General features: G+C 45.4%; 39 protein-coding genes, 6 tRNA genes and 1 riboswitch (1 of these 46 only partly in view). Of the genes, 39 read left to right on the forward strand and 6 right to left on the reverse strand.

Going from position 1 to position 49,333, the window contains the following annotated elements:
- The 3 genes from QOS07_RS01255 to QOS07_RS01265 form a co-directional block, all read left to right on the forward strand.
- Positions 1 to 553: the 3' end of a threonine/serine exporter family protein gene (locus QOS07_RS01255; RefSeq protein ID WP_283587201.1), read on the forward strand. It extends 815 nt beyond the left edge of the window; 553 of the gene's 1,368 nt are visible here — the last part of the coding sequence; its start codon lies beyond the left edge, outside the window; the stop codon is at positions 551 to 553.
- 16 nt (positions 554 to 569) lie between these two features.
- A complete protein-coding gene (locus tag QOS07_RS01260) occupies positions 570 to 1,220 on the forward strand; it encodes a uracil-DNA glycosylase (RefSeq protein WP_283587202.1) in 651 nt (216 codons plus the stop codon).
- A gap of 241 nt (positions 1,221 to 1,461) precedes the next feature.
- Positions 1,462 to 2,958 carry an MFS transporter gene (locus tag QOS07_RS01265; RefSeq protein ID WP_283587203.1) on the forward strand — a complete coding sequence of 499 codons (1,497 nt, stop codon included), beginning with the start codon at positions 1,462 to 1,464 and terminating at the stop codon, positions 2,956 to 2,958.
- 31 nt (positions 2,959 to 2,989) lie between these two features.
- On the opposite strand, the gene QOS07_RS01270 is transcribed toward QOS07_RS01265, so the two are convergent.
- A complete protein-coding gene (locus QOS07_RS01270; protein ID WP_283587204.1) occupies positions 2,990 to 4,318 on the reverse strand; it encodes a replication-associated recombination protein A in 1,329 nt (442 codons plus the stop codon).
- A 102-nt stretch (positions 4,319 to 4,420) separates the two neighbouring features.
- Here QOS07_RS01270 and QOS07_RS01275 point away from each other — a divergent pair, with 102 nt between their 5' ends.
- Together QOS07_RS01275 and QOS07_RS01280 are read left to right on the forward strand one after the other, a co-directional pair.
- Positions 4,421 to 5,413 carry an alpha/beta hydrolase gene (locus QOS07_RS01275; protein ID WP_283587205.1) on the forward strand — a complete coding sequence of 331 codons (993 nt, stop codon included), beginning with the start codon at positions 4,421 to 4,423 and terminating at the stop codon, positions 5,411 to 5,413.
- A 15-nt stretch (positions 5,414 to 5,428) separates the two neighbouring features.
- Complete coding sequence (locus QOS07_RS01280; protein ID WP_283587206.1) at positions 5,429 to 6,001, forward strand: DJ-1 family glyoxalase III; 573 nt, start codon at positions 5,429 to 5,431, stop codon at positions 5,999 to 6,001.
- Positions 6,002 to 6,156: 155 nt separating this feature from the next.
- On the opposite strand, the gene mprF is transcribed toward QOS07_RS01280, so the two are convergent.
- Complete coding sequence (gene mprF, locus QOS07_RS01285) at positions 6,157 to 8,739, reverse strand: bifunctional lysylphosphatidylglycerol flippase/synthetase MprF (RefSeq protein ID WP_283587207.1); 2,583 nt, start codon at positions 8,737 to 8,739, stop codon at positions 6,157 to 6,159.
- 140 nt (positions 8,740 to 8,879) lie between these two features.
- On the opposite strand from mprF, the gene QOS07_RS01290 reads away from it, so the two are divergent.
- A tRNA-Asp gene (locus tag QOS07_RS01290) sits at positions 8,880 to 8,954 on the forward strand.
- Positions 8,955 to 9,018: 64 nt separating this feature from the next.
- The gene (locus tag QOS07_RS01295) at positions 9,019 to 9,885 is read left to right on the forward strand and encodes an RluA family pseudouridine synthase (protein WP_283587208.1); all 867 of its coding nucleotides are present in this window, start codon (positions 9,019 to 9,021) and stop codon (positions 9,883 to 9,885) included.
- A 65-nt stretch (positions 9,886 to 9,950) separates the two neighbouring features.
- On the opposite strand, the gene QOS07_RS01300 is transcribed toward QOS07_RS01295, so the two are convergent.
- Together QOS07_RS01300 and QOS07_RS01305 are read right to left on the reverse strand one after the other, a co-directional pair.
- Positions 9,951 to 10,679 (reverse strand): DUF4811 domain-containing protein, encoded by a 729-nt coding sequence (locus QOS07_RS01300; RefSeq protein WP_283587209.1) that lies wholly within the window; start codon positions 10,677 to 10,679, stop codon positions 9,951 to 9,953.
- A complete protein-coding gene (locus tag QOS07_RS01305) occupies positions 10,679 to 12,121 on the reverse strand; it encodes an MDR family MFS transporter (protein WP_283587239.1) in 1,443 nt (480 codons plus the stop codon). The genes QOS07_RS01300 and QOS07_RS01305 overlap by 1 nt, the downstream gene beginning before the upstream one ends.
- 221 nt (positions 12,122 to 12,342) lie before the next feature.
- On the opposite strand from QOS07_RS01305, the gene QOS07_RS01310 reads away from it, so the two are divergent.
- The 7 genes from QOS07_RS01310 to QOS07_RS01340 all read left to right on the forward strand — a co-directional run bounded on the left by QOS07_RS01310 (position 12,343) and on the right by QOS07_RS01340 (position 21,559).
- Positions 12,343 to 12,765, forward strand: coding sequence for a MerR family transcriptional regulator (locus tag QOS07_RS01310; protein WP_283587240.1), 423 nt, complete (start codon positions 12,343 to 12,345; stop codon positions 12,763 to 12,765).
- 63 nt (positions 12,766 to 12,828) lie between these two features.
- Positions 12,829 to 13,173 (forward strand): DUF3368 domain-containing protein, encoded by a 345-nt coding sequence (locus QOS07_RS01315; protein WP_283587210.1) that lies wholly within the window; start codon positions 12,829 to 12,831, stop codon positions 13,171 to 13,173.
- Between the two features lie 283 nt (positions 13,174 to 13,456).
- Positions 13,457 to 16,219 carry an NlpC/P60 family protein gene (locus tag QOS07_RS01320; RefSeq protein WP_283587211.1) on the forward strand — a complete coding sequence of 921 codons (2,763 nt, stop codon included), beginning with the start codon at positions 13,457 to 13,459 and terminating at the stop codon, positions 16,217 to 16,219.
- Between the two features lie 259 nt (positions 16,220 to 16,478).
- A complete protein-coding gene (rnjA, locus tag QOS07_RS01325) occupies positions 16,479 to 18,332 on the forward strand; it encodes a ribonuclease J1 (protein ID WP_283587212.1) in 1,854 nt (617 codons plus the stop codon).
- Between the two features lie 198 nt (positions 18,333 to 18,530).
- Entirely contained in the window at positions 18,531 to 19,721 is a 1,191-nt protein-coding gene (locus QOS07_RS01330; RefSeq protein WP_283587213.1) for a CPBP family intramembrane glutamic endopeptidase, read from the forward strand.
- 12 nt (positions 19,722 to 19,733) lie between these two features.
- Entirely contained in the window at positions 19,734 to 20,624 is an 891-nt protein-coding gene (gene pepI / locus QOS07_RS01335) for a proline iminopeptidase (protein WP_283587214.1), read from the forward strand.
- 50 nt (positions 20,625 to 20,674) lie between these two features.
- Positions 20,675 to 21,559: a sulfite exporter TauE/SafE family protein gene (locus QOS07_RS01340; protein ID WP_283587215.1), complete on the forward strand. Its 885-nt coding sequence runs from the start codon at positions 20,675 to 20,677 to the stop codon at positions 21,557 to 21,559.
- Between the two features lie 268 nt (positions 21,560 to 21,827).
- On the opposite strand, the gene QOS07_RS01345 is transcribed toward QOS07_RS01340, so the two are convergent.
- Positions 21,828 to 23,279: a C69 family dipeptidase gene (locus QOS07_RS01345; RefSeq protein WP_283587216.1), complete on the reverse strand. Its 1,452-nt coding sequence runs from the start codon at positions 23,277 to 23,279 to the stop codon at positions 21,828 to 21,830.
- Between the two features lie 254 nt (positions 23,280 to 23,533).
- Between QOS07_RS01345 and QOS07_RS01350 the strand changes: the two genes are divergently transcribed.
- The 3 genes from QOS07_RS01350 (at position 23,534) to QOS07_RS01360 (ending at position 25,579) form a co-directional block, all read left to right on the forward strand.
- Entirely contained in the window at positions 23,534 to 24,010 is a 477-nt protein-coding gene (locus tag QOS07_RS01350) for a universal stress protein (RefSeq protein ID WP_283587217.1), read from the forward strand.
- A 181-nt stretch (positions 24,011 to 24,191) separates the two neighbouring features.
- A complete protein-coding gene (locus QOS07_RS01355; RefSeq protein ID WP_283587218.1) occupies positions 24,192 to 24,875 on the forward strand; it encodes a VIT1/CCC1 transporter family protein in 684 nt (227 codons plus the stop codon).
- Positions 24,876 to 24,886: 11 nt separating this feature from the next.
- Positions 24,887 to 25,579, forward strand: coding sequence for a VIT1/CCC1 transporter family protein (locus tag QOS07_RS01360; RefSeq protein WP_283587219.1), 693 nt, complete (start codon positions 24,887 to 24,889; stop codon positions 25,577 to 25,579).
- Between the two features lie 116 nt (positions 25,580 to 25,695).
- Here QOS07_RS01360 and QOS07_RS01365 read toward each other — a convergent pair whose 3' ends face one another.
- Positions 25,696 to 26,616 (reverse strand): cation diffusion facilitator family transporter, encoded by a 921-nt coding sequence (locus tag QOS07_RS01365; RefSeq protein ID WP_283587220.1) that lies wholly within the window; start codon positions 26,614 to 26,616, stop codon positions 25,696 to 25,698.
- A 194-nt stretch (positions 26,617 to 26,810) separates the two neighbouring features.
- On the opposite strand from QOS07_RS01365, the gene QOS07_RS01370 reads away from it, so the two are divergent.
- The 22 genes from QOS07_RS01370 to QOS07_RS01475 all read left to right on the forward strand — a co-directional run bounded on the left by QOS07_RS01370 (position 26,811) and on the right by QOS07_RS01475 (position 49,268).
- Positions 26,811 to 27,458 (forward strand): metal-dependent transcriptional regulator, encoded by a 648-nt coding sequence (locus tag QOS07_RS01370; RefSeq protein WP_283587221.1) that lies wholly within the window; start codon positions 26,811 to 26,813, stop codon positions 27,456 to 27,458.
- Positions 27,459 to 27,612: 154 nt separating this feature from the next.
- On the forward strand, positions 27,613 to 27,813 hold the full coding sequence (locus QOS07_RS01375; protein WP_283587222.1) for a cold-shock protein: 201 nt from the start codon (positions 27,613 to 27,615) through the stop codon (positions 27,811 to 27,813).
- A 136-nt stretch (positions 27,814 to 27,949) separates the two neighbouring features.
- Positions 27,950 to 28,624, forward strand: a complete 675-nt coding sequence (locus tag QOS07_RS01380; protein WP_283587223.1) for a phosphatase PAP2 family protein — start codon at positions 27,950 to 27,952, stop codon at positions 28,622 to 28,624.
- A gap of 57 nt (positions 28,625 to 28,681) precedes the next feature.
- A complete protein-coding gene (locus QOS07_RS01385) occupies positions 28,682 to 29,161 on the forward strand; it encodes a GNAT family N-acetyltransferase (RefSeq protein ID WP_283587224.1) in 480 nt (159 codons plus the stop codon).
- A 5-nt stretch (positions 29,162 to 29,166) separates the two neighbouring features.
- Positions 29,167 to 29,337: riboswitch (Lysine riboswitch) on the forward strand.
- A 105-nt stretch (positions 29,338 to 29,442) separates the two neighbouring features.
- Positions 29,443 to 30,918: an amino acid permease gene (locus QOS07_RS01390; RefSeq protein WP_283587225.1), complete on the forward strand. Its 1,476-nt coding sequence runs from the start codon at positions 29,443 to 29,445 to the stop codon at positions 30,916 to 30,918.
- 103 nt (positions 30,919 to 31,021) lie between these two features.
- On the forward strand, positions 31,022 to 31,663 hold the full coding sequence (locus QOS07_RS01395) for a deoxynucleoside kinase (protein WP_283587226.1): 642 nt from the start codon (positions 31,022 to 31,024) through the stop codon (positions 31,661 to 31,663).
- A 66-nt stretch (positions 31,664 to 31,729) separates the two neighbouring features.
- Positions 31,730 to 31,802, forward strand: a tRNA-Val gene (locus QOS07_RS01400).
- Between the two features lie 3 nt (positions 31,803 to 31,805).
- Positions 31,806 to 31,887: transfer RNA gene (locus QOS07_RS01405), tRNA-Leu, on the forward strand.
- A gap of 90 nt (positions 31,888 to 31,977) precedes the next feature.
- A tRNA-Gly gene (locus QOS07_RS01410) sits at positions 31,978 to 32,049 on the forward strand.
- A gap of 6 nt (positions 32,050 to 32,055) precedes the next feature.
- A tRNA-Arg gene (locus QOS07_RS01415) sits at positions 32,056 to 32,129 on the forward strand.
- 54 nt (positions 32,130 to 32,183) lie between these two features.
- Positions 32,184 to 32,257: transfer RNA gene (locus QOS07_RS01420), tRNA-Pro, on the forward strand.
- A 299-nt stretch (positions 32,258 to 32,556) separates the two neighbouring features.
- A complete protein-coding gene (locus QOS07_RS01425) occupies positions 32,557 to 33,246 on the forward strand; it encodes a matrixin family metalloprotease (RefSeq protein WP_283587227.1) in 690 nt (229 codons plus the stop codon).
- Positions 33,247 to 33,254: 8 nt separating this feature from the next.
- On the forward strand, positions 33,255 to 33,521 hold the full coding sequence (locus QOS07_RS01430; protein WP_283587228.1) for a LysR family transcriptional regulator: 267 nt from the start codon (positions 33,255 to 33,257) through the stop codon (positions 33,519 to 33,521).
- Positions 33,522 to 33,533: 12 nt separating this feature from the next.
- On the forward strand, positions 33,534 to 34,100 hold the full coding sequence (locus QOS07_RS01435) for a LysR family transcriptional regulator substrate-binding protein (protein ID WP_283587241.1): 567 nt from the start codon (positions 33,534 to 33,536) through the stop codon (positions 34,098 to 34,100).
- Between the two features lie 168 nt (positions 34,101 to 34,268).
- Positions 34,269 to 35,387: an MFS transporter gene (locus QOS07_RS01440; RefSeq protein WP_283587229.1), complete on the forward strand. Its 1,119-nt coding sequence runs from the start codon at positions 34,269 to 34,271 to the stop codon at positions 35,385 to 35,387.
- A 247-nt stretch (positions 35,388 to 35,634) separates the two neighbouring features.
- Positions 35,635 to 36,657, forward strand: coding sequence for an alcohol dehydrogenase AdhP (gene adhP, locus QOS07_RS01445; RefSeq protein WP_283587230.1), 1,023 nt, complete (start codon positions 35,635 to 35,637; stop codon positions 36,655 to 36,657).
- A 202-nt stretch (positions 36,658 to 36,859) separates the two neighbouring features.
- Positions 36,860 to 37,327 carry a CtsR family transcriptional regulator gene (locus QOS07_RS01450; RefSeq protein WP_283587231.1) on the forward strand — a complete coding sequence of 156 codons (468 nt, stop codon included), beginning with the start codon at positions 36,860 to 36,862 and terminating at the stop codon, positions 37,325 to 37,327.
- Positions 37,328 to 37,342: 15 nt separating this feature from the next.
- Complete coding sequence (locus QOS07_RS01455) at positions 37,343 to 39,835, forward strand: ATP-dependent Clp protease ATP-binding subunit (RefSeq protein ID WP_283587232.1); 2,493 nt, start codon at positions 37,343 to 37,345, stop codon at positions 39,833 to 39,835.
- Positions 39,836 to 39,964: 129 nt separating this feature from the next.
- Positions 39,965 to 40,558, forward strand: a complete 594-nt coding sequence (locus tag QOS07_RS01460; RefSeq protein ID WP_283587233.1) for a TetR/AcrR family transcriptional regulator — start codon at positions 39,965 to 39,967, stop codon at positions 40,556 to 40,558.
- A gap of 226 nt (positions 40,559 to 40,784) precedes the next feature.
- The gene (rpoB, locus tag QOS07_RS01465) at positions 40,785 to 44,393 is read left to right on the forward strand and encodes a DNA-directed RNA polymerase subunit beta (RefSeq protein WP_283587234.1); all 3,609 of its coding nucleotides are present in this window, start codon (positions 40,785 to 40,787) and stop codon (positions 44,391 to 44,393) included.
- Between the two features lie 51 nt (positions 44,394 to 44,444).
- Positions 44,445 to 48,080: a DNA-directed RNA polymerase subunit beta' gene (gene rpoC / locus QOS07_RS01470; RefSeq protein WP_283587235.1), complete on the forward strand. Its 3,636-nt coding sequence runs from the start codon at positions 44,445 to 44,447 to the stop codon at positions 48,078 to 48,080.
- A gap of 72 nt (positions 48,081 to 48,152) precedes the next feature.
- Positions 48,153 to 49,268 (forward strand): DUF998 domain-containing protein, encoded by a 1,116-nt coding sequence (locus tag QOS07_RS01475; protein ID WP_283587236.1) that lies wholly within the window; start codon positions 48,153 to 48,155, stop codon positions 49,266 to 49,268.
- The last annotated feature ends 65 nt before the right edge of the window (positions 49,269 to 49,333 follow it).

Below are 49,333 nucleotides of genomic sequence, written 5' to 3' on the forward strand. Positions count from 1 at the left end.
CGAACGGTTAGCCTATGCGGCCATTATTGTGGTGGTTGCCACTGTTGTTGGCTGGGTGGTGGCAATGGCAGTTAACCTGCGGCCAGAAAACTTCCCGCACTTAGCCTTGACGCCGCTGGTCTATATGCTATTGCGTTTACCGGCAAGTTTTTGTGGGGTCTTTGGCTTCTCAATTATGTTTAACAGTACGCCCAAGATGGCGGCACTGGCCGGCTTAATTGGGGCGGTAGCTAACACCACCCGCCTAGAGCTGGTTGATCTGACTAATATGCCAGCGAGTGCGGCCGCCTTTGTTGGCGCAATGATTGCCGGTCTACTAGCCTGGGTAGCGAAAAAGAACGTCCGGTATCCACAGATTTCAATTACGGTCCCATCAATCGTGATTATGGTTCCTGGATTGTATATGTACCGGGCAATGTACAATATTGGTTTGACCTCTATTAGTGTCGGTGCCCTCTGGTTGACAAAGGCACTGATGATCGTTATTTTCCTGCCATTAGGGTTAATTACCGCGCGGATTCTTACCGATCCAAAGTGGCGGCATAATGGATGATAGTAGGTGGTAGTTTTTGATTATTGAATATCCACCGGCATTGTTGGATGAAGTCCGCACCCGGACTGCTGGCCGGCAGTTAGCTGGCTTTACTCCGGGCCAAGGACCGTTGAACCCAGACCTGATGCTGGTTGGCGAAGCGCCGGGGCGTCATGAAGAAAAGGTCAATATCCCTTTTTCTGGCGCGTCAGGGCAGGAGCTAATCAAGTTTTTAAATTCAATTGGGTATTCCCGGGAAAATACTTACATTACAAGTGTGGTTCGGCAGCGACCGTATTCGGTTAAACGGGTCCGGGACAAGAAAACGGGAAAGCTGGTTGAAAAAACACCTAACCGGACACCAACCAAAAAGGAAGTTTTGGCTTTTGCGCCGTTATTTGACTGGGAGCTAGCGACTATTAGGCCGAAGATAATCGTGCCACTGGGAAATACGGCCCTGCAACGGTTACTGGGCCCGCACGCAAATATTGGTAAACTTCATGGACAAAGGTTAGAACAACCGATTCAACAGGTAACACCTGACCACCAGGGTTACCAGTGGAGTAGTAAAAAGTACATTCTTGTTCCAATGTATCATCCAGCCGCTGTCCTGTATGCGCGGCGGTTAATGCCGGTTGTTCAGGACGACTGGAAAAAGCTGGGACAAGTTATTAAGAAAATTAGGTAGGGAGTGGCGAAAGGAGCTGTGACACAACCCCGGTTAGGGCCTGTATGGCTAGCATAGGACGATCGTTAGCACGGAACGGGCTAGCGATTGTCCGTAGCTAGACATTAAGGTCCTGGGTTGTGGCACGCGATATCTCTATAATATTCGGAGCTAAAAAACAGGGGACTGTGGCAAAATTTAGTTTTGTCACAGTCTCTTCTATCCCGCTCCTTTTTAGTATTCAGAAAAGGGAGGTAAAAAATTGGAAGTTAATCAGCGTAAAACATTAGTGACGGGGGCACTGCTCCTCTCTAATATTATGGCGGGGATGGATGCAACAATTGTCAACACTGCCTTGCCAGCAATTACAAGTGACTTGCACGGACTGCAATACATGGGTTGGATTGTTGCGACCTTCCTGTTGGGGATGGCTGTTGCTACGCCGCTTTGGAGTAAGATGGGTGAGCATAAGGGAAATAAGCGAGCCTATATTACGGCCACGACGCTTTTCCTGATAGGAGCGATTTTTCAAGGACTAGCCCCGAATATTATTTGGTTTATCGTAGCACGAACCGTGATGGGGATTGGTGCCGGTGGGATGAACACCATTCCATTCATTGTTTATGCTGAACTGTACCAGAATCTTCGGAAGCGTGCTGAAGTATTGGGAATTTCAAGTGCGTGCTTCGGTACCGCATCCATTATCGGACCATTGCTCGGTGGGTGGATTGTTGATGCTTTAAGCTGGCACTGGGTATTTTACGTAAACGTGCCGATCGCACTGATTGCAATTGTACTCGTGGCAATCTTTTACCAGAGCCCCAAGAAGCAGGCGGCTGGGAAACCAGTTGATTACCTGGGAGCAACCCTTTTGGTAGCTAGTCTGGTAATTATCCTGGTAGCGGTCCAGATGATCGGCAGTGCTGCTGGTTGGTTAGTCGCTTTGTTAGCAGTCGTTGGTTTCGCACTTCTTGCATGGATGGTTAAGGTTGACAGCAACGCCGCCGACCCAATCATTCCGAGTCGTTTGTTTAAAAATCGTGAATTAGTAATTGATTTCTTACTCTTTGTGATTATCTGGGGATCATTCATTGCCTTTGTCACCTATATCCCAATGTGGGCACAGGGGCTGCTTGGTCTCAGTGCCCTTCTCGGGGGGATGACCCAGATCCCTGGAGCCGTGACTAACTTTATTGGTTCGGAACTGGTGCCATTCCTTCAAGACCGGTGGGGCAAGTACTGGATAGTTACCACCGGTGCGGCAGCAATCTTTATTGCCTTTATCGGTATCCTGGTTTGTGGCCAGGGTGCACCGTTCTGGGTTCTTCTGTTAATGGGGGCCTTTGAAGGATTCGGCGTGGGTCTTGTCTTTAACATCTTACAGATTAGTGTACAAACTGATGCTGAACTTCGTGATGTGCCGATTGCAACCTCACTAGGCTACCTGTTGCGGATCCTTAGCCAGACGATCATGGCAGCCGTATACGGGGTGATCCTCAACCAGGAACTGTTCAAGGGAGTTAAGTTGTCACATGGCGACATTACCATGCGGATGCTTAACAAATTATCTAATGCCGAAACTGCCAACCAGTTGCCGGCACGGTTAATTCCTGAAATGCGCCGGATCTTGTATACCGGTTATCGTGACATCGTAATCGCTGCTATAATCTTGATTGTAATTTCGTTAATTATTGTGGTGCCGCTATCATTTCGGCATCGACCCCAAGTAAAACAAAAGGGATATGACTCTGACCGCTAGCTTTGAAGCGGGAGAGGGATATCCCTTTTTATTATTCACTTGGGTGTTCTTCGTGCCACCGTTTAATTTGCTCAATCCGGGCCTTGAACCGCGATTCACGCCCCTGATCAGTTGGCTGGTAGAATTTTTCACCAGCGATTTCGGGTGGGATAGTGGTCATGTTTGTTAGCTTATCCTTTTGGTCGTGAGCGTACTGGTAGCCTTTCCCATAACCGAGGTCAGCCATCAGCTTGGTTGGGGCGTTGCGGATTTGAAGTGGGACTGGCAGGTTCCCGGTCTTTTTAATTACCTTCTTGGCACGCTGGCGAGCGGTGTAGACTGCGTTTGACTTCGGCGCACAAGCAAGGTAAATCACACATTCTGTTAGGTGGACGTCGCATTCGGGCATCCCCAGAAACTGACAGGCTTGAAAAGTGTTGATTGCCACATTCAGTGCGTTGGTATCTGCTAATCCAATGTCTTCGCTAGCAAAGCGGACAAGGCGACGGGCAATGTAGAGCGGATCTTCGCCACCATCCAGCATCCGCGAACACCAATAAATCGCGGCATCGACATCACTATTACGCATTGATTTGTGGAGTGCCGAAATAATATTGTAGTGTTCCTCGTCGTGCTTGTCGTAACGGAGGGACTTGGTATTGATCAACTGGTTAAGGTTACTCTCAGTGATGGCAACTTTCTTTCCTGCCCGTTCACCATTAAGAACGGCCATCTCCAAAGTGTTTAGAGCCACCCGCGCGTCACCGTTAGCAGACTGAGCAATTAGGTGAATTGCGGCCGGCTGGCACTGAACATCCAGGTTAGGAAAACCATTCGGGTGGTGCAGTGCCCGCGTAATGACTTCCTCCAGGTTAGCGGTGGTTAAGGACTTCAAGACGAAGACCTTACACCGGCTGAGGAGGGCGGAATTGATTTCAAAGGACGGGTTCTCGGTAGTGGCGCCAATCAGGATGATACTTCCCCGTTCGACAAAGGGGAGGAAGGCATCTTGCTGGGCCTTGTTAAAACGGTGAATTTCGTCGATAAAGCAGATAGTCCGTTCGCCATATTCCCGGTTTTGTTCCGCTTCCTGCATAATTTTACGGATATCCTTGATACTAGCGGTAACGGCAGAAAAGGTAACGAAGTGGGCCTTGGTTTGCCGGGCAATGATCTCCGCTAACGTTGTCTTTCCGACACCGGGTGGCCCCCAAAAGATTAGCGATGAGAGCTGGTCATTTTCGATTAACTCACGGAGTACCCGGTGGGACCCAATCAAGTGCTGCTGACCAACGAATTCGTCCAGGGTCGTTGGCCGAACCCGGTTAGCGAGCGGTGTTGCCTGGGGGTTGCCCTGGGCAAATAGTGATTCTTGATGCATTGTACGCACTTCCTTTACCCCATTCTAAATTAAATCTTAATAAAATTGAACAGGTAAGCGTGTTAGGATAATAGTGAAACAACCGGAAGGAGGCAACTGGGGATGGACCGGTTAAAAATATTCCGAACGGGACTTGCCGCACGCGTTGCGGGTAATTTTGAGTCCAGCATGAAAGAGCTCCACCGTTGTGGCCACAGTCGTTCAAACAAGTCGACCTTTGTGGAAATGGGGATCCAACTCAGTGGCTTTAAACGTTCACTCTCTAACCAGCAAGCGTTTGATAAAATGCTCGCAACGGCTAAGGAGGTAAATAAGCGCCCATACGTAATGCCAGAAGTACAATTTGACGTTCGCTTACACCAGGATTTACAGGATGGGATGACAATCTACACCCTTAACGACCAGGGGCAGGAAATCAACCAACGGATCATTGTTTACTTGGCTGGGGGTGCTTACCTGCAGCAGCCAGATAAAACACACTGGGAGTACCTAAACCGGCTAGCCCAATGCGCCAATGCCAAGGTAGTGGTACCGCTCTATCCCTTGGCGCCTAATAATACATTTCGGGCCGCTTACCAACAGTTAGCACAGTTGTACGTTAATTTATATTCCATTGCTCCTGCCAGTGATATTACCTTGATGGGTGATTCGGCTGGGGCTGGTTTGGCCTTAGGTTTTAGTGAGTACCTTGGTCAGCGGGGGTTACCGCAGCCAGGCCACCTAATTTTGTTTTCACCATGGCTAGACCTTGATTTAAGGAACCCACTAATTGATAAGTATGCTGATTCTGATGTTACGTTGGCACCGTGGGGCTTGCGCAAGATTGGCGAAATGTGGGCTGGCAATGTTGAACATGACGATTACCGGTTAAGTCCGCTTTATGGTAACTTGGACCAGATCCGTGATATACATATTTATGTCGGTACGCGTGAGATTATGTACCCAGACACTAACACACTAGTTCAGAACCTCCGTGAAGCGCGGATACCGGTTGACTACCATGTTGGCCGGCGTCTGTTCCATATTTACCCCTTATACCAAATTCCGGAAGCAGACGAGGTAATGGACCAGGTTGTAAAAGTTATTAATGAATAATATGAGGTGAGAATTGTGAAGAAAGTTGCAGTTGTATTTGCACCAGGTTGTGAAGAAGTTGAAGGCTTGAGTGTAGTTGATGTTTTACGCCGGATGGGCGTGCAAGTAACGATGGTTGGCTTGGAAGGGCAATTGGTTCCCGGTGCACATGGCATCGAACTTACTTGTGATGACGTGCTTGATGATAAGCTCCTCGACTATGATTTAGTTGCCTTCCCCGGTGGCCGTGGCGGTGCCGAGAAGTTAGCCGGTAACAAGCAACTGGCTGATTTGATGCGGAAGCGGAGCGAAGCGGGAAAGTGGAACGCTGCAATGTGCGCTGCACCAACAGCACTAGCCGCATACGGCCTTTTGGACAACCGTGATTACACCTGCTTCCCAGGCTTTGAGAAGTCAATTGCTAAGGTGGCTAAGAACGCTAACTTTAAGGAAGATATTACGGTCGTTGATGAAGCTGGTAAGATTGTTACCAGTCGTGGCCCGGCAACCGCACTGGCATATGCCTTCAAGATTGCTGAGGTGTTAGGGCTAGATACCACCCAGATTAAAAAAGAAATGCTCTATGATTACTTGATGAGTACTAAGTAATCACCAATACAAGAGGAGAAAATGATTCTCCTAAAATACAATGAGGTCCAGAGTTCGGCTTTTTGCCGGATTCTGGACCTCATTTGTGTATTATGTTGTGTGTGTTCAGCTGCCACCTATCGTGCCAACTGATCTTTCTTTGTTGGTCAACTTCCTTATTTTAACCACCACATCAGTAAATGTTTCTTTTGCTGGTCTACCCGCTGGTTGACCACGCTGACTAGGATCAACATGTTTGCTACTAGTGAGTTCTTCTTGCGGTAGGCAATGTAACGGGAGGACCAAATCGATGCGTACTTATCCTTATAGTGGCGCAGTCCTTGGAAACCATATAGGTGGTAGCCATACTCGTAAATAAAGTGTGCGATCTTTTCTTCCAAGAAACTAAACTGGTATTCACCGACGTTTGATAATGGTGCCATCCCTAAGTCAAAGTACTTATATTCGTTTTCTTGCCCGTACTGGTACATACTGATGAAAATCTTATCCATAATTCCTGATGGCGCATCCTTGCTGTGCCGCATCAGGTCAATTGTCAGTATTTCCTTACCGCCAGTCGGCATGAACGTTGCAAATGCCACCAGTTTTCCGTCCTTGTCACGGACAGTACCAACCGGGGCTTGGTTAATGTAGTAAGGATCAAAGAAACCAAGTGAGAAGCCCTTTTCAACTTGTTCGCCCAGCCAACTATCTGAGACTGCTTTTAATTCAGCCATTAGCTGGTCATCAAACGGTGGCTTTACTACGTCAAAAACGTAACCTTCCCGATCGAATTTGTGCATTAGCGCCCGTTGTGACCGCTGCTTCTTTCCTGCTAACGTAAAGTCGGCTAATGTTACTAGACCACTTTCCCCGGTTTTAATAAAGTCAAAACCAAATTCGTGTAGAAGAAGGGTTAAGTCACTGGAAACCTCATAGAAAACAATTTCGTAGTCATACAGGTCGGCCTCCCGGACAAACTGACGAAGTGCTTCCCGCAGAACTGCCTGATTTCCCACGGGATCTCCCATGACTACCAACCGATCGTACTTCTTTCGGTACATGAAAAATAGCTGGTCGGTCTTATCCTTTTGGTAAAAATACAGGTTCTTATCACGGAGGAATGCTAAGTGGCTGGTTGAGTTACCGCCAAACTGGTCAATTACCTTCCGCACCCGGTCCGCATTGAAACTTTGTACCCGGTTAAAGGGGTCACGGCCCTGGGTGAAGTACCACAGGATCACCAGCATTAATAAGATACCCAGTCCTAAGCCAATTAAGCCGGACAGCCAGATCTTTTCGCCGGGGAAGAAGAGAAAGCTTGGTACCCGGTGCTTGCTGGAATACTGTGGTGCGTTAATTACCCCCACAATCACGTAAAGGATAAAACCACCGGCAAAAATTAAACTATCGATCGTAAACTTGCCGATTGAGTATTGGAGCTTCTCCCGGTATAAAACGTGCCGGGACATTAGCACGAGTAGCAGGACGATTACTAAGTAGATTGTCAGACTAATTGTCCCGAGGTTCCAGATTGTGTTAGCAATCCCGATTACCAGGAGGATTAGGGTTGGCCAGTAAGCCCGTTTAACCTTCGCCTGCAATCCCCGCGCACAGGCCAGCATGGCGATGGCAAAGAGGATTGTTGACATTTGGTGGATAAAGAAAAAGGTATATGGGTAAAGGTGCTGGACAATTTTATTCTCAGCAGTGATATCAGGGATTGACGCCGTTAATAACATTAAAATCCCAGAAATATACATGAAGGCGGTGATTAAGTAATAGGCCGTCTTGCGGAGGAGCATCAGTGGAAGTCCATCAAAAAATTCATTTACCTGTTGGGCTAAGTTGTGGATGAACATCAACCCGGCGAGGATTAACGGGACAATGTAATAGAAAATTCGGAATAACAGCAACCAGATTACGATCGTGGTCCGGGGAACACCCAGGAGGGATAGCTCAAAGATCATCATGACATCAAATGATCCGAGGGCACCTGGAATCATTGAGAGGACACCAAGAACCTGGGCGACCGCATAAAGTGGCAAAACATTAATTAAGTTTTCCCGGACGCCAAGACACCAGCCAACGAGGAGGAAGAAGAGGGCAACAAAGAGCCATTCCAGGGTCGAACTACCCACGATGAATCCCTCTAGTTTAGGGGTGACTTCTTTAAAGAGCTTGTTATCGTTGATCATCGTAAAGTAGAAGACAACCGGAAAGTAGAGTCCACCCCCAATCAGCCAGATTGAGTACTGGTTAAAGTGACCACCATCGTGGAAACCAAACATGATAATTAAGGCGATCCAACAGAGAATGGATAAACCTGATAGCAAGAAGACTGCTATCTTGGAAATTGCCAGTAAGATATCCTTCTTAGTTGCATTTTCGCGGTAGAAATAGGCACGCAGAGTTGCACCAAGAATGCCACCAAAACCAGCAATGTTTGTAAGGGTATTGGTAATCCAGCCGCAACGGATGATGTAGGACCGTTTAAATTTGCCGGGTAAAAAATGAATAATAGCAAAGTCGTAACCAAGCATTGGGATAACGGCAATACAACCAGTAACGAGCAGGATAATTAGGTTAGCCCAGGAAAGGTTAGCTAACCCCACGCCGACCTGGTGCCATTGAACCGTCTTGAAAAAACTACCAAGGGCATGAACGACAAAGATGAGAACTGAAGTAATAAAGACTAGTTTAATAATCTTTGAATACTTTTCCCACCAGGTGAGTAGGCGGTTGCCTAGTGACTGCATAATTAATTTACTCCTCCTTAAAACTTGTTAAACACAGTAATATACCCATTATAAGCTATTAGCTAAATAATTATTGGGAAATTTGAAATTTTAGTTGACGGTTAGCCGAAATTCCCGTATACTCTATTGTGTTGTCAAATGGTCCGTTGGTCTAGTTGGTTTAGGACGCATCCCTGTCACGGATGAGATCACGAGTTCGAGTCTCGTACGGACCGCTTATAAATTTTCGTCAAGTTGAGTTGTTGAACTCAACTTTTTTTGTACCCAAAGGAGAAAATAATGGAAGCAACCTGGCTTTATACTGGTGAAGAACCGGTTAAAATTAAAAAATTTCTACAGTCACTGGGGATGGGGCACCGCCTTTTTAATGAGATTAAGAAGGGACAAGGGGAGTTCCTGGTTGACCACCGAACGGTTCGGCCAACGACTAAGATCCTTCCTAACCAGCCGCTAACGATTAAGGTTGAACCAGAAATGGCGGATCCGGCGGTAGAAGTAAGTCAGGAACCCCTTAACATTGTCTACGAAGATGACAACTGGCTGGTAATCGATAAGCCAGCGGGGGTAACATCCATTCCCGGACCAACCGTCAACAATGGGACGGTCCTTAACCGGGTGAAGGGCTACTTGGCCAAGCAGGGGTCTGAAGATTTGCGGCCGCACTTGATTACCCGCCTTGACCGCTTTACCGGGGGCCTTCTGCTGGTTGCTAAGCACCATGTGGCTTCAAGTATGATCAGCCAGCAAGTTCAGCAACACAAAATGTTAAAAGAATACACTGCAGTTGTCAGTGGTCACTTTGACCAGGACCACGGAACGATTAATAAACCGATTGCGCGTCGTGAGGGCCAGGTTCAGCGGGTGGTTGCGGATGATGGCCAGCCGGCTCTAACCGAATACTGGGTTGAAGAACAAGCAAATGACTGGGCACGAGTCCGGGTCCGTCTCCACACTGGTCGAACCCACCAAATTCGGGTTCACTTTGCGGCGATTGGGCACCCGCTAATTGGTGACCACCTTTACGGCGGCGATACACGGAAGTATGACCACCAGTTGCTACATGCTAGCAAAATTGCTTTTGTTGACCCCTTCAGTCAGGAGAAGCTAACCTTTACGTCACCACTTCCGGATAGTTTTAATATTTAAACGTTTAAAGCAGGAGAATGAGAAGAAGTTTGTTTTTCTTCCCATTCTCCTGCTTTCTGCTTTTACTATTTAACTTGTCTAAGCATTTGCTTAACCATTTGGGATTGCATCTTTTGTTCAGCCTGTTGGGTTACCTGCTGAATTTCTTGTGCACTCATCTTCGAGTTCTTTGCTAATGCCTGTTGAACCGTTGCAGCAACAGCAGACTTACCCTGTTGTTGTGACGCTGCTTGGGCTTTTTTAGCGGCTGGTGAACTGGCTAATTTTTTCAGTTGCCTGGCTTGCTTAACCGTAATTTTAACGTAGCTAGTAGGGTATTCAAGAACATTTGTCCGCTTAACTAGTGTTCCATCCATCCCTGATAGCATGTACATGCTGGCAAAGAATTTGTTGTTATAGCGCCACCGAGTTTCAGTAGTGACTAGTCGAGGGGTTGCCCGATTAGTCCACTTAATCTTGCTGCTGGTATATTCGTTTGCCTGTGTATGGTTCGGCGTCTTTTGCTTTTCCTTAGTGTTGTAAATATAGACGTTATCCTTACCACTAGTTCCAACTGGTTGGTAAAGTGCCAGTGGCATTGATGAATTAGAGGCGGAATAGATTCGTTGACTAGTTGTTGTCGTAACTTTGTGCATACCAAAGTGGTGACTATAATTCAGGGTCATCATCGCAGTTGAAGCAATAAAGATGGCACCAAAAATAGTTGTCCAGAGGATGCGGAGGTTACGGTTAGTCATGAACATGATGCAGGCAAACATCGCAACGGCCGCAATAAACATAATGAAAATAATCATTATTTATCGTCCTCCTTTCCTTCAATGTCAGCTGAATCAAGCTTTAGGTGAATACCATTACCACTAGTGACGAAAAAGGTGAGTACCAGGCCAATCAGTGAGAAAGCAACGGCAAACCAGAATGCAGCATGGTAGCCCATTAAGGTAGCGTCAAACATTTGTGACTTGTATTGGAGTGGTGATTGCTTGAGTAATGCGTGAGCATGTTCGTGACTGTTCGTGACGTTAGTTAAAACTGAAATCATAATCGCAGTCCCAACTGAGGTGGCTACTTGCCGTAACGTGTTGTTAACGGCAGTACCATGTGAAATCAGGTTGAATGGCAGTGAGTTCATTCCGGCAGTCGTAACCGGCATCATCACCATTGAAATCCCAAACATCCGAACCGCGTATAAGAAGACAATGTAGATGGTTGGTGTATCACGAGTGATGAAGGCAAAGGGAAGGGTACCGACAGCCAGGATAAACATCCCGGTAACGGCTAACCGCTTCGCCCCGTGCCGGTCAAAGAGGTTACCGGTAATCGGACTCATGAATCCCATGAAGAGTGCCCCAAAGAGAAGGGTTAGTCCTGAATGGAAGGCGGACATTCCGTGGATGATTTGGAGGTAGAGTGGAATTACCAATTCGACCCCGACCATGGCCATCATGACGATTGAACTAAGGATCGTTGCTAGAGTATATTCGGCACTCTTGAAAACCTTGAATTCCAGAAATGGTTCATCCAGCTTGTTTTGACGAAGAACCAAGAAGACAACCAGGATCGCACCAATAATGATTGAAGCGACAACGACAGGTTCAGTCCAGCCCTTATCACCGACACTAGAGAAACCGTAGAGCATGCTACCAAAGCCAGCGGTTGAGAGGATAACTGAAATCCAGTCAAGGTGTGGCTTAGTATTTGGAATTACGTTTTTAACGGCAAAGAAACTGGCAATGATTACCAGGGCAGCAATCGGCACGATCATCCCGAAAAGCCACCGCCAGCTAAAGTTATCAATGACCCACCCAGAAAGTGTTGGTCCAATTGCAGGGGCAAGACCGACAACCAGTCCGTTGATCCCCATGGCTGCACCACGTTTTTCCGGCGGGTAGATGGTCAGCATAATGTTTTGCATCAGTGGCATGTTGATCCCTACACCGACGGCTTGGATCAGTCGACCAGTGAGGAGGACTGGAAATGAAGGGGCAAGCCAGGAAAGGATTGTTCCCACTTCAAAAATACTCATTGCCAAGATAAAGAGCATCTTGGTATTAAAGCGGCTGCTCAAAAAGGCGCTGACTGGAATCATGATCCCATTAACCATTAAGAAACCAGTTGTTAGCCATTGAACAGTTGAAGTACTAATATTGAAGGCTTTCATCAAAGCCGGGAAAGCTGTTGACAGGATGGTCTGGTTTAAGATGGTACAAAAAGCACCGATTAAAAGTACCAGCACCATTAGCGACCGGTTATATGGTTGGCCGTTAATATCAACAGCAGCTTGTTCACTGTCGTTCACGCATAAAACCTCTTTTCAAAAAATGTTAACGAGTAAAGATAATAAAACTATCCGTTATCTTTGTCAAATAATTTGACAAAGATAACACAAAATTGATAAAATACAGGACGGAATTTGAATTTAAGTGGAGGGATTCAGTGTTACGAGAACATTTTCGGCGAATGATTAAGGATAATAAGTTACGGATTAGCATGAGCGAGATGGCACGCGTCACCGGAGTCTCGACGAGTCAGTTGCGCTACTGGGAGCGTAAGGGCTACATCCATTCTCGCCAGGATGATAAAAATAAGAACCATTACTTTGGCCTACTGACTATGTTTAGTGTTTTTACTATTAAGTACTTCCTTGACCAGGGATTTACATTAACCGTTGCAGTAAAAAAGGAACGGCAGCGTAAGGCACTTGGCAGGATCTTCCGGGAGTTCTTTGCTGACCAGATTAAGGATGTTAAACAACTTGACGACCAAAAGGGTGAAGTTGACCTGGGAACCCTGGCCGATGATCCCGGGACGGAGGTTTACGCCATCGTTGACCAGCAGGGGACGCACCTGTACTGTCGGCCGGTGACCAAAGATGACGATTAACAATTCACTAATTTTTGTGGTAAGGTGAAAGTAATCATATATTTGGAAAGGGACGCGGTAATAGTGAGTGAAGGAAAGAGTTTTTCAGAATTAAATGAAGAGGCCCAGGAAACGGCACTCAAGTCTTTTATCTCCTTTTATGTAAACCAGTATAAAAAGGGGAGCCTTGAAATTCTTAGTTCAAAGGTGTCAAATGAAGTTCTTAGTTCAATTAATGAAATCTTGAACCAGAACAACTTCATGGGGCCAGCGGAATTAGCTGCTGAAAGTCTTCGTTTATCTAAGCCATACTATAAAGAAATTCTGACGAAGCTTACCAGCCTTAAATTTACCGACGATGGTGAACCAGTAGAAGCGTGGGAAAATTCCTGGGAAGACCAAGAAGAAGCTTTACCAACTGAAGACTAATAGATTTGTGGAAAAGATCTTTGGGGTCTAAGATGGTTAACCGAAGTTCGTTTCCTGTAATTACTGCATAATATTAAAAGGCGACCGGGAAGAAGAAAATTTTCCCCAGTCGCTTTAGCTTTTTTAAAGTAGGTACTTGGAACCCGTTAGTTATTTCTTGTCATTTACTTTCTATCATAATTAATTGCTGGTTCAGTGTAGAATAGCAGGTTAAATGCTAGTAAAATAACAACCGTAAAGTTTTATTGATTATTTTTTTGGAGTTATACCAAGGGGGAGAAACATGGAAGAGAAAAAACACTTTAAGCTTTTTAAAGCTGGCAAAAAGTGGTGCACGATGGCAATTGCAACAGTTGCAGTTGCCGCAGGTTTAACCGCCATTTCAACTAGCGCTTCTGCTGATACTACCACGACGACAGGTAGTGCAGACCAGACAACGCAGGTTACTAATAACCAGCAAACCACTTCTTCAACGACAACTGGTGATCAACAAGCTACCCAACCGCAAGTAGATTATCAGACACCGGTGAATGCTGGTAACCTGGATAGTGCAAGCGTTACTAGCGAAGGCAACGTTGAATTTTCCGGCTGGCATGCAACTAACCAGTACCGGGAAGGGATGCACCATTTTGCCATTGTATTAGATGGTAATGGTCACGAACTTTACCGTAATGAGGTAACTACGGTTAACCGTCCTGACGTAGAGCGGGTCTACCCTAAGGCACCAATTTCGGGTGGATTCACGGTTGATGTCCCAACTGCTAAGCTGGCTAACGCTAGTTCATTGCGGATTGTTTCCCGTTACACCAATGACCAAAATGGTAATCCAGCTGGCGGTAGTGACTTCTGGTTCCCGACTATTACTACCAAGGCTGGTTGGCTTGATACCTTCAAGGTTGACGGTACCAAGATTGACGTCGCTGGCTGGCATGTTGATGACCAGGCTGCTTCAAAGACTGAACACACCATTATTCTTTTCGACCGGACTAAGAACCGGGAAGTTCAACGGGTCACTGGCGTAAAGAATACCGCTAGTTCAGACTTAACGAAGAACGGCTATGCCAATGTTGCAAACGCAGAGAATGCTCGCTTTAGTACTAGCTTTGACATCACCCCTAACATGATGGGCGATGAATTTGTCGTTATCAGCCGTTATTCCGCTCCTGGCCAGGAAAATGATCAATATTCTGATTACTGGTTTAACAATGTGTTGAAGCTGAATAACAACGGCAATGCCGGTTACCTGGACAACTTCTACCTTGACCGGGCAAAGAACCAAGTTGTTGTTAGTGGTTGGAATGCAAATGATAATTCAGTTGCTGAACCCGTTCATGAACTGATCTTATTTGACAAGACTACTAACCACGAAGTTGCTCGGCAAACACAAGCAACTACCGCTAGTCCCGATGTTGCTCGTGCATATGGAAACATCAGTAATTCTGACCAGAGTCGTTTTCAGGCTCGCTTTGCCGTTACGCCCGAAATGATCGGTCACCAATTGACGGTTATTAGTCGTTATGCTCAACAGGGCCACGATAACGATGCTGGTTATTATTCTGACCTTTACTATGGCAACACCTTGAATCTCAGTGTTAACCAACAGGCCTTCTTGGATAACTTCTCCTTGGACCCTAATACTAAGAAGATTACCGTTGCTGGTTGGCACGCTGACGATGCCTCCGCATATATGCCAGGGCACTTCATCATTTTATTTGATAAAACTGCTAACCGGGAAGTTGCACATAAGCTTGTGCCAGTAACGGCAAGCCCTGACGTGCAAAACGCAACCCATATTTTAAACTCGAATAAAGCACGCTTTACCACTACTTTTGACCTGACCCCTGAAATGCTTAACCACACATTGACAGTGGTAAGTCGTTACAGCAATTCTAATAATGAAGACTATGGTACGGCTACCTCTGACTACTGGTTTAACAACCAAATTGATTTGAATGCGCAAGACGGGTGGCTCGATAACCTGAGTCAATCAGGGAACACAATCAATGTTGCCGGTTGGCACACTGCTAATTCAACGATGGGCCTGACCCACCATGTAATCCTCCTATTTGACTACACTACTGGTCGTGAAGTAAGCCGGCATGAGGTTACGAACCAAGAAAGTGGCGACTTAGCTGCTAGTCATGGCAACTTCCTTAACTACAACCAAGCACGCTTCAGTACGTCCTTTACGGTCGACCAAAGTATTGCTAACCACGCCTTTGGAATCCTCAGTCGTTATAGTAACCAGGCTGACGGTGAAGGCGTCTACAGTCAATACACGATGAACAACCGTTACCTGAATACTTACCAAAACCCAGGTTGGATGTACCAAATCCAATACAGCCAGATCCAGGCTAACCCACAAGAAGTTGGGCATAACCTCGGCCCTGGTTACGAAGGGGTTAAGACCTGGTTTGTTAAGAGTAAATTAGGTGATGCTAACATCCATAACCAATACACGACTGGTGATGCCTATGCCATTATGAACATTCAACGGCAACATGGCCTGCCAGCTACTGGTTGGGTTGACCTGCCAACGTGGCGGGCACTTGGCTACTCTGATGACCTGTGGTACGGAATTGATAGTTACGTTTCACCAACGCTGACTAACCCAGGTGCTACCCGTCAACAACGGATTGATGCAATGATTAACACCGCTTACCAGTACATGGGCAAGCCATGGTGGGCTGGTTGTTCATCAGCGCCAGCATGGGGTGTTGACTGTTCTGGGTTAGTAATGCAAGCACTGTATGGTGCCGGTATTAACCCAACGACGGTTAGTTCTACCCACCATGGTTATCCAGGCAATGAATGGAACTCACGGAACCTCTTTGTTGACCCACACTTCCAAAATATCGGTTGGAATGATCGTCAACGTGGGGACCTTGTCTTCTACTACCAACCAGGTACCCGGATTATTTGGCACGTTGCCATCTTGCTTGATCCAAATACGGTTATCGAAAGTTGGCCACCATGTGTTATGGTTCAACCAATTGTTAACGGCCAACGGAATGTTGTTGCCGGTATTCGGCGGGTATTTGCTTAATTTAGATTTAAAAAGCGATTTACAGCGAGTAACTGTAAGTTGCTTTTTTATTTTGCAACAGTCATTTACTACCTTCCCCTTGTTAGATGTGGTAAAATAAATTTAGTTTTTACGTACGGATTTTAAATGATAGTAATTAGCTAAAAGAATACTTAATGCCGACCTTGTTACCCAAAGCGGCTCTTTTGGCTTACTTATTTTTCCGTTATGACAGTAACGTTTAATAAAAAATCTAAATCTAAAAGGAAAGAAAGGTATTATGTCAAAGCTAAAGATTAAGAATAATGAAGTTGCCTTTTATGCCATGGGGGGCCTTGGCGAAATTGGTAAAAATATGTACTGTGTGCAATTCCAAGACGAAATCATCATCATTGACTGTGGGGTTCTCTTCCCGGAAGACGAACTTCTAGGTGTTGATTACGTTATTCAAAATTATGATTACTTGGTCGAAAATAAGGATAAGATCAAGGGAATCTTTATCACCCACGGTCACGAAGACCACATTGGTGGCTTGCCATTCTTCTTGCAAAAAGTTAATGTGCCAATCTACGCGGGCCCATTTGCAATGTCCTTGATTAAGGGGAAGTTGGAAGAAAAGCACCTGCTACGGAACGCTGAGCTTCACGAAATTAATGAATTTGATGAAGTTCACTTCAAGAAGTTATGGGTTAGCTTCTTCCGGACAACCCACTCGATCCCTGATACTTTAGGGGTTGCTGTCCACACACCACAAGGAACGATTATTCAAACTGGTGACTTTAAGTTTGACCTGACGCCAGTTGGTGGCTTACCGGGTCCAAACCTTCAGCAGATGGCTAAGCTAGGTGATGAGGGCGTCCTCCTCCTCACTTCCGATAGTACGAACGCTGAACGGCCACAATTTACCAAGTCCGAACGGTGGGTTGATATTCACATTCGGCGGATCTTTGAACGGATTAAGGGACGGATTATCTTCGCTTCCTTTGCCTCAAATGTATATCGTCTGCGTGAAGCTTCTGACGCGGCAATTGCCCAAGGACGCAAGATCGCGGTCTTTGGCCGAAGCATGGAAAATGCCATTGCAGCGGGGCAGGAGCTCGGCTACCTTAATATTCCGGAAGATTCCCTAATTGACCAAAATGAAATTAACAATTACCCACCAGAGAAGGTACTGATTATGTGTACTGGTTCCCAGGGTGAACCAATGGCAGCGTTGAGCCGGATTGCTAACGGTACCCACCGGCAAATCAGCATTCAACCTGGCGACACGGTGGTCTTCTCGAGTAACCCAATTCCGGGTAATACAACCAGTGTTAACGCCTTGATTAACAAGTTGGAAGAAGATGGGGCCAACGTTATTCATGGTTACGTCAACAACATCCACACGTCCGGTCACGGTGGCCAGATTGATGAAGAATTTATGCTCCGCCTGATGAAGCCAAAGTTCTTTGCACCAGTCCACGGTGAATACCGGATGCAAAAGATCCACACTAAGTTAGCTGAAATGACCGGTGTGCCACGGGAGAATAGCTTCATTCTGGCAAATGGTGACGTGCTTGCTTTGACAAAGGACTCTTGCCGGCTGGCTGACCACATTGATAGTGTTAGCGACGTCTACATTGACGGTCGTGATGCCGGTGATACAGTTGGTAACCCTGAAATTCGTGAACGGCGCCTCCTTTCTGAAGAAGGGGTAGTTACGGCAATCGCGGTTGTTGACCTGAAAGATTACCAAATTGTGGCCGGGCCGGATATCGTTTCACGTGGTTTTGTTTACATGCATGAATCACAAGAATTAATCAAGGCTGCTAACCACGAAGTCTTCTGGGCAATCTTGAATACCTTTAAGAACCATAAGCATGTTGACCAGCGGGCTTTGAATCGGACAATTGTTAGCCGTTTGCAAAAGCTGCTTTTTGAACGGACTGGTCGGCGCCCAGTAATTATCCCAATGATTACCATCCTAAACGGTAATAATCGGGCTGAAAATCACCATTACCGGCACCCTAACCATAATAACCACCGTAAAAACAATAATGAGAAACACGGTCAAGCACAAAACAACAAGAAGAAAGAACATTCAGCCAACCACCCAAAGAAGGAAAGTAAGAAGGCTGAACCGGTTAAAGAATAATGTAAATGAAGCTTAGGGAAAACCTTTACTAACCCTAGCTCAACTAACATAAAAAGGGAGCACTGCAGGAATCGTCATTGAATTCTGTCGTGCTCCTTTTTTATATCCGTAATTTTTTCTTAAAACGAAGCGGAAACTCTGGTATTATCAATAATAGCAATTATTTTTCAACAAACTAGTAGAAGGGAAGGAACCTATATGACCGGGAGAGATTATTTAAAGATCTGGTATCGGGTTCAGATTGGCGCGACCCTCCTTGTCCTTGCGGCAATGATGGTCCGTAACTTTAATATGGGACGACAGCATGTTGTAACTGTTCTCCTTGCTCCGGTAATTATCTTAGCAATTGGTCTAACAATTGAATTGTTGCCAAAGCTGCCAGCAATTGTTCGTCGTCTTAATGCCTGGCTCCAGGGAATTTTACAGCCACTTATTTTGGTGGTGGCCTGGGACGTTATTACCCGGGAAATTATTACTTTGCTCCGTCTACCATCACGGGGTGTGGTTTCCCTAATGATTATTTACTATGTTGTGATGTTCGCACCCTTTGCAAGTGTAATTGGTGGACAATTGCATTCCAGTATCGAGCGCTTCATCTTTGCAGTAGCGACATTTCAAGTTGTTTTTACGCCCCTCGTTGCGTTTCCAGATAACCTGATCACTAGCCGCTTGCTCTTATTAGCTCTTTCTACGGGCGCGGTTGGTGCATTGGCTTACTTTGCCTTAATTGTAACCGTAATGCGGGCGTGGAAACTATCCTGGCCCGGACTAAAGCCGCATTGGAGTGGTGATTTCAATTGGTGGATTCTGCTGGGCCTTGTGGTGATTGACTTGGCAATGACTTTTCTTAATGTTGGCGGGGTGCCTAGTTTTTCGAAGGTCAACTGGCAATTAACGCTGACGGCATTTGAGGCGGCGGTAGCGGAGGAAACATTATTCCGCTTTGCCATTTTAGGGATCCTCTTCTATGCTTGGCGTAATTATCGGCAACGGCTCCCGTACGCACTGGTCACGAGCAGTATCTTGTTTGGCTTAATGCACTTAACTAATGCCGCCGAGCAAGGCTGGGAGGTAACAATATACCAAGCAGTAGCCGTCATCGGAATTGGACTTTTCTTTGCGGTCGTCTATGTCTATACCGGACAGTTATGGTTAGCAATGGTAATGCACGGCCTGTTTGACTGGCTCAGCTTCTTGGCGACCGGTACTGCTACGATGGCAAACAGCCATGTCGGGCTTACCGAATGGATTGCGGTATTAGTTGAACTGGTTATTTTCGGTTTAATCACTGCCTGGATGATGGTTGGTCAACGCCGGAAAGTGATGGACCGTCACGTTGCACGGTTAACCGGTGCAAAGCAGCACTTTGATTTTCAGATTCAGTATTAAGGAGTGTTAACAATGCCACAGATTAAGGAAGGTTACGTACCATTTGGCAAATACCGGACTTACTACCGGGTTGTTGGGGAAGCAAGCGAAAAGGCTCCCTTACTTTTACTTCATGGTGGACCAGGTTCTACCCATAACTATTTTGAAGTCCTAGATGATATAGCTGAACGCGACCACCGTCAATTAGTAATGTATGATCAGATTGGCTGTGGCAAATCGTCACAACCAGATGATCAGGCAGGGCAAATTTACCAGGCCGAAACGTGGCTTAAAGAGCTAGCAGCTGTTCGCTCATACCTCGGCTTGGACCGGGTCCACCTCCTTGGTCAATCATGGGGTGGGATGCTAGAAATAATGTACTTGTGTGACCAGCAGCCAACTGGCGTCTTGTCAGGAATCTTTGCCAGCACCTTGCCCGCATCATGGTTGTGGAGTAAGGAATTGCACCGCCTGATTAAATTTATGCCGGACGATGAGCAAAAGGCAATCCAGCAGGCGGAAGCTAGTGGTAATTTTACTGATCCAGCATACCAGCAAGCTAACGCTCATTTCATGGCACTGCATTGTAGTGCACCTGTTTCACCCGCTGACCCCGAGCCCCTGCGCCGACCCAAGAGGGCTGGAACGCAGGCCTACTTAACAGCCTGGGGCCCTAACGAGTATAACCCGCTGGGGAACCTCCATGACTTTGACTACTTAGATCAACTCAAGGAGGTTAATATTCCAGTGCTAATAACTAGTGGGACTGATGATCTTTGTACACCATACGTTGCCAAGGCAATGTATGACCGGTTACCCAATGCGGCGTGGGAGCTGTTCGAAGGTTGCCGGCACATGTCCTTCGTTGAGCAACGTGCACACTATGAACAAGTACTGATCGACTGGCTAAATGCGCATGATTAAATAGCGGTGACGGTCAGTACTTGAAGAGAACTGAATTAGGAGATATGGATATGAACGCTGAACTAATCGTAATTATCTTTTTAGGAGTATTGACCGTTTACCAAATTATTTTCCTTGGCCATGACTTAATTGTGAACCGCCACCGCCTTAAGGATAGCAACTTTTTCGTTACTGGTGCAATTGGCTTTGCTACCAACTTCTGTGACTCATTAGGAATTGGTTCATATGCGCCGACCACGATGCTGTTAAAGCTTACTAAGTCATTGAAAAATGATAAGATCTTGCCAGGAACACTGAACGTTGCCTGTGCACTTCCAGTTTTAACTGAGGCCTTCCTTTACATCGGCAACTTTAAAGTGGATGGGACCACCTTACTGCTGATGATTGTTGCCGCAATGATTGGTTCCTTCGGTGGCTCCAAAATTGTCTCCCGTCTGGACGAAAAGAAGATTGAAATTGTCGTCGGGATCGCACTAGCAATTACGGCGGTATTAATGATTCTTTCCGCTACCGGCGTAATTACTAAGCTGGGTGCCAATAACACTGCTACCGGGTTCAACGGATGGCGCCTGGTAGTTGCCTGCGTAATGAATATGGTTCTTGGTGCCTTAATGTCTGCCGGAATTGGGATGTATGCACCATGCATGGCACTGGTCTACCTGTTGGGGATGAACCCAATTGTTGCATTCCCAATCATGATGTCCTCTTGTGCCGCAACGATGCCAATTGCATCAACTGAATTTATCAAGAAGGACGAGTATGCCCGGACACCGGCAATTTCAATTTCACTTTTTGGCTGCCTTGGTGTCTACATTGCAGTAACCTTCGTTAAGTCATTAAACTTAACCTTCTTAATGTGGTTAGTAGTGGCGGTAATGATTTATACTTCTGTCTTAATGTTAATTGAAGGTAGTAAGAAGTTTAAGATGGACTAGAAGTTTCCTGCACTGTGTGTATTATCGAAACTAACAAGGGCTCGTGACAAAAATCGGTTTTGTCACGAGCCCTTGTTTTAGCTCCAAATATTGCAGAGATATCGCGTGCCACAACCCAGGGCCTTAGTGTCTAGCTACGGACAATCGCTAGCCCGTTCCGTGCTAACGATCGTCCTATGCTAGCCATACCAAATAGGCTAACTGCGTGTCGCAGGCCCTAACCGGGGTTGTGTCACAGCTCCTTTTGAACTTTAAAGTAGGTATCAAATTATAAGTTATCACCGCGCTCAAACTGGAACTTAGAGTTAAGCAATGCTTGATGGATCAGGCTATTGAGTAACTTCTTAGCCTCAGCAGTAGTGTGGGCAGCGGACTTATCATTTTCAGCGGTAAGGTAGTTAATCAATTCGTCGCCACTCTTGCCCTTAGCGCCAGCCGTGATTGCGTCAACCCGGCTAACCGCGTAGCTTTGGCAGTTATCACGGAAGGCGTTAACCTCGTTGATAAATTCGTGGTAGCGTGGTTCAACGATTACTTCAAGCAACTTGTACATCCAGTAAGCACTCTTGTCGGTTTCAGCCGTTTCTGGTGCGTAGGCGTAATTAGCAGGGGTGTCGTTGATGTTGGTAAAGAATGGAACGTATGGGCTGTAGCAGTGGAAACCAAAGTTGATCCACTGGATAGCAGCGTACTCTGCAGGAACATCATTACGAATCTGCATGATGCAAGAGCTTTGGTTCCGGTCAAGGGCGATTGAACGGAACCGTTTCATTTCATCAGGGGTGCCAGAGGAGTAGGAACCCATTGGGTCGTATGGAGTTTGGTTGTAGTGTGATGAAAGAAAGTATTCTACATCTTCAACCGCGATCTTCTTTTCCGGCCGCCGGATAAATGGCATATCCTGACTGGTTGGTTCTTGTTCGATTGAAGGGTTGAACAACTTTTGGCCGTACCATGTCCGTGGTGTGTTGTAGTATGCATCAGCTTCATCTTCAGTTGCAAAAATCTTCCGGAAGTTGAACTTGCCCGGATAAGGGTTGAGGTGGTACTTTTCAACAAATTCACGAATACCGTTAGCGTACATGAAGTTATCAGGATCATCAAATTCAATTTCCTGAATGCACATGTTGTTTGGCGCAATGGCATAAGCATCGTCTGGAATCCGTTGAGCAACCCACTGGTGGCCACCAGCAGTTTCAAGGTACCAAACCTCATCATGGTCGCTAAAGGCAATCCCGTTGGTCTCACCAGTACCATACTTTTCAATCAAGTGGCCAAGGCGCTTGACACCTTCACGGGCAGACTTGATAAATGGTAATACCAGGTAGAGCATTGAGTCTTCGTTAACCCCATTTTCAACGAGTGGATCATGTCCTAATACCCGTGGGTTGGTTGTTTCTGTTTCGGTTGAACTCATTGCAACGTTGTATTCGTTGATTCCTTGTTCATCCCACCGGCCACTCTCGAGCGTGCCGTCCTTCTTATCTACACCAGCTGGAGTTGCCGTGAAGCGACAGCCCTTTCCAGACAGGTCAACTTCTAAGCCATTATATGACGAAACATAATGTTCACCCGTGTAATCCTTAGCAGGGAAAAACTTAAAAGTAATTGGGTTAATGCCATCGTACCCGTCTTCGTCCCGTGCAATAATTGTTGAGCCGTCAATCGTGGCGTTCTTACCAACTAAAATCGCGGTACAGCTTGTCTTCTTTTTATTCATAAGTCACCGTTCCTCTCCATAAATAAACAACAATTAACGTTAGCTTAATGATAACACTTATTGAATTGGTTGCGCTTTAATTACATTATAAAAGTATTATCGACGAAAAAGATTAAATCTTAAAAATCAGACTTTTATTTTAGGATAGCCAAAATTTATTATTTACAAATCAAAGATTAGTAGTAACATAGTTAGTGAAAGTTAACGGGATGGCATACTTTAACCGTTAATAGAACCTAGAGAGGGGAATACTAATGTTCGAAATTAAGCCAAAGAAGTTCAAGAAGATCCTCGTTGGTGTCGACGATGCACCAGATGCCCGCGCAGCCTTTTCTTACGCTGTTGATAAGGCAAAGCGTGACGGCTCTGAATTAGGAATTGTTTCCGTTTTGGAAACAGGTGACATTAATGTTTACCAAATTCTCGATAAGGATTACGTTCACAGTAGTGAGGACGAATTAAGAAAGCGAGTCAATGAATACGTTCAAGCCGCAATTGATTACGGTGTTGACCCAAAGAAAATCACCGCGATTGTTGACCGTGGTGAACGTCCAGCAGAACGAATTTGCAACCACGTAATTCCTGCTTTCCAACCAGACCTGCTGATTATTGGTTCCATTGGTAAGTGGGGTAACCGGAAGGCAGTTGGTTCACAGGCGGCATACATGACCCGCCATGCCGGTACTTCAGTATTCTGCATCCGGACCACTGCAGTTCAAACTTATGAATAAAATTGGTGCTAACACTTAGTTTCACTAGTATCAAAGCGATAGTCATTGATGACTATCGCTTTTTACATCTAGTAAATATTTTTAATGATTCTAAATAGGAAGTTTAAGCAACGAATAAATCCTTGAATATGGTTTCTATGATGTTATAATGATTCTAAACTAGCACAAGGGAGGAATAGTAATGGCCAAGAAAAAAATGTCACTAGCACAAAAGGTCAATGTCTTGCGGGCTAGTGTAATGGGGGCCAATGATGGCATTATCTCTGTTGCTGGGATCGTTATTGGGGTGGCCGCTGCGACTAGCAATGCCTACTCAATTTTAATTTCTGGCTTATCCGGTAGTCTGGCCGGGATGATTTCAATGTGTATGGGGGAATACGTTTCGGTTTCGACACAAAAGGACTCACAAAAGATGGCATTGATTAGTGAGCGCCAGCGGTTGTCGGACCAGTACCAACAGGAATTTAACTATGTGCAAAAAAAGTATGAGGCACAGGATATTGACCCTCAGCTCGCCCACCAAGCAACTAGTGAACTGATGAAAAAGGACTCATTAGGGACTGCGGTTCAGGAACGGTATGGTTTTAACCCTAATGACTTTACGAGTCCATATGCGGCTGCGATTGCTTCATTTATTTCATTCCCAACCGGGTCAATCCTGCCAATGGTGGCGGTAACAATGGCACCAGCAGAAAATCGAATTTTGGCAACCATGATTGCGGTTTTAATTGCCCTTTTGATCACTGGTTACTTTGCGGCTGTTTTGGGTAAGTCTAACCGGGTTAAGTCAATGCTAAGAAATGCAGCGGCTGGTCTTCTGACGATGGGCGTTACCTTTGTAATCGGTCAATTATTTGCGCACTAAGGGGATGACAAATGATGCAAAAGACAAAAAAGCGGCAAAAGCAGACAATGGAAGAAAAGCTAAACACCCTTCGTGCGGGGGTACTAGGTTCAAATGATGGTATCCTAACGGTTGTTGGTGTCCTTGTTTCAGTTGCGGCAGCGACGACTGACCGGTTTACTATTTTTATTGCCGGTCTGTCCGACTTACTTGCTTGTGCCTTTTCAATGGCTTCTGGTGAATATGCTTCTGTTTCAACCCAAAAGGATACTGAAAAGTCGGCGGTTGCTCATGAAGAACACCTGCTAAAAACGGACTTTGAAGGTGAATTGGAAGCCGTTAAGGATTATTACGTCAGCAAGGGGGTTACCCCTGAAACCTCGATGGCGATTGCTAAGGATTTGTTGAATAAGAAGCCTTTAGCAACCGTTGTCCGGGTTAAATATGATATTGAACTGGGCCACTACCTAAATCCATGGGATGCTGCCTTTTCGTCACTATTTTCAGCGGCAGCTGGTGGAATATTCCCACTGATGGCAATGACCCTTGCATCAGAAGCTTATAAGTGGTATGCCGTTATCTTAGCGGTTGCGTTTACCAGTGCACTAACTGGGTTTATTAGTTCAAAGCTCGGAAACGGTTTGGTCAAGATTGCGGTTATCCGGAACATTATTATTGGTCTAATTACGATTACCATCCACTATGGTGTTGGTAAGCTGTTCTAGCAATTATTCATAAAAGTGGATAGCTTTTAAGCTCCTAACGAGTATAAATAAAGGTCCAGAGTTCGGCACTTGGCCGGATTCTGGACCTTTTACTTTTGATTCATTCTTATCGCAGCTCAATTATTTTTCCTATGATCTCTAATCATATTCTGCTCATCGACCGGGGTATTAAATAGTTCTTCGTTGCGACCACGGGTACATTCAGCCTGGAGTGTAATATGGCAGATACCGTACTTATCACGAAGAATTTTTTCAACTTGCCGGTAAATTTTCTCAACCTGACTTAATTTTAAGTCGTCACAGTTTAAATGGGCGGAGAAAATAATGTGGTGTTCATCAATCATCCAGGCGTGAACGTGGTGGACATCATCGACGCCTTTGACCTGCTTAAGGTCGTCGGCAATCGCGTCGTAATCAAGGTTAGGTGCGGACTGCATCAGGATCTTGATTGTTTGGTTAATGATCGGCAGTGCTTCGTAGGCAATATAGATAGCGACGGCAATCGTTAAAACGGGGTCTAGCCACGGAACGTTAACAAAGGTAAGAATAATTCCGCCGATTATTACTGCCACGGATGATAGAGCGTCGCTCAAGACGTGTAGGTAAGTTGCCTTGACGTTGAGGCTGTCATGGCTGCCGGCATGGAGGAGGGCTGCCGAAGCAAAGTTGGCAATAAGCCCAACAATTGCGACAACCATCATAATCCGGCCATTAATGTGCTGTGGGTGCCCCAACCGCTGAATTGCTTCACCGATTAAGAACACAGCGATGATCAAGAGAATGAAGCTGTTGGTAAGGGCGGATAAAATTTCTGCCCGCCGGTATCCGTACGTGTTTTTCCGGTTTTCAGACCTTCCACCCAATTGCTGTGCAAAGTAACCGAGGATGATCGAAAATGAATCGCCCATATTATGGAAAGCATCCGAGAGAAGGGCCAGACTACCAGAAAGTAGCCCACCAATAATTTCAACCACGGTAATTAAAACATTAAGCAGGGTGACGGCTAAAAAACGCTGCCCCGTAATTTTTTCATTCATGATAGTTTGCTCCTCCGCATAAGAATTGCAATTTTTTAGTAGGTTGTATTAAAATGAATAAGCATAACTAACGAAAAAGTTAGGCTATCCAAACTAGACAGTTTAATATTATGCTATAATCGTAATATATTCAATATGGAGATTTAATGTTGTGACCGTTCGTAGGCCAAATATTTAACACGAGGTGAACTAGATTGACTCCAATGAAGGAAGATTACTTGAAAATTATTTTTGAGCTCGGCGGCAGTCATAAGAAAGTTTCCAATAAGGAGATTTCATTAGGTTTAGGCATCGCCGCTGGCTCCGTTACCGAAATGATTTCCAAGTTGGCTGACGAAGGGCTGGTTGTTCACGAGCCTTACGCCGGGATTTCATTGACAGAAAAGGGCCAAAAATATGCGGCGGAATTAGTACGAAAGCACCGGTTATGGGAAACGTTCCTGGTTGATAAGCTTAATTACAACTTTGCGGATGTGCACCCAGAGGCAGAAGTACTTGAACACCAGACCAGTGACCGGCTGGCTAGTGCACTTGATGAATTCTTAGGACACCCGGACCATTGTCCCCATGGCGGAGTAATCCCGTCATCTAAGGGTGCGTTCCCCGATGTTAGTCACCGGTTACTGGCAGAGGCAAACGATGGTGAGACCGTTGAACTAGAACGGTTCCTTGATAATCATGAATTATTAACCTACCTGGAAGAATTGAATCTCCGTCCTGATGACCAGGTGCAAGTAATTCGGCACGAACCATTTGAGGGGCCAATTGTAATTAAAAAGCCAGGAGACGACCAGGAAATTAACGTTTCATATAAGGCTGCCCACAATATTTTTATTAAATAAGTTGTTAGGTTAATTAAACTTTTTATGCTATACTGGGCTTTGTAGTTTTTTAAGTGCGGTTGGTTTGATTGTTTCATTTAAGTAAACCGGATCCCAATTTTCACCAGATTAATTACAAATTTTATTTGTGCAGGAGCACAGGAGGGTTCTACTAATGGAACAAGGAACTGTTAAGTGGTTTAACAACGACAAGGGCTATGGCTTTATTTCTCGTGATGAAGGTGACGATGTATTCGTCCACTTCTCCGCAATCCAAGGCGATGGCTTCAAGAGCCTTGAAGAAGGTCAAAAGGTTCGCTTCGATGTTGAAGAAAGCGACCGGGGCTTACAGGCCGCAAATGTCGTTAAAGAATAATTTTCCTAAGCGGGATCAATGTTTGACGCTTTGTCAGACATCGGTCCCGCTTTTTAATTTAAAAGCTCTGCAGCCTTAACTGGACTTGTGGTATACTCAAACCAATTGTTGAATCTTGAAATAGGAGAATTGAATTATGTTTATTGAACGTGATAGCCACCGGATGCGGCGCTTCCTGCTCAGTGGTGGTTTCTTCATTATTTTATTACTGCTGATCAAGTTTAACTCGTCAGTAGTAACAATGATGGACGCGGTTTTGCAATCACTGTTTACTAGCCAACGCTTAGAAGGGGCTGGCTGGTTCCATGCCCTGATGACCCTACTGTCATTCCTGGCTAGTCCTAAGATGGACCTGCTGTGGGTATTCATCATTGCAGTGGTTTTGTGGCTAAAGCATTTCCAAATTCCTGCTTTATGGGCAATTGGCACAATCCTCGGTGGTGATGTGCTTGGTGAGATTGCTAAGCACATTGTAAAGCGGGCCCGTCCGGCACAACACTTGGCAGCTGATGATGGTTATAGTTTCCCAAGTGGCCATACGTTAGGAATCTTCCTGGTGGCGGCAATTATCCTGTTGATTGTGCTACCGTTAATCCAACGGCGGTCGATCCGGACAATCTGCCAGATCTTGATTGTCTTTGTGATTTTCTTCCTGGCCATTTCACGGGTTTACCTTTATGCACACTGGCCATTTGATACTATTAGTGCAATGCTGCTTGCCTATGCATGGTTGCAAGTTGCAGAATGGTTGTACGTTGCCTGGGCGCCACGCCTACAGCGAGTACCGTTCCTATCAAGTTCTTACATTTAATTACTTTGGGGTATAGCAGTGATGCTGTACCTCAATTTTATTTCCCGGGGAATAAATATGATTAAGACGAACCACCTTTTAATTAAACGAATCAAAAACGATGACGGGCAGGTTGCATCGTTACTGGCCGACCAGCTGTTGCTAAAGCAGGCGCACCTGACCTTTTCAACCCAACCAGTCACCAGCTTTGAAATTAATTTGCTGTTGCAATCAGTTCGGTTTATGGGGATTTACCAGTTAAAGTCACCGCAAAAGTTAATTGGGTTAATCCTGCTTGACCAGGCAGCATCGGATCTACCTGGCCAACTTGAAATTGGCTACTTGCTCCAACAAGAAAGTTGGGGGCAGGGGATAATGACCGAAGCGGTTGCAGGTGTACTGAGTAAGCTACCGCAATCAGTTGCTGCGGCCACCGATCAAAATAATTTGCGCTCTCAACGTGTTTTACAAAAAAACGGTTTCAGCCTTGTCAGACAACAAGGTAGCCGCCTAATTTGGCAAAAAGCTGGCTTGCACGGTGAAGTAAAGAGAGTATAATATTGAGAAAAAGAAGAGGTTGCATCCTTTATTAGTAACCATCGTGAGGCGAATAAGCGCTGGACCGGTGGTGAAAGGGAAGGTTGCCGAAACGGGGCAGTCTTATTACTGCTTTTCGTTGGGCCATCGTTTAATAGGCGGTGGACTGTCGCATTATGCGGAGCGCTTCCTAAGATTGATTCATTAATTAAGAAGTTAAGTGAGTCTTCTAATGGGGCCAACCCGTTGGAAGGCTTTTTTATTTACCCTCTTCAAAAAACAATTTGGAGGATTGATTCTTTATGGCAGAAAATGCAAATGGTCAGCAGTCTGTAGGGCATATTAAGCGAACCCTTGAGACCCGCCACCTAACAATGATTGCCCTTGGGGGAACAATTGGTACCGGTCTGTTTATCACTTCTGGTTCAGCAATTTCAACTGCCGGGCCTGGTGGTGCACTGACAGCATACGTAATTATGGGAATTATGGTTTTCTTCCTGATGACTAGTCTGGGGGAAATGGCCACGTACATGCCACTAACCGGTTCCTTTTCGGCCTATTCAACCAAGTTTGTTGACCCAGCACTGGGCTTTGCAATGGGGTGGAATTATTGGTTTAACTGGGCGATTACGATCCCGGTTGACGTTACTAGTGCCGGAATCGTGATGAACTTCTGGTTGCCACATGTACCAAGCTGGGTTTTCAGTACGATTGTGCTTATTTTGATTTTCCTGATTAACTACCTGTCAGTTCGTTCCTATGGTGAAACTGAATACTGGCTAGCCTTGATCAAGGTTGTTACTGTTATTGTCTTCTTAGTTGTTGGTGTTGCAATTATTCTTGGAATTATGGGCGGCAAGCCGGTTGGCTTTAGCAACTTCCACTACAAGAAGGCTCCGTTTGTTGGTGGGGTTCCAGCCATCATTAGCGTCTTCCTGGTTGCTGGTTTCTCCTTCCAGGGGACCGAAATGATTGGGATTACTGCTGGTGAAGCCGCAACGCCTGAAAAGTCGATTTCAAAGGCGATCCACTCAACCTTCTGGCGGATCCTGTTATTCTACATTTTTGCAATCTTTGTAATTGCCTGTGTTCTTCCGTACACTAACAAGAACTTGATGAACTCTGATGTGCAAAACATTACCATGAGTCCATTCACAATTATCTTTAAGCGGGCAGGCTTAGCAGTTGCGGCCAGCGTAATGAACGCGGTTATCCTGACGGCGGTTATCTCTGCGGCAAACTCAGGACTTTACGCATCAACCCGGATGCTGTATTCACAGGCGCGTGAAGGCTATGCTTGGCGTTTCCTAGGGTATGTTAACCGGCGGGGAATCCCTATTTATTCCCTGCTGATGACGATGCTCGTTTCAACATTGGCATTTGCTACCCAGTTCGTGGTTCCAAAGGCATATGTTTACTTGACTGATGCGTCAGGGCTTTGTGGCTTTATTGCCTGGCTAGGAATTGCCATTTCGCACTTCCGCTTCCGTCGTGCTTACATTGCCCAGGGTCACTCAGTTAGTGAATTAAAGTACCACGCAACGTTATACCCATTTGGCCCAATCTTTGCCTTTATTCTTTGTGTGGTTGTTATCTGTGGTCAAAATGTGGATGCGTTTGCCAAGATGGACTGGGCAAACGTCCTCATTACCTATATGAGTGTGCCACTGTTCTTAATCCTGTTCTTCTACTACAAGATTCGGTACCGGACACACGTTATCCCGCTGAAGGAAGTGGACCTTAGCAAGAGCACTAAGGGAGAAAAATACGAAGGTTAATTAAATAAACTAAATTGGTCACTTTTATGAGTGGCCATTTAGTTTTTAAATGTTAGAATAATATTCGTTGCATTTTTAGAACGGAAAAGGAAAGGGAGAAAATATGATTGCTTTAGCAGGAACAATTGGCGCGGGGAAAACCAGTTTGACTCAACTGCTAGCCGACCATTTGCACAGTAAGGCTTTTTATGAGTCAGTTGATGACAACAAGATCTTGCCACTCTTTTATAAGAACCCGAAGAAGTATGGCTTCTTACTGCAGATTTATTTCTTAAACAAGCGGATTGATGAAATTAAGGCTTCTTACGATAATGACCTGAATGTCCTTGACCGGTCAATCTTTGAAGATGCCTTGTTATTTAAGCTAAACGCCGATATGGGACGGGCAACCGAAACTGAATCTGATATTTATAGCTCACTGCTTGCTAACATGATGGAGGAATTGCCGGAACAACCACACCAGAAGGCACCAAACTTGCTGATTACCATCCAGGTTTCCTTTGATACGATGCTAAAGCGGATCAAGAAGCGGGGACGGTCTTACGAGCAGTTAGCCAACGATCCCTCGCTTTACAGTTATTACAAAAACCTTAATGAACGTTACCATGACTGGTATGAGCAGTATGATGAAAGCCCAAAGATGCTGATCAATGGGGATGAGTACGACTTTGTAGAGGACCCAGCAGCTGCTCAAGAAGTTCTGAAGATGATTGATCAAAAGCTGGTTGAACTAAATTTAAAATAAAGTTTGACAATGTTTGGGATAGATGATATATTAATTGAGCTGGCTTATTTAAGACAGTTCATTTTTGGAGGATTAGCTCAGTTGGGAGAGCATCTGCCTTACAAGCAGAGGGTCACAGGTTCGAGCCCTGTATCCTCCATATGCGGATGTGGCGGAATTGGCAGACGCGCAAGATTTAGGATCTTGTATCTTTTGATGTAAGGGTTCAAGTCCCTTCATCCGCATTAATATTATTTGAAAAAAGTTGTTGACATTCAGCGACAGATCAGGTAATATTAATAATCGTTGATAGCAATTAAATAGCTAGCAGATATGCGGAAGTAGTTCAGTGGTAGAACATCACCTTGCCATGGTGGGGGTCGCGGGTTCGAATCCCGTCTTCCGCTTTTCTTGCACCCATAGCGCAATTGGATAGAGTGTCTGACTACGAATCAGAAGGTTGAAGGTTCGACTCCTTCTGGGTGCATAAGTTTTAAGCGTGACAGTTATTCTTGGAGGATAGTTGTGACGCTTATTTTTTCGGAAATTAGCTCAGTTTGGTAGAGCGCTGCGTTCGGGACGCAGAGGTCGCAAGTTCAAATCTTGTATTTCCGACTAAATAGAAAAAGATCACTGTTGCAATCCTTTTTGTAACAGTGATCTTTTTATTTAATATTGTTGGTTCGACTTGTCCCAGAAAACGAACTTGCCGATTGTTCTTTCCTCACTCCGGCCACTTGTGTGTAATCCATCTTTGCAACCGCCAAAGTTATGGTTAATTATTGTTTTTTTGACAATCAATGAAAATTACTATTTAGTAGGTATACCAGTTTGTTTAATTAAAAGTGGGTATACTAAACATTGATTAAATGAGAATATTAGCAACAAACTAATCTGGTAAAGGAAGTGAAAAAATGAGACAGTTATTATTTCTACTTCTCGGTTTCCTGTCTGGGATAGCCGTTAGTGTTGCAGCAGTGAGTGCCGATGAACTGCCGACTGTGTCAACCCCCTCAGCATTTAGCACGTCCAATGATGGCGGCCAGGTCTTTACGGATGATAATTCACCACAAGCAATGCGTGCTGCCAAACGTCACCTGTATTTACCTACCAAGACGCCGACGCCAACTGAGGGGGTTCGATGGCCAACCCGTAATGTCAAAATTTACATGGATACCAACGACCATGCCTTGCAAGTCGCCTTCCGTGGTGCAGTTCGTGCTTGGAATAAAACAGGAGCCGTGCATCTCAAGTGGGTAAGAAACGAAGATCAGGCTGATATTATTGCCCGTGATGGTTCATTATCAAATAATGACTCAACTCCGGTCGGTTATTCAACTGCGCAACTAGGTTCAACCAGTACGCAGTACAATCCTGATACCCATTCACTGATTCAAGCCCGCTCAACCCTTGATGCTACACACTTAGACTACACAAGTCGTCAGTTTAGAACTGAAGTTGCCGAGCACGAATTAGGTCACGCACTGGGGTTAGCACATGCACCTGAATATATGCATAGCGTAATGATTCCACGGAACGTAAAGACGGGAATTACTAAGCTTGACCGGCGGACCATTCGGCAACTTTATAATGTGACGGAGTAGGAGTAAAAATGGATAACTTTAATTTTGAATTACTGCGAACCTTTTTAGTAGTGTGCAAACTGAAAAGTTTCAGTCGTGCCAGTGACTACCTTTACGTTGACCAATCAACAATTAGCAAGAAAATCCGCCAGCTGGAAGAAAAGTTTGGGCTGACTCTTTTTGCCAGAACGGCCCACGGGGTAGAACTAACGGTAGCAGGGAGCTCTTTCAAACGGCGCGCCCAGCAATTAATTGCGGACTTTGAAAAATTAAAGAGTGATTCTCCTGTCAAGTGAGGCGATCTGCGGATTGGGGTCTTTGACAATATTGCTGCCTACTGCTATCCCCACTTTTTTACAAAACACTTTGATGAACTAAGGCAATTAAAAGTTGCTAACGAGGGAGTTAAATTAGTAGAACTCTTCAACAATGGTGAATTAGACTTGATCATTGTTAACAACTCACTCGAGCAGCAAATAAGGGGTGAGTACGTTCAACAGCAATTAGCGACTGAAAAGATGATGGTGCTTGCTGGTACGAGCCGCCATTTGCCGAGCCAGGATTCATGTACTTTCCACGATTTGTTTGGTCAAAAGCTAGTGCTGGCGCCTGAATACTGCCCGGTTAGCCGCCAGCTATTAAAGTACCGCACGCGTTTTGCCAAATTTAAAATGGTTGATTATACAGCAACCATGGTTGAAATAATCCGTAATTCTGACTTTGTCACTATCTTGCCAGCCGGGATGGTTCACCATCTTACCACCACTAGTACTGGTTTAGTCGGTACCACGTTGACGGATTTCCCACAGCGGGTTATTACGGCGTTTGCTCGTGAACAGTCAGTGCTAGAAAAAGTTTCCGCTGCCTTAGTATGAAAATAATTCACTGGGGAGTAGGCCAAGATGGCACTTCTGCATGAAGCAGGGTTGAAGTACGCTATTCACTGAGGAGAGGTGGATAACGGATGAACGATAACTACATTGAATTTTCAAAGGGTCAGGTCGCCTTTTTTTGCTACATGCGTGGGAATTATTGTCGCTAGCATGTTCTATATTCAGCCAATTGAAAAGACCTTAACGGCGAGTTTTAATGTTGCACCAAATCAAATTGCAGTGATTGCAATGTTAACCCAGGTTAGTTACGCACTTGGATTACTACTAGTGGTTCCGTTAGGGGATGCTTACAACCGCTATTATTTCCTGCAATGGATGGAAGTTGCTTCAATTATTGGCCTTAGCCTTGCCGCACTGTCGCGGAATGCGTTGATGTTTGGAGTTGCTTCGGTAGTAATTGGCTTAACCTCAGTCGGTGGCCAAATTATTATCCCCTATATTGCTTACTTAACCCCGGTAGGTAAACAGGCACCAATCTTGGGAACGATGATTAGCGGTATGTTAACGGGAATCCTATTTGCACGGACATTTAGCGGGGTGATAGCGGCACACTTAGGATGGCAGGCCGTTTACCTTTTTGCCGCAGCTGTTAATTTATTGCTGCTTATTTTAATTCACCGGATTGTTCCTAACGACCCCCGCCACCTGGCTAACAAGCCGCACCATTTGGGTGTCCTAGCATCAATTCCCCAGCTCATTCGCCAATATCGTTACCTTCGTGGCGCGGCAGTGAATGGCTTTTGCCTATTTGGGTTGGCAAATCTTTTCTGGTCAACGTTGTCATTCCTGCTGGCAGATCGTTTCGGTTACGGAAGTGCAGTTGCAGGTGGAATGGGGTTGTTAGGAATTGTGGCAATTTTTGCTGCACCTTCCATCGGTCGAATGGTTAACCGTTATTCACCGCGTTGCAATATTAAGATTAGCTGGTGCCTAGCATTAGTGGCCTACATAGTATTCTGGGTATTTACTCGCAACTTATACCTCTTAATGGTGGGGGCAGTAATTCTAGATTTGAGCACCCAGTTCAGCCAGGTGACCAACCAGGCAATTGTTCAGTCGCTTAACCGGCAAACAAATAGTCGCAACAACTCAATCTTTATGTTTTCGTATTTCTTTGGCGGGTCAATTGGGACGTTAGTTGGCATCAATGCGTGGGCACTTTACAAGTGGACTGGTGTAACGTCAGCTGCAATCGCCTTTTTATTACTCGCAGCAGTTAACTATTATTTGCAGGGAGCCCCTTTGAAATTATCAGCGGACAAAAAATAATTGTGACTTCTTTCGCAATCTTGTTATTTTTAGTTAGTAAATACCTAAAAGGGCACCAAATGAAAATCAATAATTGGTTTAGACCTTTGTTTGCCGTGATAGCGGTACACTTGGCGGTATGAAAGCAAGATTGGTTTGCGATTATTTCACAAAATCTTCAAAAGAAGGGTTTAAAAAAAGAAACTCGTCTGTTATAGTAAGAATTGTGAAAAAAATAACATGTCTTTTGAGAAGGAGATCTTAGCATATGAAAGCTGCTGTTATCAATGATCCAGTTGATGGATACGTTACTGTTAAGGATGTAAAGCTTCGTGACTTAAAGCCAGGTGAAGCTCTGGTTGACATGGAATACTGTGGTCTTTGTCACACTGACCTGCACTGTGCTGCCGGTGACTTCGGTAAGAAGCCTGGCCGTATCATTGGTCACGAAGGTGTCGGCCGTGTATCAAAGGTTGCTCCTGGCGTTACCAGCTTGAAGGTCGGGGACCGGGTATCAATAGCTTGGTTCTTCAAGGGCTGTGGCCACTGTGAATACTGCCTGACTGGTCGTGAAACTCTTTGCCGGAACGTTCTGAACGCTGGTTACACTGCTGACGGTGCAATGGCTGAACAATGTATCGTTCCTGCTGACTACGCTGTTAAGGTTCCAGAAGGCCTTGACCCTGTAGAAGCAACTTCACTGACTTGTGCCGGTGTTACGATGTACAAGGCTTTGAAGGTTGCTGACATCAAGCCTGGTCAATGGGTATCAATTGTTGGTGCTGGTGGTCTTGGTAACCTCGGTATCCAATTTGCTCACAACGTATTTGGCGCTCACGTTATCGCCGTTGATGGTAACCCTGACAAGCTGCAAGCTGCTAAGGAAAATGGTGCTGAAATTTGCATCAACCGTCACGATGACAACGTTGACGAACAAATCCAAGAAAAGGTTGGCGGTGTTCACGCCGCAGTTGTTACTGCTGTTACTACTGCTGCCTTTGACCAAGCTGTTAACTCACTTCGTCCAGATGGTAAGTTAGTTGCCGTTGCTCTTCCACAAGGTGACATGAAGCTTAACATTGCTAAGACTGTTCTTGATGGTATCATCGTTGCTGGTTCATTAGTTGGTACTCGTCAAGACCTGGCTGAATGTTTCCAATTCGGTGCTGAAGGTAAGGTTCACCCAATCGTTCACACCCGGAAGCTTTCAGAAATCAATGACATGATTCAAGAATTGAAGGAGAACAAGGTTGTTGGTCGGAACGTTGTTGACTTCTCTCTTGAAAAGTAATTTCGTTTTCAAATAAATAATTTAGAAGAGACTGGGAATAAACTCAGTCTCTTTCTTTTTTAAGGACGGTTAGCGGTCGTTGGCTTCGTGTCGTGCGGTAGGCAAGACATTTCTCACTTGCATCCAATGCTTGTGAATAGGCAAATTAAGCAAATTATGGTAGAATAATGGTCAAGATTAGTCAGACAACGGAGGGTGAATCATGGAAAATAAAAGTATTTCAGATATAATTGAAGCTTACTTGAAAGAAATCCTTGGTGACTCCGCTCAAGTGGAAATTCGTCGTTCCGAAATTGCTAATCATTTTGACGTTGTCCCATCACAGATTAACTACGTGATTAAAACGCGGTTTACCATTCAAAACGGTTACCTTGTTAAGAGTAAACGTGGTGGCGGTGGTTATATCCGGATTGAGCGTGTTAATTTACTTGATAACGTCGACGTGTTAAACTCATTAATCCAAACAATTGGTGATTCAATTCGTGAACGCGACGCTTTTGCAATTGTTCAGACCTTGTATGATGAAAAAGTTATTACCCAGCGGGAAGGGGACCTGATGCTGGTGGCCCTTTCTAAGCAAACACTGGATGTCGGTAACAAGGATGTTGAAGCGCGGCTGAGAGCACGAGTATTGATTTCGTTACTGAACCGGTTACGGTATGAAAGTTAGAAGGGATGATTGCTAATGGATAACATGTTTACTCCTAGTGCCAAGCATGTCTTAATGATTGCCCATGAACAAGCTAAATACTTTAAACACCAAGCAGTAGGTACAGAACACCTTCTACTAGCGCTGGCAATGGATAAAGATGGCATTGCTAATAAGATTTTTGAACAATTCTCAATTAGCAGTGATGATATCCGGGAAGAAATTGAACGGCTGATTGGCTACGGCACGATGGATCAACTTGGACCAGCGGACTACCTACCATACTCACCAAAGGCTAAGCAGGTCCTAGCACTTGCCGGTCAAGAAGCACAACAAATGCATTCGCTTAAAATTGGTACGGAACACTTACTGTTAGCACTGATTTCAGATGATAGTGTCCTTTCTTCACGGATTCTGTACAGTCTTGATGTGATGCCGCGTCAAGTTCGGAAGGTAACTCTCCGGCGGTTGGGCGTGGCCGAAAACCAGCTCCGGCGTCAGGCCGGTAACCGGGCCAACAATGCTAACCGGAAGAGCGGGACACCAACACTAGATAAGCTGGCACGCGATATGACCCAGCAGGCCCGCGCCGGGAAGCTGGATCCGGTTGTTGGCCGTGATAAGGAAATTAAGCGAACCGTTCAAATCTTGAGTCGGCGGACAAAGAACAACCCGGTTTTGATTGGTGAACCGGGTGTCGGTAAGACCGCCATTGTCGAAGGACTGGCCCAACGGATGGTCGACGGGACAGTTCCCGAAGAGATTGCTGATAAGCGCCTGATGGTACTAGACATGGGCTCATTAGTTGCGGGAACCAAGTACCGTGGTGAGTTTGAAAACCGCCTGAAAAAAGTGATTGAGGAAATTCAAAATGATGGGCATGTCATCCTCTTCATTGATGAACTACACACCCTGATTGGTGCTGGGGGTGCCGAAGGGGCAATCGATGCTTCCAATATTTTGAAGCCGGCCTTAGCACGTGGTGAACTGCAAACCATTGGTGCAACGACCTTGGATGAGTACCAAAAGTATATTGAATCCGATGCTGCCCTGGAACGGCGGTTTGCAACCGTTCACGTTGATGAACCAACGCCAGAAGATACGCTGGGAATCTTGAAGGGGTTGCGGCCAAAGTATGAAGCCCACCACCACGCTAAGATTACTGACGAATCACTGGAACAGGCAGTTAAGCTATCCGACCGGTATATTTCTGACCGGTTCTTGCCAGACAAGGCTATTGACCTGATGGATGAATCGGCAGCAATGGTTCGGATTAACGCTGAAGAAAAGAAGACCCGGAAGCCTTCACTGACAAAACAAATTAACGACCTCCAAGCACAAAAAGAGGACGCAATTGAACAACAAGACTTTGATAAGGCGGCGGAACTTCGGGAAGAAGAACTGACCTTACGTGCTAAGCTCGAACAGCAGGCAGAACGAGTTGAAAAACGTGATCAAGAACCCCACTACCGGTTAAAGGTTACTGGTGAAGACGTGGCAAAGGTTGTTGCTGAGTGGACCGGTGTGCCGCTTACCCAGCTCAAGAAGAGTGAGAGTGACCGGTTAATTAACCTTGAAAAGGTCCTTCACCAGCGGGTAATTGGGCAAGACGAAGCGGTCGATGAAGTGGCCAAGGCTATTCGTCGGGCCCGGAGTGGTTTGAAGAACCCTGACCGGCCAATTGGTTCCTTCATGTTCCTTGGCCCAACTGGTGTTGGTAAGACCGAGTTGGCAAAGGCACTGGCTGAGGCAATGTTTGGTTCTGAAGATAATATGATTCGGATCGATATGTCCGAATACATGGAAAAGTTTAGTACCAGTCGTTTAATTGGTGCGGCACCGGGCTATGTTGGCTACGATGAAGGTGGCCAGTTGACGGAAAAGGTTCGCCAACACCCATACTCCGTTGTCCTGCTTGATGAAGCAGAAAAGGCCCACCCGGATGTCTTCAACCTCTTGCTGCAAGTCCTTGATGATGGCTACTTAACTGATTCAAAGGGTCGGCGGGTTGATTTCCGAAACACGATCATTATCATGACTTCAAATCTTGGTGCTACCCAGTTACAAGATGAGAAGGAAGTTGGTTTTGGTGCTCGTGACCTTAGTCAAGATTACAACGCAATGGCTGCTGCTATCCGGCAACAGTTGAAACTGCATTTCCGGCCTGAATTCCTCAACCGGATTGATAAGACAATTATTTTCCATTCACTTAATAAGAAGGAATTACACCAGATTGTTAAGTTAATGACGAATGAATTGCGAACGCGGGTTGCCGAACAGGATATTAACCTGAAGGTGACGCCAGCAGCGGTTGACCTGATTGCTAAGGTTGGTTACGATCCAGAATATGGTGCACGGCCACTGCGGCGGGCAATTCAAGACAAGATTGAAGACCGCTTGAGCTCAGCCCTGATTGACAGTGAAGTTGTGGCGGGCGATACGGTTACGGTTGGTGCCCACCAAGGTAAAATTACGGTAAAAGTAAAGGACAAGGATGCCAACCAGGCAAGACTAGTTAAGAGTAATTAAAATGTGTAAGATGCTTTCGATTCGTTGCTATAAATGGGTCGACAGCATCTTTTTTTATCAAAAAGTTGTCTTGTGATAAATGTTAGTCATATAATAGAAGACAGTTAATCTGAGGAGGAAGTTCAATTAATGAAACGAGCAGAACAACTAGAAAAAACCCGGCAGGCAATTATTAAAACGGCCACAAAGCTTTTCTTGCAAAATGGTTTTGGTGAAACTTCAACGCGGGATATCGCTAAACAAATTGGGATTACCCAGCCAGCTTTGTACCACCACTTTAGTGATAAAGAGGTCCTCTACCTTGATGTAATGACAAAACTAGCGGGGAAGATTCGTCAAGACATCAACAAGGCCATGCGGAAACACACTTTGAAGCCAGAAGAACAGTTGCTTGAAATCGTAAAAATACTCAAGAAGCACCACCCATTGAGCATTTATGACCAATATAACCAAGCAATGTTGCTGCTATCAAAGAGTGCCCAACAAAAGCTAAACATGATTTTTACAATGGATTACCTTGAACCAATTGGTGATTACTTTAAGCAACCATCAGTTCAACTGCGGGCGGACTTACTACCGAAAGAGGCGGCAGAACTATTCTTAGCTAGTTTGTCCCCAATCTTTGGCACCTACCAATCAATTGGTGGTCACTCCATTACTTCCGAACAGCGTGACAAGTTGATCCTTGACTGCATTATTAATGGGTTGGCTAAGCGTAAATAATTTTTGAGTGTTTATTATTGACAATTTAGGCGGCAGTTAATATACTATTAGGGTATGTAATTGTGAGTTCATTTGAACACGGTGATCTATTGTCCATCGGGTTCTACTATAAAACCAAAGACAGTTTTTAAACTGTTTTTGGATTTTTTTTGCCCAAAAGTAGGGTTTTAGACCATTTGTAAACAAAATGTAACATTTAAATGAACTCACCCAACAAATTAGAGAGGTGAACAGTTTGGCCGGACATTTAGTAAAATACGGTAAGCACCGTACCCGTCGTAGTTACTCCCGAATCAAAGAAGTTCTCGAGTTGCCTAACCTGATTGAAATCCAAACCGATTCTTACAATTGGTTTATGGACAAGGGTCTACGGGAAATGTTTGATGATATTATGCCAATCGATGATTTCCAAGGTAAGCTTTCATTGGAATTCGTTGATTATCAACTTTTAGAACCTAAGTACACTGTTGATGAAGCACGTGAACATGATGCTAACTACTCAGCACCACTGCATGTTACTTTACGGTTAACCAACCACGAAACTGGTGAGATTAAGTCCCAAGATGTATTCTTTGGTGACTTCCCACTGATGACTGACCAGGGGACCTTCATTATTAACGGTGCCGAACGGGTAATTGTTTCGCAATTAGTTCGTTCCCCAGGTGTCTACTATAATGAAGAAACTGATAAGAATGGTCGGCCAAGCTACGGCGCTACCTTTATTCCAAACCGTGGTGCTTGGCTTGAATACGAAACTGATGCCAAGAACGTTTCTTACGTCCGGATTGACCGTACTCGTAAGTTGCCAATGACCGAATTGGTTCGTGCCCTTGGCTTTGGCTCCGATGATGAAATTATTGATATGTTTGGTGGCGACAGTGAGACCCTGTCACTGACCCTGGATAAGGATGTTCACAAGAATGCCGAAGATTCCCGTGTTGAAGAATCATTGAAGGATATTTACGAACGTCTCCGTCCTGGTGAACCAAAGACTGCAGATTCAGCACGTAACCTGCTGACTGCTCGTTTCTTTGACCCGAAGCGTTACGACATGGCTCCAGTTGGTCGTTACAAGACTAACAAGAAGTTAATGTTGAAGTACCGCCTGTTAGGTCAAACGTTGGCTGAAACCCTTGCTGACCCAGACACTGGTGAAGTTTTGGCACAAAAGGGCGACACCATTGACAAGGAAGCACTGAAGAAGTTGGAACCTTATCTGGATCGTGACGACTTTAAGATGGTTACCTACACCCCATCTGACGAAGCGGTTGTTACTGAACCGGTTAAGCTGCAAAAGATCCTTGTTTACTCCAAGAACGATCCTGACCGGGTTGTGCCAATTATTGGTAATGGTCACATTCCATTGGAATACAAGCACATTGAACCAGCAGATATCCTTGCTTCATTGAACTACTTCTTCAACCTGCAAGAAGGTATCGGTACTCCTGATGACATCGACCACTTGGGTAACCGGCGGATTCGTTCAGTCGGTGAACTGCTCCAAAACCAATTTCGGATTGGTCTTGCCCGGATGGAACGGGTTGTTCGTGAACGGATGTCAATTCAAGATCCTGATACGGTTACTCCACAACAACTGATCAATATTCGGCCAGTAGTTGCTTCAATTAAGGAATTCTTCGGTTCCTCACAACTTTCACAATTCATGGACCAGACGAACCCACTGGGTGAACTTACCCACAAGCGTCGTCTGTCCGCCCTTGGTCCTGGTGGTTTGACTCGTGACCGGGCTGGTTATGAAGTTCGTGACGTGCACTATACGCACTACGGCCGGATGTGCCCAATTGAAACGCCTGAAGGTCCTAACATTGGTTTGATTAACAGTCTTTCCTCATACGCTCGTGTTAACAAGTATGGCTTCATTGAAACACCATACCGTCGTGTATCATGGAAGACCCACAAGGTAACCGACAAGATCGATTACCTGACGGCCGATGAAGAAGATAACTTTGTCATTGCTCAGGCCAACTCACCATTGAATGATGATGGTTCCTTTGTTGATGATGAAGTTATGGCTCGTGACAAGGATGAATACGTTGAAACTAGTGTTGAAAACGTCGACTACATGGACGTTTCACCAAAACAAGTTGTCTCCGTTGCTTCCGCATGTATTCCTTTCCTTGAAAACGATGACTCCAACCGTGCCTTGATGGGTGCCAACATGCAGCGGCAAGCTGTTCCGTTGATTAACCCACACGCACCACTGGTAAGTACTGGTATCGACTACAAAGCAGCTCACGACTCTGGGGTGGCCTTGATTGCTAAGAAGCCTGGTACTGTTGAATACGTCGATGCTCGTGAAGTTCGTGTTCGCGAAGAAGACGGTTCACTTGATACTTACAAGCTGATGAAGTTCCGTCGCTCAAACGGTGGTAAGAACTACAACCAACGTCCAATTGTTAAGGTTGGCGAACATGTTGATGCCGACGACGTTCTTGCTGATGGTCCATCAATGGAAGAAGGGGAATTGGCCCTTGGTCAAAACCCACTGATTGCATTTATGACTTGGCAAGGTTACAACTTCGAAGATGCCATCGCCATTAACGAACGGCTCGTTAAGGACGATGTTTACACTTCAATTCATATTGAATCTTACGAATCCGAAGCTCGTGAAACAAAGCTCGGTCCTGAAGAAATGACCCGGGAAATTCCTAACGTTGGTGACGACGCATTGAAGGACCTGGATGAAGACGGTATTGTTCGTGTCGGTGCCGAAGTTCATGATGGTGACATCCTGGTTGGTAAGGTTACACCAAAGGGTATGACCGAATTATCTGCCGAAGAACGGTTGCTTCACGCTATCTTTGGTGAAAAGTCCCGTGAAGTTCGTGATACTTCACTCCGTGTTCCTCACGGTGGTGGCGGTATTATCCAGGACGTTAAGATCTTTACCCGTGAAAATGGGGATGAACTTTCACCAGGTGTTAACACCATGGTCCGGGTTTACATCGCTCAAAAGCGGAAGATCCAAGTTGGTGACAAGATGTCTGGTCGTCACGGTAACAAGGGTACTGTTTCCATTGTTATCCCTGAAGAAGATATGCCATACATGCCTGATGGTACGCCAATCGACATTATGCTGAGTCCAATGGGTGTGCCAAGTCGTATGAACATTGGTCAGCTGCTTGAACTGCACTTGGGGATGGCTGCTAAGCGGCTTGGTATTCACATGGCAACGCCTGTCTTTGATGGTGCAACCGACAAGGATGTTTGGGATGCCGTTCGTGAAGCTGGGTTCCCAGAAGATGGTAAGACCATTCTTTATGATGGTCGGACTGGTGAACCATTTGAAAACCGGATTGCCGTTGGTTCAATGCACTACCTGAAGTTGGCCCACATGGTTGATGATAAGATTCACGCCCGGTCAACTGGTCCTTACTCACTGGTTACTCAACAGCCACTTGGTGGTAAGGCTCAATTCGGTGGTCAGCGTTTCGGTGAAATGGAAGTTTGGGCTCTTGAAGCTTATGGTGCAGCTTACACCCTTCAAGAAATCCTTACTTACAAGTCAGATGATACCGTTGGTCGTGTTCGGACTTACGATGCCATCATCAATGGTGAACCAATTCCTAAGCCTGGTGTTCCAGAATCATTCCGTGTTCTGGTTAAGGAATTACAAGCACTTGGTTTGGACATGAAGGTTCTCGATGGCAACCACAAGGAAGTTCAATTGAAGAACATGGATGAAGATGACTCTGAAGTTGTTAGTGTTGATGCTCTTGCCAAGTACGCAGAACAACACAACGCTGATAACAAGGAGAAGAAGGATGCCGATAAGGCTGCATCATCTTCAACCACTGAAGATAAGACTAAGTAAGATTAAATATAGTTCTTCGCTCATGCATTAGGAAATAAGGAGGAACATCCTTTGATTGATGTCAATAAATTTGAAAGCATGCAGATCGGTCTGGCATCACCAGACAAGATCCGTAGTTGGTCATACGGTGAAGTAAAGAAGCCGGAAACTATCAACTACCGGACCCTGAAGCCAGAAAAGCAAGGTCTGTTTGATGAACGAATCTTTGGCCCAACTAAGGACTACGAGTGTGCTTGTGGTAAGTACAAGCGTGTTCGCTACAAGGGTCGTGTTTGTGACCGTTGTGGTGTTGAAGTCACTAGTTCCAAGGTTCGTCGTGAACGGATGGGTCACATCGAATTGGCTGCCCCAGTTTCACACATCTGGTACTTTAAGGGAATCCCAAGTCGGATGGGCTTAGTGCTGGACATGAGTCCTCGTTCACTTGAAGAAGTTATCTACTTCGCTTCATACGTTGTTCTTGACCCAGGTGATACCCCACTTGAAAAGAAGCAACTACTCTCCGAAGCTGAATACCGTGACAAGAAGGCTGAATTTGGTGACCGCTTCACTGCAGAAATGGGTGCCGCTGCCATCAAGAAGCTCCTTGCCGATGTTGACTTAAACAAGGAAGCCAATGAATTAAAGGAAGAATTGAAGGAAGCTACTGGTCAAAAGCGGACCCGTGCTATCCGTCGTTTGGATATTCTGGAAGCCTTCATTAAGTCTGGTAACAAGCCAGAATGGATGGTAATGGATGTTATTCCAGTGATGCCACCTGACTTGCGGCCAATGGTTCAACTTGAAGGTGGTCGGTTCGCTACCTCTGACTTGAACGACCTGTACCGGCGGGTAATCAACCGTAACAACCGTCTGAAGCGGCTGCTGAAGTTGCAAGCGCCTGGTATCATTGTTCAGAACGAAAAGCGGATGCTGCAAGAAGCAGTTGATGCCTTAATTGATAACGGTCGTCGTGGCCGTCCGGTTGCTGGTCCTGGTAACCGTCCACTGAAGTCCTTATCACACCTGCTGAAAGGTAAGCAAGGTCGGTTCCGTCAAAACCTGCTTGGTAAGCGGGTTGACTACTCCGGTCGTTCCGTTATTGATGTTGGTCCATCACTGAAGATGAACCAAATGGGTCTCCCAGTTCCAATGGCACTTGAATTGTTTAAGCCATTCATCATGCACGAACTGGTAAAGCGGGGCTTATCTGCCAACGTTAAGGCTGCTAAGCGGAAGATTGACCGTCGTGACGATGATGTCTTCGATGTATTGGAAGACGTTATTAAGGAACACCCAGTATTGCTGAACCGGGCACCTACCCTGCACCGGTTAGGTATTCAGGCCTTTGAACCAATTCTGGTTTCTGGTAAGTCAATGCGGTTACACCCATTAGTATGTACTGCCTACAATGCCGACTTTGATGGTGACCAGATGGCGATCCACGTTCCGTTGTCAGATGAAGCACAGGCGGAAGCACGTTTGCTGATGCTGGCTGCCCACCACATTCTGAGTCCTCGTGACGGTGAACCAATTGTTTCACCATCACAGGATATGGTTATCGGTAACTACTACATGACCACTGAAGATAAGGGTCGTGAAGGTGAAGGGATGATCTTCAAGGATACCGATGAAGCTGAAATGGCCTACAAGAATGGTTATGTTGCACTTCAAACCCGGGTTGGGGTTGAAACTTCAGCATTCCCAGACAAGCCATTTACTGATGATCAACGTAACAAGATCATGGTTACTTCCGTTGGTAAGCTCCTCTTCAACCGGATCATGCCAAAGGACTTTGCCTACATTAATGAACCAACTGATGCTAATATTCATAACGGTGTTGATGACAAGTTCTTCCTCGAACCTGGTCAAGACATCCATGAATACTTAGAAAATGCACCACTAGTTCCACCATTCAAGAAGGGCTTCTTATCTGACCTGGTTGCTGAAGTTTACAAGCAATACAAGGTTACTAAGACTTCCCAATTCCTTGACCGTCTGAAGGATCTCGGTTACTACGAATCAACCATTTCTGGTTTGACGACCGCAATGTCTGATATTCACGACTTGCCTGAAAAGCCTGAAATCATTAAGAAGGCTCGTAAGCAAGTTGCATTGATTACGAAGCAATTCCGCCGTGGTCTGATTACTGATGACGAACGGTATGAACGGGTTATCGATGCTTGGAACGACGCAAAGGATGAAGTTCAAAACAAGCTGATTGAACACATGGACATCCACAACCCAATCAACATGATGTCTGACTCTGGTGCTCGTGGTAACATTTCTAACTTTACCCAGCTTGCCGGGATGCGTGGTTTGATGGCTTCTCCTAACGGTAAGATCATGGAACTGCCTGTTCTGTCTAACTTCTACGAAGGACTTTCCGTTCTGGAAATGTTCTTATCATCACACGGTGCTCGTAAGGGTATGACTGATACTGCCTTGAAGACTGCCAACTCAGGTTACCTGACTCGTCGTCTGGTTGATGTTGCCCAAGACGTAGTTGTTCGTGAAAAGGACTGTGGTACTGACCGTGGCCTTGAAGTTACTGCAATTACTAACGGTAACGAAATGATCGAACCGCTGTATGACCGGATCATGGGTCGCTACACTATGAAGTCTGTTTACGATCCAAAGACTGGCGAAAAGATCGTTGGTAAGAACGTTCTGATTGATGAAGACATGGCGCAAAAGATTGTTGACGCTGGTGTTAAGAAGGTTACGATTCGTTCCGCCTTCACCTGCAACACTGAACACGGTGTTTGTGAACGTTGCTACGGTCGGAACGCTGCTACTGGTGACCGGGTTGAAGCCGGTGAAGCTGTTGGTACTGTTGCCGCTCAATCAATCGGTGAACCAGGTACTCAGCTGACCTTGCGGAACTTCCACACTGGTGGTGTTGCTGGTAACGACGATATCACCCAAGGTCTTCCTCGTGTGCAAGAAATTGTTGAAGCACGTAATCCTAAGGGGCGTGCAACAATTTCAGAAGTTACCGGTGAAGTTGTATCAATTGAAGAAAACCCTGCAGAACGGACTAAAGACGTTACTGTTAAGGGCGAAACCGATACGCGGACTTACACCTTGCCAATTACTGCCCGGATGCGGGTAGCAGAAGGTGACTTCATCCACCGTGGTACTGCTCTTAACGAAGGTTCAATTGACCCGAAGGAATTAATCCAAGTTCGTGATGTCCTTTCAACTGAAACTTACCTTCTTGCCCAAGTACAAGGCGTTTACCGGATGCAGGGTATCGACTTGCTGGATAAGCACGTTGAAATCATGATCCGTCAAATGATGCGTAAGGTTCGGGTAATGGACCCAGGTGACACTGACCTTCTGCCAGGTCAACTGATGGACATTGGTCAATTCCGTGAAGCTAACAAGCCAACTCTTTATGCTGGTGGTATCCCAGCCACTGCTCGTCCAGTAATTCTTGGTATTACTAAGGCTGCTCTTGAAACTAACAGTTTCCTGTCAGCTGCTTCATTCCAAGAAACTACTCGTGTATTGACTGATGCTGCTATCCGTGGAAAGAATGACCCACTTGTTGGTCTAAAGGAAAATGTTATTATAGGTAAGATTATCCCAGCTGGTACTGGTATGAGTACTTACCGGAACATTAAGCCAAAGGAAGTTAGCGTTGCTGCTTACTCCATTAAGGACCTTGAGGCTAAGATGAAGGAAGAAGACAAGCAAAACTAATTTGGCTTCGGAAAAAAGGGTGATGGCAATTTGTTGTCATGGCCCTTTTTTTGATGAAAAAGAGGGAGTCAGTTGGCAAAAAAATACAAAATTGAAATACCAGCATCAGCATTAAAAGATACTGATTTTGATTTGGGGGATAAGCTGTCATTAAGTGTCAGCCATAAGCAATTCAACATCCGGCCGGCAAATGTAATTGATCAATTGCCCCAGATAAACATCTGGTTTTATACTGTTCCGGCGTTTTTGATGATGATAATTTTCTTTGTCTATACCCGGAGTCAGGACATTAGTCAGATAGCATTGAACGGTAAAGATTACTCAATCGCCAATGCAGCAACCCTTCTTGGTGTGACCTGTGGGCTGACGATCTTCGTGATTGCTGCTGTGTGGACAAAAATGCACCGGTCCGGGCCCACTAAGGATCTCTATTGGCGAAATATTCCGACGATTGTGATTGCGACCGGGCTAATCCTTGTCTTCTCTTTTTATGCAGCCTTTTGGTTATTAGAGAGAATGTTCATGGATGCGAGCTTTGACGTTTACACGTCATCGGTAATGATTTTTATGATTGTTGCGGCGGTTAATTACATAATGATTAACCTTGCAATGACCTTGACCACTAGTGTGATTACCAACTTATTGACGATTATGATTATTGGCGGAATGGTCTTTTCAATTCTGACCAATTCCAGTCGTGATTGGTGGAAACATAATTTTAGCTTTCTCGGTACCGCCAAGAATTCCGCTAATTTTCAGTTTAACGTTACGTTAATTTTTTCCGGAGTATTAATGATCACCCTTGTTGACTACTTATTTGTTAACTTGCAGAAACGGTTCCGGGGAAGAAGGATCTTAATCCTCCGGTGGTTACTCTATGCATTATCAGCATGTATTGCTTCGATCGGGCTGTTCCCAAATGATCCGGAATTCCACGTCCTTCATGACCGGATCTCGATGTGGTTGGTTTATATAATCCTGATTTTAATTGCAACGGTGCGGTGGTTGCTGCCAAGGGTGACCAAGCAGTTTCTTATCTTGTCGTATGCCATGGGAGCAATTATGGGGATCGAGTATATCGTATTTAAATTATCTGATTACCTTTCCCTCACCGCGTTTGAACTGTTGGAATTTGGTTTAGCATTTTCGTGGATTCTGTTGTTATTACAAAATATTGGTGGATTATAGAATGAAGTTAGCCACCTAATTGGTGGTAAATGCAAAAACGCCATTCGGCGTGACATCAGGTATCA

The organism is Limosilactobacillus viscerum (assembly GCF_947387525.1).
GTDB classification, from domain to species: Bacteria; Bacillota; Bacilli; order Lactobacillales; family Lactobacillaceae; genus Limosilactobacillus; species Limosilactobacillus viscerum.

Excerpts from the sequence above, each read along its gene's own strand:
- QOS07_RS01305 (WP_283587239.1), bottom strand. The coding sequence starts at position 12,121 with ATGGTGCTGGTACTTTTAATCGGTGCTTTTTGTACCATCTTAAACCAG.
- QOS07_RS01310 (WP_283587240.1), top strand. The coding sequence starts at position 12,343 with ATGATTAAGGATAATAAGTTACGGATTAGCATGAGCGAGATGGCACGC.
- QOS07_RS01295 (WP_283587208.1), top strand. The coding sequence starts at position 9,019 with ATGGAAGCAACCTGGCTTTATACTGGTGAAGAACCGGTTAAAATTAAA.
- QOS07_RS01270 (WP_283587204.1), bottom strand. The coding sequence starts at position 4,318 with ATGCATCAAGAATCACTATTTGCCCAGGGCAACCCCCAGGCAACACCG.
- pepI (WP_283587214.1), top strand. The coding sequence starts at position 19,734 with ATGCCACAGATTAAGGAAGGTTACGTACCATTTGGCAAATACCGGACT.
- mprF (WP_283587207.1), bottom strand. The coding sequence starts at position 8,739 with ATGCAGTCACTAGGCAACCGCCTACTCACCTGGTGGGAAAAGTATTCA.
- QOS07_RS01395 (WP_283587226.1), top strand. The coding sequence starts at position 31,022 with ATGATTGCTTTAGCAGGAACAATTGGCGCGGGGAAAACCAGTTTGACT.
- QOS07_RS01460 (WP_283587233.1), top strand. The coding sequence starts at position 39,965 with ATGAAACGAGCAGAACAACTAGAAAAAACCCGGCAGGCAATTATTAAA.
- QOS07_RS01355 (WP_283587218.1), top strand. The coding sequence starts at position 24,192 with ATGGCCAAGAAAAAAATGTCACTAGCACAAAAGGTCAATGTCTTGCGG.
- QOS07_RS01425 (WP_283587227.1), top strand. The coding sequence starts at position 32,557 with ATGAGACAGTTATTATTTCTACTTCTCGGTTTCCTGTCTGGGATAGCC.
- QOS07_RS01375 (WP_283587222.1), top strand. The coding sequence starts at position 27,613 with ATGGAACAAGGAACTGTTAAGTGGTTTAACAACGACAAGGGCTATGGC.
- QOS07_RS01450 (WP_283587231.1), top strand. The coding sequence starts at position 36,860 with ATGGAAAATAAAAGTATTTCAGATATAATTGAAGCTTACTTGAAAGAA.
- adhP (WP_283587230.1), top strand. The coding sequence starts at position 35,635 with ATGAAAGCTGCTGTTATCAATGATCCAGTTGATGGATACGTTACTGTT.
- QOS07_RS01320 (WP_283587211.1), top strand. The coding sequence starts at position 13,457 with ATGGAAGAGAAAAAACACTTTAAGCTTTTTAAAGCTGGCAAAAAGTGG.
- QOS07_RS01275 (WP_283587205.1), top strand. The coding sequence starts at position 4,421 with ATGGACCGGTTAAAAATATTCCGAACGGGACTTGCCGCACGCGTTGCG.
- rnjA (WP_283587212.1), top strand. The coding sequence starts at position 16,479 with ATGTCAAAGCTAAAGATTAAGAATAATGAAGTTGCCTTTTATGCCATG.
- QOS07_RS01390 (WP_283587225.1), top strand. The coding sequence starts at position 29,443 with ATGGCAGAAAATGCAAATGGTCAGCAGTCTGTAGGGCATATTAAGCGA.
- QOS07_RS01455 (WP_283587232.1), top strand. The coding sequence starts at position 37,343 with ATGGATAACATGTTTACTCCTAGTGCCAAGCATGTCTTAATGATTGCC.
- QOS07_RS01345 (WP_283587216.1), bottom strand. The coding sequence starts at position 23,279 with ATGAATAAAAAGAAGACAAGCTGTACCGCGATTTTAGTTGGTAAGAAC.
- QOS07_RS01330 (WP_283587213.1), top strand. The coding sequence starts at position 18,531 with ATGACCGGGAGAGATTATTTAAAGATCTGGTATCGGGTTCAGATTGGC.
- QOS07_RS01430 (WP_283587228.1), top strand. The coding sequence starts at position 33,255 with ATGGATAACTTTAATTTTGAATTACTGCGAACCTTTTTAGTAGTGTGC.
- QOS07_RS01340 (WP_283587215.1), top strand. The coding sequence starts at position 20,675 with ATGAACGCTGAACTAATCGTAATTATCTTTTTAGGAGTATTGACCGTT.
- QOS07_RS01440 (WP_283587229.1), top strand. The coding sequence starts at position 34,269 with ATGTTCTATATTCAGCCAATTGAAAAGACCTTAACGGCGAGTTTTAAT.
- QOS07_RS01365 (WP_283587220.1), bottom strand. The coding sequence starts at position 26,616 with ATGAATGAAAAAATTACGGGGCAGCGTTTTTTAGCCGTCACCCTGCTT.
- QOS07_RS01360 (WP_283587219.1), top strand. The coding sequence starts at position 24,887 with ATGATGCAAAAGACAAAAAAGCGGCAAAAGCAGACAATGGAAGAAAAG.
- QOS07_RS01300 (WP_283587209.1), bottom strand. The coding sequence starts at position 10,679 with ATGATTATTTTCATTATGTTTATTGCGGCCGTTGCGATGTTTGCCTGC.
- QOS07_RS01385 (WP_283587224.1), top strand. The coding sequence starts at position 28,682 with ATGATTAAGACGAACCACCTTTTAATTAAACGAATCAAAAACGATGAC.
- QOS07_RS01380 (WP_283587223.1), top strand. The coding sequence starts at position 27,950 with ATGTTTATTGAACGTGATAGCCACCGGATGCGGCGCTTCCTGCTCAGT.
- QOS07_RS01350 (WP_283587217.1), top strand. The coding sequence starts at position 23,534 with ATGTTCGAAATTAAGCCAAAGAAGTTCAAGAAGATCCTCGTTGGTGTC.